A 57671-nucleotide genomic window follows, 5' to 3' on the forward strand; every position below is an offset into this window, starting at 1 on the left:
TGAAAGCCAACCAAACGGCCCTATTTCCAACCTAGTGGGCTTACATTCCAATTTCACCCAAAAATCTCCTCTGATTAAGTTCTTTTCAACCTCTCTGAGAAATTCTTACTTTAGTCGGACACTAGTGATTCGAAATTAAAAAATAACGAACGCCGAATGATGAATCAATAATCTCGAAGTTTCAAGAAAAATAAGGTTTAACAAAATTAGAATATAATGCACATCAAGAGTAAGATCCTACTTGGACTAACATCTGTTTCCTTGTTTTGGGGATGTAGTTCTTCAGAAAAAGAAACAGCCGAAACTGAAGCCACCAAACCTAATATTGTCATCATTTACATGGATGATTTGGGTTATGGTGACTTGAGTTCCTACGGAGCTACTGAACTTTCTACTCCTAACATGGACAAGCTGGCAAATGGTGGAATAAGATTCACCAATGGCTATGCCTCCTCGGCAACCTGTACACCTAGTCGTTATGCTTTACTCACTGGCGTTTATCCTTGGAGAAATGCAGATGCGAAAATTCTTCCAGGCACAGCTCCTTTGCTGATCAGCACCTCTCAGATGACTGTCCCTAAAATGCTAAATGGGCAAGGCTATGAAACTGGAGTGGTAGGAAAATGGCATTTGGGTCTTGGTGATGGAAATGTAGATTGGAATCAGCACATCAGCCCAAGTCCAAATGAAGTTGGCTTTGACTACAGCTACATCATGGCTGCCACTCAAGACCGCGTGCCTACTGTTTATATCGAGAATGGAAATGTGGTCAATCTGGATCCAAATGATCCTATCGAAGTTGATTATGATAAAAACTTCGAAGGTGAACCTACAGGAAAAGATAATCCTGAGTTGACTACTATGAAGTGGCATCACGGTCACAATAATAGCATTGTGAATGGCATTCCTAGAATCGGATTTATGAAAGGTGGAGAAGCTGCAAAGTGGTCAGATGTTGACATGGCGGATCACTTTCTTGAAATAGCACAAAGCTATGTGAAGTCACATAAGGAAGGACCATTCTTCCTGTACTATGCATTCCAGCAACCGCATGTGCCTAGAACGCCAAACCCACGGTTTGTTGGCAAATCAGGCATGGGCCCAAGAGGAGATGTGATTTTGGAAGCTGACTGGATGGTAGGTGAGTTTATGAAAACTTTGGAGGATGAAGGTTTGCTAGAGAATACATTGATCATTTTCACAAGTGATAATGGCCCCGTATTGAATGATGGATATTACGATGATGCGGTAGAAAAATTAGGGAATCATACCCCTGCTGGCGCTTTAAGAGGAGGGAAATACAGTCTTTTCGAAGCTGGAACCCGAGTTCCATTTATGGTTTATTGGAAAGGGAGAATCCAACCGCAAGTATCCGATGCCTTGGTTTGTCAGGTGGATTTTTTGAGTTCATTGGCAGCACTTACAGGAAGTACGGATACCTCCGAGGATAGCGAAAATCTATTGTCAGCCTTTATGGGTGAGGAGAAAACAGGTAGATCCGAATTGATGCTGGAAGCTACTGGTAGAACTGCACTCAGAAAAGGCGAGTGGATTATGATTCCTCCATATAATGGTGGAGCGGTACAACAATCTGTGAATATTGAAGTAGGTAATGATAAAAACTATCAGTTATACAACCTCACAAATGACATAGGTCAAGCTGATAATATGGCAGAATCCAATCCTGAAAAATTGGAAGAAATGATCGCTGCTTATACGGCTATTCGTGGGGATATGAATAGTAACATTGAGGATGTAGTGTTGAAATAATTCATTTTCTGTAATTTACTAAGGAAGATTGTAGCTCTTTAATAGGTGCCAGAGTCTTCCATTTTTAATTTAACCTCATTATGCGTAGACCCTTAATTTACCTTCAGCTAGTAGTTCTTTTTCTCTCTTTCACTCCCCTGGCATTTAGCCAAAGTACGAAAGAATCCAAGCCCAATTTCATTATCATTTTTACAGATGATCAAGGCTATGGTGATTTGGGGGCATTTGGACATCCCACGATCAAGACTCCCAACATAGATCAAATGGCTGTGGAGGGGCAGAAATGGACCAGTTTCTATGTAGCTGCCAATGTCTGTACTCCGAGTAGATCAGCGATCTTGACGGGAAGACTTCCTGTACGTACAGGGATGTACAGCAATAAGCGAAGGGTTCTATTTCCAGATTCTGATGGAGGATTGCCTGCCTATGAGAATACAATTGCAAAGCTTCTAAAAGGTGCTGGTTACTCCACTGCTGCAATTGGGAAATGGCATTTGGGGCACCTGCCGCAATACTTGCCTACCAGTCACGGCTTCGATTCCTACTTCGGAATTCCCTATAGCAACGACATGGATCGCGTGAATGACATCACTGCAAAGGAAGCTTTTGCGGATTCAAAATTCGAGTATTTCAATGTGCCTCTGATGAGAAATACTGAGATTATTGAGCGACCTGCAGATCAAAATACCATCACCAAGAGATATGCTGCCGAGGCTGTAGAATTCATTTCCTCCAATAAGGACAAGCCATTTTTTCTTTACTTAGCTCATTCTCTTCCCCATGTTCCTCTTTTTGCTTCTGGCGATTTCAGGGGGAAAAGTGAACGTGGATTGTATGGGGATGTGATCGAAGAGATTGATTGGTCTGTAGGAGAGATTTTGAGAGCATTGAAGGAAAATGGACTGGATGAAAATACCTATGTGATTTTTACTTCTGATAATGGACCATGGCTGGTTTACAATGAGCAGGGTGGGAGTGCTGGTTCTCTTTACGGTGGAAAAGGAACTAGCTATGAGGGTGGAGTTCGTGTACCTACGGTAATCTGGGGACCGGGAAATGTGAAGCCCGGCGTGATCTCAAAAATGGGAAGCACGCTGGATTTGTTGCCAACTATTACTACACTTGCTGGCGCAAAAATGCCTCAAGATCGTATTTACGATGGCTTCGATTTGAGTCCGGTACTTAGAGGGGAAAATGCTACTCCTAGGGATGAAATGTTTTACTACCACGGTAATCGACTTTTCGCGGTGAGAAAGGGTGATTTCAAACTCTATTTCTACAGTAATAACCCAGCTGGATATCCTGAGAAACTAGAAAAGTTGGAAAAGGTGACCCTCTTTAATTTGGGACATGATCCTTCTGAGCGTTTTGATCTGGCAGATCAGTATCCAGAGATCGTTAAAGAAATCCAAGAAATCGCCAAAAAACATTCGGCAGAAATGGTGTTTGGTGAAACGCAGTTAGAGAAGAGAATAGAAGACTAACAGTGGTCCATACTAACTTGTAGATAGAAAACTTTTTTCTGATTATTAGTAGATATCATTCTAATTGTAGCTTCAATATTTTCTTATCCTTTAATCACTTTATATCATTATTATTCTAGTTACCCACCTAATGAAACGTCTTTTTATAGTCTGTCTATCGCTTGGGTTTTAGGTTTGGATATGCCAAAAAGCTGGAGAGGAAAACCGGTAGGAGATAGCTTTAAGTCTTATTGAATCCAGTTTGAAACTTATTAATTGTAACTAAAGAAATCAACAAAAACCCATAGTAGAGTTTTTTATAACTATAGTTGTCAGTCCTCTATTTTTCAGTTTAAGTCGATTTGCGCAGCAACCTAATATCCTCTGGATTACTATAGAAGACACTTCCCCACAATTCATAGGGAGCTATGGAAATAGCAATGCCAGAACTCCAGGGTCTATAAGCCTAACTACGATTTTATACGAATTGAGTCAAAACAAAGCGGCCGAGTCATTACTCAAGAAATCGGTTTTGAGTACAGATAAACACTTGGCACTGATGACAATCAATTACCTAGTTTATACTAACAATAAGTCTCCTTTTGTGAAGACAATAACGGAAGTCTTTGAAAGAGAAATAGACGATTACAATACATCCGCTACTTCCAAAGATTTTCTCGGAAGTTTGGAATTAACTCCAAATAACTTTGAGTATAGATAGTTGATAATCAGTGTTGTTGAGAAATAATTAAGATAGGTAGGGGCGAGAAATTTTTCGCCCAATTGGAATTACACATAGGCAGACAGTTTCCTCCCCTATAATTCCACCTCTCCACTTGCGTAAGAGCATCTTTTACGCTGATACTAGTCTTACTACTTTAAGGCGATTGCCTAGATGACTTCGGTTATATTATCCATGTAGAAGTTATCGACCTCATAGGTAGCTTTATGGTATTTCGGTTTCATTTATTATCCTTTTTAAAGTCTACAAAAAGGAAGCATCGTCAAATTTGGAGAGAGTGAAATTTGCTGTGGTTCAACGTTTAAACCCCAATTATTTTGTGCGGTATTTTTGTCGGGAAAAAGCATTACGAAATAACAGAAGGGGACTAATGTCTCATTGAGACTTTTCAAGTTAAAGCCTTCATTTTGGCTTATGTGCTTTATCGTGGATCATACTATTTCCCTTTGTTTTTTTAAATCCGAGTCAGATATATATTTAGTTACTATTATCGATCGAGGTTTTGCTTTCCGCCTGCTTCATATTAGAAATACCTTTTATCAATGCATCCGGATTGAAGGAAATACTGTCAATACCACACTCAACAAGAAACTTAGAGTATTCAGGGTAATCGCTTGGTGCCTGACCACATAAACCAATTTTGACACCTGCAGCTTTTGCTTTGGAGATAGCCATGCTGATCAATTGCATCACGGCCGGATCAAACGGAGAAAAGATGTCGCTGAGTAATTCCGAATCTCTGTCAGCGCCTAGTGTCAATTGAGTAAGGTCATTTGATCCAATGGAAAAGCCATCAAAATGTTTGGCAAATTCGGTGGCCTGCAATGCATTGCTTGGAATTTCAAGCATCATATACAACTGCAAACTTTTTTCACCTCTTACCAATCCATTATCCTTCATGATCGCAATTACATTTGTTGCTTCTTGGATCGTTCGAACAAATGGAAGCATCAGTTTTACATTGGTAAATCCCATTTCCTCCCGTACCATTTTCATCGCTTTGCATTCCATCACAAAAGCATCTTTGTATAAAGGATGATAATACCGTGACGCACCTCTGAACCCGATCATTGGGTTTTGCTCCACAGGTTCAAATGTGCTCCCACCAAGCAGACTGGCATATTCATTTGATTTAAAGTCACTCATTCTTACAATCACATCTTTAGGATAGAAAGCGGCTGCAATCATTGCAGTAGCTTCTGCCAGTTTGTGTATGAAATAATTCTTCTTATCCGGGTAGTGATGGGTCAGACTTTCAATTTCCTTTATAACTGCTTTATCTTTCAGCTGATCAAAATTATGCAGGGCCATTGGGTGAATTCTGATCGAATTGTTAATAATAAATTCCATTCGCATCAATCCTACACCATTATTGGGGAACAACGAATACCGGAATGCCTTATCTGGATCTGCAAGAATGAGCATAATCTGCGTTTCTGGCATTTCAATTTTGGAGGTGTCAATCTCTTGCTCATCCCAGGTGCCCTTGCCATCATAGACAAACCCAGTGTCACCTTCAGCGGTAGAGATAGTTACTAGTTGACCATCCTTTATTACTTTGGTAGCATTACCACTTCCCACAATAGCGACTGCTCCTACTTCTCTCGCCACAATAGCCGCATGAGAAGTTCTTCCTCCTTGATCAGTTACTATACCCGCAGCTTTTTTGAGGATAGGGTCCCAGTCAGGATCGGTTCTTCCTGTTACTAGAATTTCACCCTCCTTAATCTTATCGATATCCTTTGGGGAGTCCAATCGCCTTGCAATACCTGAAGTAATGCGATTTCCTAAGCCAATTCCCTTACAGATTAATGTCCCCTTTTCTTTGATTCGATATTCTTTGAACTGACTCTTGTTCTTATTTTGGCTATGAACCGTTTCAGGGCGAGCCTGAACGATAAATATTTCATTCGTGTCGCCATCTTTTGCCCACTCAATGTCCATGTGACGCTCATAATGATCATGAATAATCACTGCCCACTTCGCCAACTGCACTACTTCTTCATCGCTGAGTATAAACTTTTGTCTGTTTTCAGAGGATGTGTCAAGATTTATGATGGCATCTTCCGGTTTTTGAATCTCAGACATCTTTTTATCAGCATACACCATTGTTTTCTCCTTGCTCCCTAATTTTCTTGAGATGATGGGTTGCTCTACTTTTCCGATAAATGACTTATATACCAGAAACTCATCAGTGTTAACACTTCCCTGCACCACATTTTCACCTAGCCCCCAAGCCCCTGAGATAAGTGCAACCTTATCAAATCCGGTATCTGGATCGAGTGAAAACATCACGCCAGCACAGGCTTTGTCGGACCGAACCATAATCTGAATACCGATTGAAAGTGCCACTTTCATATGATCAAAACCATTGTCAACCCTGTATTTTATGGCTCTGTCTGTAAAAAGAGATGCATAACAACGATGACAGGCAGCAATCAGGTTTTCTTCTCCCTGTACATTAAGGTAAGATTCCTGTTGGCCGGCAAAACTTGCATTGGGTAAATCCTCAGCTGTCGCACTACTACGTACGGCTAGAGAAATGGTACTTCCCGAACGCTTTTCCAATTGTTTGTATGTGGTTACAATCTCATCACTCAATTCTTTTGGAAAAGATGCATCCAACAGCAATTTCCTGGCTTGTGAACCAATTTTGGAAAGGTTATTAAACGTTTTAAGATCCAATTCTGAAAGAATCGCCGTGAGTTTTGGAACAAGTTCGTTTTCATTTAGAAAACTCCAATAACCTTCACTTGTCACAGCAAACCCATCGGGCACTTTAATGCCTTTGGAAGACAGTTCTGAAAACATTTCTCCCAAGGAAGAATTTTTCCCGCCCACGAGTGAAATGTCCTTTAAATGTATTTCCGAAAAGTTCTTTATATGTTTCATATTAGCGTTTTGAAAGACTTACTATTTTGGTTCTACCCTTAAGTTAGTGGAAAAGATGGTTCTTGTTAGGCTTAAATATCAATGGAGAAAAGGCCAGGAGCATTTTAAGACTGAATATCAGGCTCCTTTAAGCGTTATTCAGCTAGGAGGTAGATTTCATTACCGGACTTCTATTAAATTCGTGGTAGAACCCTTTAATAATTCCCAGTTCTATCATCTGTAAATGGAATTTCTTTCAAAAATTCAAGGCTTGCCAATCAGGAAAAAGAATTGAGACTTCTTGAGCCATCCTTACATTCTATTTCCCCTTTGTATAGGGGATCAACGAATGTTGTTAAAGCAACAGGCAAGCCTTTGAGCAATTTGTTACTATTTCCCTGATAAATATGCCAGAAGTAATTGCTATCGATCTCTTTATGTCCTTTTTGCAGTAAATTTCTCAAGCAATTATCTAGAAATAAAATGGTCAGGTAATGACCATTTTCGTCGAAGCCGTCTATTTTTTAGTATGCCAAACGATTTCCGAGCGCAACAACAAGATAATCGTACTTGATTTTACGGATTGAATGTCCTAACGTTCATTTGGTTGATATCATAACATATTGGATTCTGGATCAATCGCGTGTTTCTTCGGAGGTTCCGCAGTAGGGATGGGGTAACTCCTACGATCTCCATTTTCTTCACAAAACTGTTGATCTGTAGTTCTAAAGGAGTTCTTTCTTCCTTAATCGTTTTCAGGCTTTTATTTTTTTTCCCGAGTTTTGTTTTATTTCCATTTGGTGTTTTCGTTAAGAAAGCCATTCCACTTGCTCCCGTAATTTTTTTTTCCATGATTTCACATGAGCAGTCTGCGGCTATGTCTTTTAATCTTTCTTTAGTGCTTCAAAGCCCGAAACCACATCAAATAATTCTTCATCAATGGAGCTCTGTCTGAGGCGATGGTATTTTTTGTTGAGCTCATCCAGCAGGTCACTTATGTTTTTTTCTGCTCTTTGCATAGCCTCCAAGCGACTGGCATTTTCACTTGCCAATGATTCTACACACGCTTTGAATAGGGAAGTGAAAAGATACCCATTAATCAAGGCGACCAACGTAGGTTTTGCGGCTCCTGCAATCTGTGGAAGTAGCTTGCTTGGCCATTGGGTTTTCTGTAAGGTTTCCTTCCATTTTTCATCCAATGGTAAGAACCGTTGCATCACAGGAACGTATCCTGAATCCGGTTTGGGTTTATTGTGAAAAATATAGAAGCTTGTCACTTCATGCTTCAGCTGTTTCTTCTGACTCTCTTTTAAGATTTCAGTAACCAGAGGAGTGACAGCATTAATATCATTTGGAACTGGATAAAGCTTTGAGCTCGTCAATCCATCGTCAGACAGAAGCAATTGAACACGTTCTCCAATTACCCAGATCTCTTTTTTTCCTGGTAAGGCATTCAGTGAATTAGACACAAAATCTGCCATAGAATCATTGAATTGCCCTACAAGACCCTGATCAGACCCGAAAACTATAGCGCAGACTACCTCTTCAGACTTATTGGTAGCAGCTGACTTTTCACTGATACCGGCAATTTTCTCCGCCTTGAAATAGGCCACGATTCCTAAAGCGATGGTATGGTAATAATCAGAAAGCGAGCTAACGGCTGTCTCGTATTGAACAATATTTGAACCTGCCATTGCTTTCATGGCACTTACCACAGATTTCAGGTCTTTTGCCCCTTCCGTTTTGTCTCGTAAATTTTCGAGTGTATCCATTACTTTTTAGGTTGATCTGGACCCTCCTTTTCTTGAAAAGGGACAAGGATGGTTTCTGCGAACTTTAGTATGGCCTTGCTATCGTCTTCACTCAGCTTTTCGTTACCTACGATTCTCTTGATTATTTCCTCTGGAAAATCCTTGCTGTTAGTGAGTAACGCTTCTTCGGCTTCATGAATTTTTTCAATAGGGATCATATCTAAAAGACCTTCCTTTAAGGCCAGTAGTACGACGATTTGTTCAGAAGCGGTTAATTGCTGGAGCTCATGTTGCTTGAGGCATTCACGAATTCGTTTGCCATGGATAATGGTTTGCTTGGTGGTTTCATCAAGCCTGGTACCGAATCGGGCAAATGTTTCCAGTTCTTCAAACTGCGCGTACTCTAATTTCAACTTTGCAATGGAGCGATAAGCAGCCAATTGGGCTTTGTCACCTACTCGGGATACCGACTTTCCGACATCCACAGCGGGTAAAATACCTAACTCAAAAAGTTTGGGAGATAGATAAAGCTGCCCATCAGTAATGGAAATAAGATTTGTGGGAATGTAGGCTGAAATATTCTGGGCCTCTGTTTCAATAATAGGCAATGCTGTTAGTGAACCGCCTTTTAATTCCTCACTTAAGTGAGTGGAGCGTTCCAATAATCTGGAATGGATGTAAAAAATATCTCCAGGAAATGCCTCGCGTCCGGGAGGTCTTCTCAATAATAAGGAGAGTTCGCGGTAAGCGCGGGCATGATGGGTAAGATCATCATAAACAATGAGCACATCCCGACCCTGTTCCATAAAATACTCGGCAACACTGGTAGCTGCATAGGGCGCGATATATGATATACCTGGAGAATCATTTCCTTCGGCCACCATCACAACGGTGTATTCCATGGCACCTCTATCCCGCAGGTTGGCAATCACTTTTGCCACCGCCGAAGCTCGCTGCCCGATAGCGCAATAAACGCATAACACATTTTTATCGTGCTGATTTAGAATGGTATCAATAGCTATAGCTGTTTTGCCCGTTTGGCGATCTCCCACAATTAATTCACGCTGACCTCGACCAATGGGAATCAAAGCATCAATTACTTTTATTCCTGTTTGTAAGGGAACAGCTACCGCACTTCGGTCCATGATGGCATGTGCCGGGCGTTCGATAGGCAAACGTTCGCCATACATAATTGGCCCTTTTTCATCTAGTGCTTGCCCCAAAGGATCAATCACTCGACCAATTAATTCATATCCAACTGGAATATCCATCACCCGTCCAGTGCGCTCTACTTCATCTCCGGCTTTCAGAGAAGTATCTTTACCCAAAAGGATAACGCCTATCTCATCTTCATCCAGATTATATGCAATACCGAAAAGCCCTTCTTTAAATTTCAGTAATTCTTCAAAGCCTACACCGGGTAGCCCTGATACTTTGGCAATTCCAGTTGACACACTTGTTACCAAACCAACTTCTCGGGGTTGCATAGAAAAAGTAAAGTTTTCTAAGCCTTTGGCGATTTGGCCGAAGGTGCTGCCCTCTAGAAGATTATTTTCAATTGCTGACATCTGATTTTTTCTTCGACTTTGGCTTATCTTTTATTTTGCTGAAATTTCCTGTTCCAGGGCATTTAGGTATTCTGAAAAACTCCACGCTACTTTATAACCCTTGGTGGAAAGTTCAATGCCGCTTATTATTTCAGGTGCAGTTTTAAACTGCAATTCTGTCTTGATGTTGAGCAGGTCATTGACAGCATCATTTATTTGTTCCTGCTGTTTGGCAGGAAGGTCAAAGGCACTTTTTACCAAAATAGAATCAGGGTGGGATTTGAATGCATCGATTAAGTTTTGCTTTTCATCGTCTTTTGAAGATTTAAGTTGTTTGATGAATTTGGTTGCGGATTGTTCTTCTAAACTGACGGAAGCAATTGCCTCAAGCGCTTTTCTAGTGATGTCAAACACCTGCTTTTTAGTTTTTTCGGCAAGATCTTTATTCTCATTCTCCTGTTCTTTTTTCGCTGCCTTTTCCATCTTGGATATCATAGCAATTGCTTCTGCCTTTGCAGCATTTATCAATTGGGTTTTTTCTGTAGCCGCCTCAACCACTACAGTATCCATCAATCCTTTTTTCTGCTGCTCAAAATCTTCATTCTTCCTTTTAAACTCATCCTTTTCTTGCTGAGCAACTGCTACTTTATCACTTGCTTCTTTCAATTGGTCCGTGATTTTTTTTTCCCGTTCATTGACAGCATTGAGTATAGGCTTATACAAAAACTTCTTGAGCAACCAGACCAATATCAGGAAGTTAACCAGCTGTGCAATTACTGTGAACCAATTGATATCCATGATCTATTAATTGGCTAGTATGTAATTCCAGAATGGATTGGCGAAAATGAGGATCATTGACACCACAAAACAGTAGATGGCAGTGGATTCAATCATGGCCAATCCTACAAATAAGGTTCTGGTAATAGTTGGCGCAGCGTCAGGCTGCTGGGCAATTGAATTTAAAGCTGATGATACCGCTTTGCCCTCACCTATAGCAGGCATCATGCAGCCAATGGCAGTGGTAAGACCGGCAGTGATTATTGATGCGATTGCAATTGAAGTTATACTATCCATTTTATGATGTTTTTAAGTGGTTATTACTTTCGTTTTAGATTTTTCTTTCGCATTACGAACAGCTGCCGCTATATAGACAGTGGCCAAAATGCTGAAAATATAGGCTTGTACGGTTCCGGTGAGCAAGCCAAGCATATTCATGATAACAGGGAAAATAAAAGGGGAGATGCTCAACAAAATCGCTACGATCATTCCTCCGCTCATAATGTTGCCAAACAATCTCACTGCTAAAGCAAGTGTGCGGGATACTTCCCCGATCAGATTAAAGGGAAGCATGATCCATGTGGGCTGTAGGAATGACTTTAGATAGCCCCATACGCCACTCTTGCTGATACCATAAAATGGGACTGCCAGAAATACAGCTAGTGCTAAGGCCGTGGTGGTGGACAGTGATGCGGTGGGCGGAGTGTATCCAGGGAAAATGATACAGATATTGGAAACCCCTATGAATAAAAACAAGGTACCGATAAAGCCAATATATTCCTCTGGTTTGCTTAGACCAACTTCCTCGATTTGCTCGTTAATGCCTGTCACTATCATTTCCAGAAAGCATTGCCAACGGGAAATATGAATATCAGTTTTTAGCTTTCTGGTAACCAACCAAGCCGAAACTATGAGCAATAGCATTATCCCCCAAGTCGTAACCAGGGTAAGATTGATTGTAATAAAACCATACTCCCAGAAGATGGTTTGGTCAGGGCTAAGCTCCATGTGTTTCCTCTTTTTTCAAGTGCACTTGTTTTGCATCAAGAGCTTTGGTGAAATGAATTACTACAAATCTGGAGGCTATAAACCCCAATAGGCAAAGTAACAGATGCTGCCAGTTCTTGACTCCGATGATATAGAATCCAAGGAGTGTAATACTGATTCTAAGTATGAAACTTAGGAAGATCCAAAGTGCTGGAATTTTAGATACGACCGCTTTCTTTACTGTGAACCAAAGTCCACCGAAGAAAAAAACTCCCAAAACAATTCCAGTCACAAGAGCTACTATCATTGATACCGTTTCATTCATCGTTATTTTCTTTATCCTTATTATGTACTTCTCTATCTTCCTTTAGCACCCAAGACCAGGCAATGATGCTTCCGGCAATTATTCCAACCATCAAAAAAGTTAGTGTCCAAGAAAATGATTGGGGATAACTTTTATCCAACCATATTCCCAATGCTGCACCCAGCAAGGAAGGGACTGCTACTGACCAACCCACCATTCCCATCATTCCTAGTCCAAACCATACTCCGTTTTTGTCATGTAAGGCTTTCAACTTTCGTTGTTCTTTTTTAGCAACTTCATTACTAAAAAAATTCTCGTCTGGCTTATTTGCTGCAGGCTTCATTTTAATGGTTTCGAAATTTGTCCAGGCTATAAATAAACCCTCTTTCAAGCTTGGCAATCACAGTTTTTGATTCCCGTTCATTCTCATGCTGGTTGTTAAACTCATCTTTAACCAGTTGACCAAGTTTGCCCAGATCTGCTCCGCCCACCGCGTTACGTACAGAAACTAATACCTCAGAGCCTGCTTTTATCATGACACCTTCATCCACCGCAACATAATGTACGATGTCGGTTTCATAGCTTAAAATACCCGGCACCAATGCCGCAACACAATCCAGTCTTTGAGGAAGCAAACCATAAGAACCTTCACTGGTTTCCATCACCACCTGCTTGACGTCTTTGATGTCAGCAAACACTTTGTATGGAAGAAGAATCTTGAGGTTCATAACTGGTACCTTTATATTTCTAATCAGTAATTACTTTTTCTTTGGCTGTTACTTTTACCTCAGCTTTCTCCGCTTGAGTACCTTCTTTTGATAGCCCAGACTGTTTGTTTTGATGGTCATACTTCGCTATTTTCTTCACCTCATCTATAGTCCCTATCATATAAAATGCGCTTTCGGGATAGTCCTTAAACTCATCTGCCAAAATGCGTTCGCATCCCTCTAATGTGTCTTTCAGACTGACTTGTGTTCCTTTGATGCCACTGAATTGCTCGGTTGCAAAAAAAGGCTGAGTGAGAAAGCGTTCCAGTTTCCTGGCACGGTTCACAACATTGCGATCCTTCACTGACAACTGCTCCATGCCGAGCATGGAAATAATGTCTTTCAATTCTTCGTACTGCGCCAATGTTTCCCGTATCTGCTGGGCTAGGTTGTAATGTTTTTCACCGATAATTCCCGGAGTGCACATTTTTGAATTGGAATGCAGCAGGTCAATGGATGGGTACAGGCCTTCGCTTGCTTTTTTTCTTGACAGGGCAATTGATGCGGAAAGATGGGAGAATGTATGAACCGCAGCTGGATCCGTCAAATCATCTGCAGGTACATAAACTGCCTGTATGGATGTGATGGCACCTGAATTTGTGTAAGCAATGCGTTCTTCTAATTCCGCCAGTTCTGTCCCCATAGTTGGCTGATATCCCAGTCGTGAAGGCATTTGACCCATCAATCCCGATACTTCCATTCCTGCTTGGATAAAGCGAAAAATATTATCAATCAATAGTAATACGTCTCGGTGCTCATCGTCACGGAAATATTCAGCCATAGTGAGTGCCGCATGTCCCACACGAAAACGGGCTCCAGGTGGTTCATTCATTTGCCCAAATAACATGACCATATCCTTCAGCAGACCGGCATCTTTCATGGTATTATAAAGCTCGTTCCCTTCACGACATCGCTCACCAATACCGCAAAACATACTCACACCATGGGTTTTCCCCACCATGTTATGGATGATCTCGGTCAGTAAAACAGTTTTACCAACACCAGCACCACCAAACAGTCCGGCTTTTCCTCCCTTTTCCAAGGGAATCAAGACATCAATTGCTTTTATACCGGTTTCAAAGATTTCAGATTTTACAGCTCTTTTTGATAAGGGTGGGGGTGATTGGTGAATATTGCGCCGCTCTCCTTCAGGGATCGGTTCCAGATGATCGATTGTATTTCCAAAAACATCGAACATTCGGCCGAGGATATTATTACCTACAGGAACAGTCAGTTCTCTTCCATCGGTTTCAACGGCCATGCCTCTAGCCAATCCCTGAGTAGGGTTCAATGCAATAGCCCGTACATGGTGATCATCCAGCTGGGTAAAGACCTCCAGGTGCATTTGCTTATCCTTTCCAGTAATCAGTAAGGCATTGATAGCAGGTATATGGTCGGCAAACCATATATCCACTACACTTCCGCGTATGCTTGTTACTTTGCCGATGTTTACATCTTGTCCCACTTCAAAAGAATTGATTTACTATTACTAGAATTATAATTTAGAGCTTAATACTAGTTAGTCAAAATTATCTTCAAGGCTTTTTCTTTTTAGATATTTCTAATCACTTTATTAGCTCGTATGGGAGTGGAATTGTGTGCTGAATAGGACAGATATACCAAAGGTCCTGCTACCGCAATCGCAACGGTGTCAACTGCCTTCATGCCGCCATTGACGGTGATACATTAAATAATATGATTATCCGCAATGATGCCAGTCACCAAAATTTCTTTGCTTACTCGGCAGGAAGACCGATGACAGGTGACCGAAGTGGCCTAAATGCTAGTATTTACCAAATGCTGTAATGCTTTACTGGCAGATAAGCGAATAGTCATATTAAATAATCACAAGATCTACCGTTTTTAAGAAGTTCCTACTTTGTAATATATGTATTCGTTTGAATGCACGTAGCAAAATAATATTTTGAATCCTTTCCCTTCGACTGCGCTCAGGGACCGAATTTAAGCGTAAAATCAAGGGAGAGGGAGAGAATGCGGCACCGCCGCATTCTCTCCCTCTCCCTTTAAGCCAAAATTGACCGGAGGCTGAGCGCAGTCGAAGCCTGATTGAACATACGTGCAGATATCCGAATACACATATTTTGTAATGTTTTAAAAATAAATCAACAATAAATTCTTGGTTTACAGTGAACCAGAGTTCATTCTTTAGAAGTCAAGTTTCACTAGGGGGGCACCCAAGTGGAATTGCACATAGGTACACAGTTTCCGCCCCTGCAAATCCTTTAATCCAATTTCTCTACTCGTGAAGGCGTGTCTTTTCCGCTGATAATAGTCTTACTACTTAGTGCGATTGCCTTGATGACTTCGGTCATATTGTCCATGTCCAAGGTACCGATCTCATCGCTTGCTTTATGGTAATTAGGCTCGTCGTTTGGAGCTTCTTCCATTTTGGAAGTGGAGATGGTATGAGCAGGAACTCCCAATTCGGCTAAGGTTCTGTTGTCACTTCGGTAAAATAAGTTTTGCTTAGGGTATGGATCTGGTTCAAAATGGAATTTAGAACCTACTAGATTTTTTTGAAGTATTTCTCCCATGGAGCTCTTTTCAAAACCGGTGATGTAGGCAGAATTTGGTCCCCATTTGCTGTCTGTGCCGATCATCTCAATATTGAACATGGCAACCACCTTGTCTGGATCTAGCTGCTTACTGAAGTAGGTACTTCCAAATCCTCCAGATTCTTCCGCTGTGAATGCGACAAAGATTAGTGTGCGCTCATTGTCTTTAAGTTCGTTGAAATATTTCCCAAGCATCATTACAGCGGTGGTTCCTGCGGCATTGTCATTTGCGCCGTTGTAAATGCTGTCTTGCTTTGCATCAGGTCTACCTATACCGATATGGTCGTAATGTCCTCCGAAAACTACATATTCATCCTTTCTAGACTTACCAGGAATTACTCCGACCACATTCTTTAGCGGTTGCTTTGTTACCGTATTTTTAGCGGTTAGTGCTAGAGACTTAGGGTCCAAATTGTCTGTCATTATGAACACTTGAGAATACTCAGTTGGGAATTTTGCTCTGCCAGCTATCCTTCCCAATCTAGCAAAGTTAGCCGCATGTGCTGGGTCTATCAGCACCACTACATTCTTATCGGCACGTAATACTGGGAATACCAACTGATTGAAATTAGCATCCTTGGCGACTTTGACTAGTTCGTAATCCGTAAGCGATTTTACTTCTACAGATTCTGAAGTAGAATTCACAGTCACGTTACTAGTGCTTAATGCTTCCTGATCCAAACTTCCATTGATTGTGCTAGGCGAAGCTTGCAGCATATCGAAACTCTGCATATACGAGTCATTTCCACCGAAAAACTCTAAGCCACTTTTCTGGAACTCTGCAGCAATAAAGTCAGCAGCTTTGTCCAGTTCTGGAGTGAAAAGTTGCCTGCCTTTCATGTCATCAGCAGAAAGCACGGTTTCAATACGCTCTACTTCTGATACATTAATTATAGAGCCTATTTTCGGGGTACAGGAATACAAAGCCGTACCAAGAATAGTGAGGGATAAGAGTATTTTTTTCATTTGGGCGAAAAGCTTGAATCTTAGTAATTGAGGATAAAGTAAAGATTGTCTTTTTCTACCAGTAATAGAATCTATTTATATAAATGGGGTATCGATCTATTCAGGAAGAAGTATGCCTATCGCGTGGTGCAGAGGTGACTGCTTGGTTTTTATTCCTTAAAATCCAAGCAGCCTTGCCTCCGACTTTTCTCCACACAAAATCTTGTTAGGGTTAAGATTTTCTTCTCACTTATAACGTAGCAATCGGAGCGTTAATTTTCGGAGATTGTATTAAAAAGCTTTAAAAGATGTTAAGTCTAAACCCAATTACCTAGCACACCAATTTATACCCAAATCCTCTCACATTTAAGATCTGGATTTGAGGATCTTCCTGGAGCTTTTTGCGAAGCTTGGTGATAAAGACATCCATACTGCGAGCATTGAAAAAGTCATCTGATCCCCAGATCTGTGTCAGAATCAAGCTTCGATCGGTGATTTGATTGGCATTTTCCAGGAGGATTTTTAATAGCTGGGATTCACGGGCAGTGAGATGATACTCTTCATTCTCTAGCTTTAAAAGCTGTTTTGTAGCGTGAAACTCATACTTTCCCAAATTGAGCCAATCGGACTGATTTTTACGGAGTTGTAGGCGGTTAAGTTGAGCTTTGATTCGGACTATGAGCTCCTCCATACTGAATGGTTTTCGTACGTAGTCATTGGCTCCTAATCCAAAGCCTTTGAGTACATCCTCTGTTTGAGATTTGGAAGTCAGAAAAATGATTGGAGTGTAAGGGTCGGTTTTTCGAATTTGCTCAGCGAGGGTAAATCCATCTTTTTTAGGCATCATCACATCCAAAACCAGTACGTCAGGTTTGGACTTTTGATAACTGTCCCAAGCTTGTAGTCCATCGGCGCAAAGAGTTACTTGAAACTCCCGGCTTTCAAGACTTTCCTGGATGATCATACCCAAGGCCATTTCATCTTCTGCTAGTAAAATCTTGATTTTGCTCATGGCCAAGTCGTGATAAAAGATGTGCTCTTTGCAGATGATTCCAGCTCTATTTTGCCGTTATGTTTTTCGATGATCTTCTTCACATAATATAGCCCTATACCAAAGCCTTTCACATCATGGAGATTTCCTTTCGGGATTCTATAGAACTGTTCAAAAACTCTTTCTTTTTGATCATTACCAATGTTTCCACCATTATCCCAAATCCGGATGCGAGTATTTGTGCCTTGATCCACAGTAATCCGAATCTCCTCACCACCATACTTGAGGGCGTTGTCCAGTAGATTGGATAAGGCATTCTCGAAGTGGAAAGGATCAACATTGATAGCCGATATTTTCGAAGGGACCACTAGTTCTATTTCTTGCTCAGGTGACAAGGTTTGGAACTTCTGCACCAAGGATCTAAGCACAGGGATAGGATCAATTTCCTCTTTCTGTAAAATAAATTGTTCTGAATCCAGCTTGGCAGTTTCCAGAAGTTTCTCCACCATCAAGTCCAATTTGAGCATCTGACTTTTAGATATTCCGAGGTATTTCTTCGTCTTCTCCGGATTATTTTCAGGATTGAATAATTCTATTCCTTCAATAGCGGAAAGAGTCGTGGCTATAGGTGTTTTGAATTCATGGGTGATATTTGCGATCAGATCTTCCTTGATCTCGGCGATTTCCTTTTGGTTTTTGATGGTTTGGTAGAGGTAATAAAATGCTCCTGTGATAATCAGAAGAAAGATAACTGACATAAGAATATCCAGGACGCCTCGCTTTAGAACTGTTAAAGCTGTGTTTTCAAAGTACATTTCAAGCTTTTCACCACGAGGCAAAAAAGTGGATTTTGAAACGGTGGAAAATGGCATTTCGGTCAAAGCCGGATAGTTAAACGATCCTGAAATAGTGTCACGATCGTAGTGCAGCAAGCCGTAATTTATAGTGATGTCTTTTCTATCCAATTCATCCTTTACCAGCGCGCTTATTTTCTCGAAATCAAGTGAATCCCGTGTAATGGATATGATGATTCGATTGGTTAAAAGCTTGAGATTGCTGATGCTATCGGCTGCATTCAGGCCTCGAAATATATTGATGCTTTGAATCTTTTCAGGATGGATGTTTTTCAGTGTGTCTGTATAGGCTTCGAAGCGAAGGTTTTGTGTCTCGTCCAGATTCCCAAACCAATCAGCACTCGAAGTGTCTCCAGCTTCCATTTTTTCGAGAGTCTTCATAAGTATTTTACTCTCTCCAATTTTTTTGAAGAAATCATTCTCGGTACTATCATTTGCCACTTTGCTGGTGGTACTTAGCCTAAAGCTAGAACTATTGTTTTCCGTCAAAGTAATCACATCAGTTTTTGCTAAATCTGCAAAGTAAATTTCCAGGGCATTATCCAAACTCTGCTGTATATCAGCAACAAGCTGACTTTCGTTTTGCTTGAATTGGGTGTAGTTTCTATAAATCTGCACACCTATACTGACCATCAATGTGAGGGCAATCAGAACTCCTATTCGCTTGAATTGTAGCTTTTTCACAGGGCTAAAGTAGATGCTAAGAAATATATAAAACCGAATGTTAACACACGTTAACACTGGTTAACTCAGTTGTAGGGGTAGTTTGTATTGGTTTGTAGTAACTAATTTACTGCTATGAACTTACGATTACTATTTCTCGCCTTCGCCCTGATGGGCTCGATTATCACAGCCACTGCTCAAGGTCTTACGGGTAGAGCATTTTACAAATCTTCTTCCAAGATTTCATTTTCTATGGATAGTACCAAAATGGCTCCTGATGTCATGGCAGACCTACAGAAGCAATTGAAAAAGCAAATGGAGCGTGAATATGTACTTACTTTTTCTCAGACAGAATCTAACTGGAAGCAAGTAGAAAGTCTAGGAGGCGGTCCAGCTACAGCCTCTTCCGGCGGGGCAACTATCATGATCAGTACGGGTAATCAGGATAAACTACTCTATAAGAATGTGGCAGAGCAAAATTATATAGAGGAAGAGGATCTGATGGGAAAAGGTTTTCTGGTGAAAGATAGCCTGAGGAATTACGATTGGGAATTGACTGGAGAAAGCAAAAAAATAGGTGACTACACTTGCCAAAAAGCCATCTATTCGAGGATTGTTGATAGTAAAGTTTTTTCTATGGGTAAGGATGAAATGGAAGCTAGTAAGGATACTGTGAATGTGACTGCCTGGTTTACCATGCAAATTCCTGTGAGCCATGGACCAGATGATTTTTGGGGATTACCGGGATTGATCCTAGAATTACAAAACAATGGAATGACTTACATCGCAGAGAGAATTGTATTGAATCCCAATGATCCAGTAAAAATAGAAATCCCTAAAAAGGGAGAAATGATCAGCAGAGAAGATTATCAAGCGCTTTCCGAAGAGAAGATGAATGAGATGATGAAGAGGTATTCGGGCAAGCCAGGAGATGGTAATCAGATGACTATCAAAATCGGGAATTGATTTTTTCGGAAACTATACTCATGTTTTTTCTAAAGCGCTTTTTAGCAATTGGGTTTTTCTTCCTGATTGCCCTTCCTTCTTTTTCCCAAAACAAAAACCTGATTGGTCAGGTGCTTGATAGCTTAAATCAGCCGATTGCCTATGCCAATGTGGTAGCTGTGAACCAGACTACGCAGAAGATCGGTGGCTTTAGCATCAGTGATGCGGAAGGTCGATTTAAGATAGGATTGGCGCTCGGGTCTGAATATTTGCTTCGTGTTTCTTTTGTTGGGTACAAGCAATTTGAAGTGAAAATCTCCGAGTGGTCTGACGAGGAGCAAATAAAAGTCATCCTGAGTCAGGACGAAACCATACTCGATCAAGTGGAGGTAGTGACGGAACTGCCGATCACCATGAAAGGAGATACACTGACTTATAAGACTGATGCATTCACCACAGGTACGGAACGTAAGCTCAAAGACGTGCTTGAAAAGCTTCCAGGATTCGAAGTTGATGATAATGGGGAAGTGAAGGTCCAGGGAAAAAAAGTGGATAAGGTAATGGTGGATGGCAAGAACTTCTTTGATGGAGATACCAAACTAGCTACCAAAAACCTTCCTGCAAATGCGGTGGATAGGGTACAAGTTTTGAAGAATTTCAATGAAGTAGGACCGGTCCGAGGATTGGATAATGACGAAAGTCTAGCACTAAATATTCAACTCAAGGAAGGGAAGAAGAATCTCGTATTTGGTGATTTGACAGCTGGAGTTGGGCCAGAAGAAAGGTATTTGGGACATGCGAATGCATTTTACTATTCTCCTAAAGTGAATCTCAATCTGATTGCCGATGCCAATAATGTAGGAGAATTGGCTTTTACTCTTCAGGATTATTTTAGGTTCAGTGGCGGATTGGCTGGTTTGGCAGGAAAGTCTGGTTCTTCGCTGAGTGTAAGCTCGGATGATCTAGGTATTCCTATGGCGCAGCGTAACAATGCACGTGATTTGAGAACCGAGCTTGCGGCAGTGAATTTGAATTATAATCCGAGTTCAAGATGGAGGCATTCAGGTTTTGTAATAGGTTCAGCTTCCAAAAATAAACTGGGTTCAACTTCCCAAAGAACGTATTTGAGATCCGATGAAAACAATCAGGAAACGTTGGTTTCAGCAAGTACCGTCGAGAATAAATCCGGCCTGATGAAGTATTCGGTGACTTTTACACCTAAAGAGGAGACTTATGTGAAATACAGTGTTTTTGGGAAGTTGGCCGATATAGCTAATCAGAATTTCCAAGATTCAGATTTTGGGCAAACACGTCAGCAGATTTCTAGCTACCAAAGTAGGCAGCCATATGCGGTACAGCAGAAAGGGGAGTGGTTTCATGCTCCTTCGGATAAAAGAGTCTTTTCCATGGAAGTGAACTGGGAGAAAAAATACCAGAATCCACTTTATGATTTGACTACAAACCAAAAGCCTTTTGGTGGAATTGTACCGATTTTGGATCGAGATACCTATCGTTTTCTACAGAATCAGGATATCAAAACCCGCACGATTGAAGGGGCTTTTAACTATTACCTGATACTTAATCCCACCAATCATATCAATTGGAGTTTGGGATACACGGATACCAGACAAGAACTTGTTGGAGATGTGAAGCAGGTGTCCACTTCCGAGGAAGCTGATTTTGGCCTTTTTGAAAATGACTCCCGTTTTAACTTTCAGGATTTGTATTTCGGTATGACTTACAAAACCAAATGGAAGTCAGTAGTGATCAGTCCTTCGCTTTATCTCCACAGATATGCTTGGAATGATGTGCAAATGGAGGATGAGTTGAGCAATGATAAGCTTGTGCTACTTCCGGGATTGTATGCCAAATGGAGTGTCAAATCCAATCGCTCGCTCACTTATCGCTTCAGTAGTCAGGCGAATTTTATGGATATTCAGAAGCTTGCCCAAGGTCTGGTGGTATCGGATTACAATTCGATTTTCCGGGGAAATAGGCAATTGGACAACGGTTTGTTTTTCACCCAGTCAATTGGGTACAATCATTTTGATTTCTTCTCAGCACTCAATCTTTTTGGAAATCTAACTTGGTCTAGGAAGCACCAAGATCTGGTGAACACTACCACTTTTGCTGGTATCAATCGGATCATGAGCATTCAAAATATTGACCCTATCAATGAAACACTAACTGGAAGCTTGCAGGCAGATAAGCGATTTCAGTCATTCAAATTAAGTGGTGGAGGAAATTGGAATACTTATTCTACCAATAGTCTTGTCGATCAAAACCTGATAAATAACAGTCAGTTTGCGCACTCGTACTTCTTCAAATTCACTAGCACGTTTATGAAAAAAGTAGAGGTTGATTTGGGATATACCTGGGATCAGAACTTCTATAAGTCCACGAATGCTAAAAATACCTTTAGTACTCACAGTCCGAAAATCGAAATTGACTGGGATATCTGGAAGGGGCTGAAGCTAAATGCGGATTATACGTACAATGCATATTTGAACAAGGCTTCACAGACCAAAAGCGAGTTTGACTTCTTCAATGCTTTCATCAGCTATCAAGGTAAGTCTAGCCCTTGGGAATTTAGATTTACGGTTTGGAATATACTGGATACCAGATCCATCCGCAGAGATAGTTTTACAGAGAACTTGATTAGCACCTATTCCTATTTGGTTCAGCCGAGATATGGTCTGCTTACTGTGAAGTGGGATATTTGATAGTGGATGACCGAAGACCGGTGACCGAAGTGGCCTTAATAGGTGAGTTTAGCTAACCTTAAGATGCTTTGGGCTTCAGTTTAGAGAAAAGTGGGAATAGTTGCTGATTACTTATTAGCGAGAATCTTAAACAAGAAAGGCCGGGATATCCCGGCCTTTTCTCTGTTGTAGATCAGTGATTACTCACTTGCTATTAGTTTCACGTCAAGCTCTACGTCGTCATAGATTAGCTTATCAGCTAGGTTTTCGAAGTAAGATCCTGAGCGGAACTTGATATCATAGTGTGTACGATCAAATGTCAACTTTCCAGTTGCGGTGATTTTACCTGCATTTACCGCTACCGTTGCTGGAAAACTAACTGGCTTAGTGATTCCTTTGATAGTAAGATTTCCAGTGAGTACGTAGTCTTTTCCATTACTGGTTTTTGCATCTGTGATTTTGAAGTTAGATGTGTTATGCTTTTCTACGGAAAAGAAATCATCTGACTTAAGGTGATCTGTTAGCTTTTTGTTCATACCTGCATCTGTAAGATCTTCCACAGTTAAGCTGGTCATGTCCATCTCGAAAGTTCCGCCGAGGATTCTTCCATTTTGGTAATCCAACGAAGCAGAAGTGATAGGTACCTTGCCATGATGCTGACCGGTTACTTTTTTAGCAGTCCAGGTGATCGTGCTTTCAGCTGTATTCACCGTAGCCATTTCTGGAGCAAATGAGAAGGCTGTAAAAGCTAAGGTAAACAGTAAAGTAAAGATTTTCATACGTGTTGAAATTGGTTGATAAAGTGAAATTTGGTTTGAATAAAGTAAGACGGAGTTAAATGGCGTAAGGTTCTGTAGCCTAGTTACTTTTAGGTTGATTTTTTAAGGTGATATATTTAGTGAAGGCATACTTGTGCCATCTATCCTATTGGGAAAGTGTTTGTTGTTAGGATAAGTGAGGGTTGTCAATAAGCAAGCAAGGCAGCGGCAGCCACTATACCATCCTGCGCTGAACTAGCACCAGAGATACCGATAGAACCTACAATGATTCCGTCTTTAAAAATAGGTAAACCGCCTTCTATGGCTACAGCATTTGGTAATGTGGCTATTCTTGCCCCTCCTTCCGCTTTCATAGCGTCTTCAAAAACTTTTGTCGGACGTTTGAAATAGGCTGCCGTCTTTGCTTTGCCTATGGCTACATCTATACTCCCGATCTGTACTCCATCCATTTTACGAAGCGATATCATATGTCCTCCAGCATCCATTACCACAATCACCATGTTCCATCCCTCTGCTTTGGACTTAGCTTCTGCAGCATCGGATATGCGGGTTGCGTCTTCCAGACTTAGGTAAGGTTGCATCTGGGTTTGTGCATGGGTGAAAAATGGAACCAAGAATAGAAGGATAATCAATAACTTTTTCATGTTGATATAAGGTTGAGGTGAATTTTAAAAACGTCTTTCAATTTAAGAATTATTTGGAGGTATTAATGAAAGCATTATCTTGATAAGTGTATTAGTTTTCAAATCCTTAACCTAAAATCTATGAATTTTATCTCGAGAAGAACCACCTTGAAATCACTTGCCCTAGGCGCTGGAGTGAGTATGGTTTCTCCTTTTAGCGTTTTGTCTTCGACCAAGCCTGAAAAGGAGAAATTAGGAATAGCCCTAGTTGGACTGGGATATTATAGTACAGATCTCCTCGCTCCGGCATTAGAAAAAACAGAAAAGTGTTACCTCGCTGGTATCGTCACGGGCACACCATCCAAAGCAGCAGTGTGGAAGACGAAGTATAAAATTCCTGAGAAAAATATTTATGATTACGAATCCTTCGACTCCATCGCTGATAATCCAGATATCGATGTGATTTATATCGTATTGCCACCTTCCATGCATAAAGAGTATGTAATCCGCGCGGCTAAAGCCGGTAAGCACGTCTGGTGTGAAAAGCCTATGGCTGTGACAGTAGATGAGTGTCAGGCTATGATAGATGCTTGTAAGCAAGCCAATGTTTCTTTGTCTATCGGATACCGATGCCAGCACGAACCAAATACAAAGGCATTTCAGAAAATTGTAAGAGAACAGAGTTTAGGGAAAGTGTTAGGCTTGGATTGCGCAGCAGGATATAGAGAAAACAGAACAGATCACTGGAAGCAGAAGCGAGAAATGGGTGGAGGGGTGATTTACGATATGGGTGTTTATTCAATTCAGGGGGCGAGACTTGGGGCAGGAATGGAGCCTATTGCCGTGAACTCTGCTAAAGTATGGACAGAGAGACCTGATATTTATAAGGACGGCTTGGGTGAGATTGTAGAAGCAGAATTGGAATTCCCAGGAGGTGTTATAGGTACAATCAAGACTTCTTTTGGAGATAATATGAATTTCCTCAATATCAACTGTGAAAAAGGAATGATAGAGATGGCGCCGTTTTCAGCCTATGCAGGTAACAAAGGGAAAAGTCCGTTAGGTGAGATTGATTTCCCATTTCAACAGCCCATGGAGCAAGTGTGGCAGATGGATGACGATGCCCAAACTATCATGGACGGAAAGCCACAAGCTGTGCCTGGAGAAGAAGGACTTCGGGATATACGCATAGTTCAGGCTATACTTAAATCAGCGGAAACTGGTAAAAAAGTGTTGGTTTAAGTCCATTCCAATCCTTTTTGGGTATTGAATAAGCCAATTTGGGGAGTACAAGAGTATTTTTGGTGTGTTCTTAAATTCAATTTTTAGTAGGAAATATTGCTGAAAGTTGAAAAAAATGAAGGTTTTAATGAAAACATCATTTTTATGCACTAAAAATTAAAAATAAACGCCAAAAGACTTCTAATGGCATTATAAATGATGTTTATTGTATCTAAGTATAATTTATAACCAACCAATAAAATAATTATGAGCAGACACCAAGAAGTTAAAGATTTGGTCGATTCTTTAGAAGGAGACTTTGCGAAATTTTACGAAAACGGTAACAAAGCAGCCGGAACTAGAGTAAGAACTGGTATGCAAGCGATCAAAAATCTTGCACAAGAAATCAGAGCTGAAGTTACAGCGAAGAAAAACGAGGCTAAGTAATCTACTTAGTCACTTATTATAAAAGCCCCGAAAAATTAGTTTTTCGGGGCTTTTGCGTTAATAGGAATTACTTTAGTATGAAGATCCAACTTCTGTTTTTCGAGGTTAAAAGGATTCGTTGATATTGAGGTAAAAACCTGAATTGCCTTTTTGTCCAAAGCCGTAGTCAGCCGAAATGGTAGTTCGGTTTTCTTTATTGATCATCACCCTAAGCCCAAGACCATAGCCAGGATTGATTTTTGTAAAAATGTTTTCCTGAGTAAGTTTACTCCCGAAGCTAGCAGCATTCACAAATACAGTTCCGCCAAAAGTCTCTTTGTTTTTTTGTAATGGGAATCTATATTCCGCCTCAGAATAGACCATGCTTTCCCCTCTGAATCGACCTTGGGAATACCCTCTGCCCGAGCGTCCAAACATATCATATCCAATGGATGGTAAAGCCATGTAGGGTAGATTTCCTGATACCAGGAAATTGGCATAACTCCATAGCGCTACTAAATGACGCTTTCGCTTTTCACTCAACGGAAAATAGTGACGGTAATCGAGTAGGAGAGTGGAAGATGACTGATTTGATCCTAAAAATTCCGGGTTAATTTTATAAGAGATCATAGCAAAGTTGGTCTCGTAAGGAGATACTGCCATGTCACGATTTTCCATTACAGCATTCAAAGTAATCCCGGAAAGCGTGTTTTTATCTAGGTTAAATCCTTTCGTCTGATTGTAGAAATCATTGGAAAAAGTCAGTTGCGGTGGCATTTCCTGATCTATAAAGTTTTCTATTTTGGAATAGATGTCAAGATGATAGCCTACACCTAAATAAAACTTTGATGTTGAAATTCGCTTTAGTACAGTCTCGTAAAACCGGACCCAATTGTAATCCATTTGTTGTTCACCCTGCCAGACACCTAATTGGTGTGGATTTTCTTCCGGTAAATTTGGAGTAGAACTTCCTAATCCGAAAGTAGGCTGAGAGGTAATGAAGAAGCGCCAGTCTCCAACTAAAATCCAGCTGTCCTCTGCTAGGAAAATATTGCTTCGAGAGCTAATCAGCCACTGTTTTTTGGTGGTGTAGAGTAAGTTGCCAACCAAGTTGGATAGGTGAGTGCTTTCTGGATTTCCCATCCTCCAGGTAGCTGATGGAGCGATACCAAATAACCAGCCGTTTGCAGGGTTGGAAGCAATGGCTGGTAAAGGAATCAATTTAAAATCTCGAATCTGATTGGGTTTATATACTACTGAATCCTGTGCTAGAATGGGGAAGTTGATACAAAGGAATAGTAGTAAGATTGAAATACGAGTCATTAAAAGAAGAGGTCAAGTGGTAGGCGAAAACGCAATGCATTGTGGTAGTTCTTTAATTTCAAAGGTAAACGTGGTCAATTCTGTTGTTAGTTTACTTTTATGCTCTTCAAAAAACCAATTGAAAGTAAGGCTAATTCTCGTTGTTTGTTACTTTCTATATTTAAATCTGGACTAATGACCGCATATCTGCTTGCTGCCTCCAAGGGTTTCGTCCAAAAGTTTAATATTTTCGAGGGAAAATACCCCGCCATAGAATCTATCGCTACAGTGAGTGGAAACTTATTTTTTAAGAACTCTGATCTCAACTTTTCGATCTGTTTCTACAGACTCTTTTGATCTTCCTCTTACGATTAATCCTCCATTACTTACTGATATTCGATCTGGGGCAATGCTATAATAATCCACTAGCGTTTTGGTCACTGCCGCAACACGCTTCTCAGTAAGTGTAAGATTATAAGCCACGGAGCCTGTATTGTCTGCAAATCCTACCAATTCCACAATCACGTTTGGATTCTTCTTTAAATATTCAGCAATAGGGGCTACTTTATAACGCTCTCCATCAGACAAGGTCGATTCATTGATAGCGAAGTAAAGCTCCACTTTACTATCACTCAGTAAGCTATCTAATACTGTCTTTCTGACTAAAACTATGCGGGTAAAGTCAGATTTGTAAAGAAGAACTTATGCCAAGCAATGTTCTTAACTGACGCACACAAAGTTGGAGTAACCAACGGCTGTACTAAGCGCTGATTTGGGGTAAGTAAATTAATTAGTAGGGCTGTTCCGATTGTATAATAAGGCACCTTCTTTTCTGCCTCTAATCATCTAGTCCTTAAGGACCATTTTTAGAATTTCTCTCCTAACAAATACTATCACAAACCAGCTTATTAATCCGGCTGCTACTCCAACTAATGCACCTACTAGTATGTCCAAAGGATAATGAACTCCAAGATAAATTCTGGTGTAGGAAATGACGGCTGCCCATAAAAAGAGCCAAGGAAGAAAGCGGAGTTTTCCTTTCATTTTTAAATTCAAAAAAGCAGCCAAACCGAAGGTGTTTGCAGCATGGGAGGAAGCGAATCCATACAAACCACCGCACCTGAGATAATTATGGATAATACCGTCCCAGCGCTCATCATGACAGGGTCGAAGTCTTTCAAAGAAGGGCTTCATAAATCCAGATGTAAACTGATCCGAAATAAGTATGGTCAATGCTACACCCCCAATTACCCACCAGCTATTTTTTGGCTCTACCTTGTAGATAAAAAAGATCAGTATAGCATAAAAAGGTAGCCATGTATAAGTCTGAGAAAGTTGGAAATTAACAACATCCAGCCAATCAGTATGAAAGGAGTTTAACCATAGGAATAATTCCTCATCCCAAATCTTAAGTTGTTCGATCATTTTATAAAAGATAACCAGTCGATCCCTTTGTTAAGGTTGTTTTGGGTGTATTCTTCCTTTGAACCGATTTCAGGTTCATGCATGTATTCCCATTCTGCCATCGGGGGCATACTCATCAGTATACTCTCAGTACGTCCATTGGTATCCAGACCGAATTTGGTTCCTGCATCCCAGACCAGATTGAATTCCACGTACCGTCCTCTTCTTAAACTCTGCCATGATTTCTCAGGTTCTCCAAAAGGGATTTGAGAATTCTTTTTCATAAAATACCCGTAGACTTCAGGAAATAAGCGTCCTAGAGAAAGACTGAATTGAAGCAGGTGCTCAAACTCATTATCGTCTTTTGCCTCTAATCTATCATAGAAAATACCTCCAATTCCACGAGTTTCATTTCTATGCTTGATGTAGAAGTAATCGTCTGCCCAATTTTTAAACTTAGAATAGAAGTTAGAATCGTATTGATCACAGACATTTTTCACTTCCTGATGAAAGTGCTTTGCGTCAGCTCCATCTATATAATGTGGAGTCAGATCTATACCGCCACCGAACCAATGCACTCCATTATCCATCTCAAAGTAGCGGATGTTCATGTGAATGATGGGGACCATAGGGCTTTTAGGATGCAACACGATAGAAACTCCTGTGGCAAAAAACTCGGACTTGTCTAGATTTAGCTTCTTAAGAATTTTGTCCGGGGTAGGACCGTGTACTGCAGAAAATGCAACTCCACCTTTTTCGATGATGCTACCATTTTTGAATATCCTGGTTCTTCCGCCACCTCCAGCAGGTCTTTCCCATTCATCTTCTTCAAATTTCCCACTGCCATCAGCCAACTCTAATTCTCTGCAGATATGATCCTGCATTTTCATATAGATTTTAGCTATTTCTTCTTTACTCCTTCTAGACATTATTGAGTTATTTATCGCTTTAGAATGGATATCCTATGCCAAAGTTAAGAACAGTTTGCCCTTTCACACCAAATAGGTTTCTGAATGAAATGTTATCCAGTACCCATCGTTGCCCTTCGGGCATAGAAGGATCTACAGCTTTCGTAGCCAAATCAAGTCGGACTACCAGGAAATTAAAATCCATTCGTAATCCTAATCCTGTTCCTATAGCTATTTCTTTATAAAATCGATCAAATCTGAAATCTGCACCTGGCCGAGAGTTGTCTATGCCAATCACCCAAGCGTTTCCAGCGTCAATGAATGCTGCCATATCGAAATACCCAAATAAGGCACGGCGATATTCCAGCATCGTTTCAAAAATCATCTCTGCGGGCTGCTCAAAACTATAATCATATCTACCCTTGTCACCGATTGGAGGAGTATAACTTCCCGGTCCTAATCTTCGGGCTTGCCAAGCTCTTATGCTTGTACCACCTCCGGCGAAGAAATATTTCTCGTATGGTAAAATTCCTGCACTAATGCCATAAGGTTGGGCTATTCCAAAGTTTACTCGGTAAGCAATGGTTTGCTTGGGAGTAATTGGCTTATATCTTCTGAAATCAGCCTGAAATTTTAGCCATTGAAAATTGGCATAAGTTGTTGTCTCAGTGATGTCTTTTACATTGAAAAGATTAAGAGTTGTGCCTCCGCTTTCTACGAATAACCTTAATAAGGAAGATTTACTGGAGTTAAAGTCTCCATATTCATTAAAGTTAATGATGGACTGCGCAGACACAGAGCTTACCAATGATGGTAGAAATGACCATATCAAATTGTTCCCCTGATCTTGGAGATCAGTTAATACTGCTAAAAACTCAGGAGTAATATTTGGAGTCCTGATGTAGTTAATATCTGCGAGATTCAGCGTGTATTGCTGTCTCTTGTTGCGGGTAGCCCATGTATATGCCAATAGCCCGTTCAGTCCTGATCGTGTATATTCAGGTCTGTTGGTGAAATTATAGCCAAGTTGAGTTCTAGTATTTGGGTTGTAGCGTCCATATTTCTGTAGGCTTTTTCCGTAAAATGGTATCAGAAATCTTGGGAATATCACCGATGCTGAAGCTCCAAATTCCTTGCTTTGGTAGACTCCCTGATCTGTAGCCGATGCCACGCCCTCATAACCAACCCTTGCATTGAATTCCAGTATTTCCCCAGCTCGGAAGAAATTTCGGTTTCTTAAAACAGTACTAAAGAATGGTCCCGGCAATTGCTCTGTGATGCTAAGCCCCAGCTGATTAGTAAGCTGATATTTTTGATTAGGCTGCGTTAAAATCTTTGCAGTCAGACTAGTGCCCACAGTGTCGAATGAAATATTTATGTACCGGAATAAATCCAGGTTGCTGAGCTGTTTTTGAGTTTCTACAATGTTTAATCTATTGTATGGTTGGCCTTCATCAAATAGAATCCTGGAGCTAAGTAGTTTGGATGAGAATCGATCTCTGTAAAATGTAAAATCTATGTCACGGTAGTTTCTAAGGACTTTTTCATCTACAAATTCATCGCTTGGCGGACTGATTTTGAAGGTGATAGAATCTATCCTATAGATCTCGTGTTTTTCTGAGAATGAAGGTTTAAGTATTCTCTGTTCTGCATTGATACTCTTGGAAGTGGTGTCATAGTAAAGATTGTAATCAATAAAGCTTTTAGTGAACATGAAATACCCATTGTTTTTGAACAGGTTTTCCAGTCTATCCCTTTCTCTAGTGAAATTACTCTGATCATAATTCTCTCCTTTCTTTATGAAAGATTCATCCTTAGTGCTATTAATCAAGGATAGAATCCCCGCATTAGTAGAGTTGGTATATATTGAATCTAATAGATAGGGTTCTTTCTCTTCTATGATATAAATTACGTTCGCCTTTTTTTTCTTTGTTTCTACTTCGTAGGACACTTCTGAATCTAGGAATCCTTTATTGTACAGGTAATTATCTATTTCGATTACGGTCTTCTTTGTTTGGGAACTATCCAAAATTGCAACCGGATTTCCTGTTCTCATCAGGAAATTCCCATATTCCTGCATCTTTTCTAAGTCTTGTATTTTGGATTGGAGTTTATCCCGTCTTTTCAGAAGCTTTCGATCATCTGATGCTTCGTCGAGTCGTTCTTTTACGAGCTGAAGCTCTGAATTCTTTGACTTCAATTTGCTATTTACTTGTGCGCTGTCATAGAAATACCTGCCTATCCGGTAAATGCTGACACCAAGTGAGGAGTTCGTTAGTGGGATTTTCGTGTTTGGCTCTTGAAAATACAAACCTTCAATTTGAGCGTGATTTGCCTTTTCAACTCCCTCAAGGGTATTGCTATTCAGTACATACTTGCCTTCCGGTAAGTTTTTGCTCAAAGAGCAAGCCTGCATAGCCCACAGGACACAGATAAAAAGTATATATTTGGTGAATTTCAAAATGGCAGAGTCGATCCGAATGCTTAGCAAAAATACAGTTAAGTTTATTAAATCCTTACATCAAAAGAAATTCCGAAATCAGGAGCAAAGATTTTTTGTTGAAGGTGAAAAGAGCGTTTTAGAAGTGCTCAATTCAAATTTCAAAGTGGAAGTTCTCATTTGTACAGATGAGTTTTTGTCCAAGTATGACAAGCAATTAAATCACTCAGAAATCCAAATTATCACTGCTACCCAGCATCAACTGGAAAGCCTTGGCCAATATCAAAGCAATGATAGTGCCTTAGCAGTGGTGCATATGAAAGCAAATAGTGCTTTTGATTTTCCTGAGGGGGATTTTGTGATTGGATTGGATGACGTACGAGATCCTGGTAATCTAGGGACTATAATTAGAATAGCTGATTGGTATGGCATCAAAAATTTGGTGTTTTCGCATCAAACGGCAGATTTTTACAATCCGAAGGTGATTCAATCCAGTATGGGATCTTTCACTCGGGTCAATTTTTTCTATGCAGATCTTGATAAAGTTTTTCAGCAATGGAATGTTCCTATCTATGGAGCATTTCTAAATGGGGAAAATGTGCATAAAATGAAGAGAATTTCTCAAGGGGTAATCCTGATGGGAAATGAGTCAAATGGTATTTCGGAGGACCTAGGTCAACTTGTGACCGATAAGGTGACTATTCCAGGATTTGGTCAGGCCGAGTCATTGAATGTGGCTATAGCGACTGCCATTCTTTGTGACAATTTTAAACGATTAATGATCGTATGATTAAAAAATTAGCCAGTACCCTGAATAGGGTTGGGATTAATGGATTTTTATTAGGCTTGTTTGCAGCGATTTTATTGGCTTGGTTGTTTCCTTTTGCGGGTTCCAATCAATCTCCAGTCCCTTGGAAACCTATTATTAATGTGGGAATTGGATTAGTTTTCTTTCTATATGGAGTAAAGCTCGATCCCGTTCAGCTGATGTCAGGTTTGAAAAACTGGAAATTGCACGTACTTATTCAGCTCACTACATTTGTTCTTTTCCCGATGATCGTGCTGGCGATTTTGCCCTTTATGACTTGGGTAGATAAGGATTTTCAAATGGGGATTACTTATTTATCAGTCCTTCCTTCTACTGTAAGCGCTTCGGTGGTGATGGTTTCCATTGCTCAGGGAAATATTCCCGGAGCCATATTTAATGCGAGTATTTCCAGTCTTTTAGGCGTGATAATTACCCCTGCTTGGATGGGGATTTTAGCAGATTCAGCAGATATTGAGATGGACTTCTTACCTACTTTGGGAGAGCTTTCCGTCAAGGTACTCCTGCCTGTAATTCTAGGTATTATAGCTCATAGGTGGCTTTATCCTAAAATTGAGAAGCATCTCTCAGCGTTGAAATACATAGATCAAACTGTGATCATGATCATCGTATTCACTTCTTTTGCCCAATCCTTTTCACAGGATATTTTTTCACCCTATAAGATGAGTGTGTTGTTTGAAGTAGGAGCAACCATGCTGGGTCTATTTTTCTTGGTTTGGACGGTTATTGAAGTTTTGTGTCGCTTGCTGGGTTTTAGCTGGGAGGATCGTGTGACGGCCTTGTTTTGTGGTTCAAAAAAATCTCTGGTACAAGGAGTTGTGATAGGGAAGGTGATTTTTCCAGACCCTGCTATCCTCGGGTTGGTGTTGCTTCCATTGATGTTGTATCACATTCAGCAGCTCATCGCGGGAAGTATTATTGCTTCCAGATTTTCAAAAAAGATTTGAGTGAGCTTTAGATATTAATGTGAATCTCAATATGAATTAACAGCAAAAAGCCTGAAATACTCAGGCTTTTTGCTGTTAGATGTGAGTCTTTGATAGCTGGTCTACTAGCTGAATGTATTGTTCCGTGGCTTCTTCCTTGGATTTGCCTTTCATATTCAGCCAGGCATTATATTTTGCGGCAGCTTTGAAATCAAAACCTCCTGGTCTTTCATTCTCATTATCACCTTCTGTAGCTTGTTTGTAGAGACCATATAGCTTGAGTAAATCCTCATTGCTAGGTTTTTCAGTGAATTTTTTGGTTAATGCTATAGCATCTTCTAAAGTTTGGGCTGACATTTTATTTGGTGTTTGATTAGGGGTGAAGGTTCAAAATTAGTACCATTTACGAATTCGCCTTCATTTGCCTTATAAATAAAATAGCCAGCTGATTTCAGCTGGCTATTTAAACAAAGCGGGGAATTAGCGCTGCAACCTATCGTTTATTCATCGATACGTAGTCACGCTCATTTGCGCCTGTATATACTTGTCTTGGACGCCCAATAGGCTCTCCATTTTCTCTCATTTCTTTCCACTGAGCGATCCAGCCTGGAAGTCTTCCTAGGGCAAACATCACAGTGAACATGTCAGTAGGGATTCCAAGAGCTCTGTAGATAATACCAGAGTAGAAATCTACGTTTGGATACAATTGACGATCGATAAAGTATTGATCATTAAGTGCAGCGTGTTCAAGTTCTTTGGCGATCTCCAAAACAGGGTCATTTACGCCTAATTTCTCAAGTACATCATCAGCTGCTTTTTTGATGATTTTCGCTCTTGGATCAAAGTTCTTATAAACTCTATGTCCAAAGCCCATCAATCTGAATGGATCATTTTTGTCCTTTGCCTTATCCAAATACTTCTTAGCATCTCCACCATCGGCTTTGATTGCTTCTAGCATCTCAATTACCGATTGGTTAGCTCCACCATGAAGAGGTCCCCAAAGTGCGTTGATACCAGCAGAGATAGAGGCGTAAATACTTGCTTGAGAAGAACCTACAATTCTCACAGTAGACGTAGAGCAGTTTTGCTCGTGATCCGCGTGAAGGATAAGTAACTTATCCAATGCCGCAGAAACCACAGGATCAACATCATACTTCTCTGCAGGAAGCGCAAACATCATTTTTAGGAAGTTTGAGCAATAATCCAATGAGTTGTCAGGATAGTTTACCGGATGACCCATTTCGTTTTTGTAAGCCCAAGCAGCGAAAGTTGGCATCTTCGCGATAAGACGAATGATGCTCAAATTAACTTCCTCTTCACTTCTATTTGGATTCAAAGAAGCTGGGTAGAAGGCTGTAAGCGCACAAATCATAGAAGAAAGAACGCCCATTGGGTGAGCATTGGAAGGGAAACCTTCCAAAATCTTCTTAATGTCTTCATGAACCAATGTATGGTGAGTGATTTCTTTGGAGAAATCCTCGTATTGAGCTTGGGTAGGAAGCTCACCATAGATCAATAAATAAGAAACTTCAAGAAAAGTGGACTTCTCGGCCAAATCTTCGATTCTATAACCTCTATAGCGAAGAATTCCTTCTTCACCATCTAAAAAAGTAATGGCGCTTTTCGTAGCTCCAGTGTTTTTGTATCCCGGGTCAAGGGTGATAAGGCCCGAGGATGCTCTAAGTTTTGCGATATCAATCGCTGATTCATTTTCTGTTCCGGTGATTACCGGGAATTCATAGTCTTGTCCTTTGAAAGAAAGCTTAGCTGATTCAGACATATATTTTTTGTTTGGATTGCTTATGTTAAAAAACCTCGAAATAGGCTCGTAAGATAATAAAATCAGGTAGCTTTTTGATGGCTGAATATGACCTATGGGTTATTATTCTTGTGAAAAGTGTAATAATTCACAGAAACTAACCTGATCCCTAAGTAAATCCTCAGAAATAGAGAACTCTGATTTTATTATTCCTTAGTGAAAATTGGTTGTGGAATAAAAAAAGCCCCGGAGGGCTAATTTTTTATGCGCAGAAATGCTCAAATACTTCAACCAAGTGGTCGCCGATCATTTTTGCATTTCTTCCTTCGATGTGGTGACGCTCGATGAAATGTACCAATTCGCCATCTTTAAATAGAGCCATTGCTGGAGAAGATGGAGGGTAGGGAAGTGTCAATTCTCTGAATTTATCAACAGCTTCTTTATCATTTCCTGCAAATACAGTAGCAAGAGTCGTTGGCTTAACTTTCGCATTTTCTACCGCGTAAGTTATTCCTGGTCTTGCAGCTCCTGCTGCGCAACCGCAAACTGAATTCACTACAACAAGGGTAGTACCTTTATGGTCTGGACCAAGATGCGTTGCAACTTGCTCAGCAGTTCTGAACTCTTCAAATCCTACGCTGGAAAGTTCTGCTCTCATTGGAGCAATCAATTCTTCTGGATACATATTATTACTAGTTTTAAAGTACTTTTTATAAAAAACCCAACTCAAGCTTTGCCGCTTCGGACATCATATCCTGAGAATAGGGGGGGTCAAAGGTTAACTCAACCTCAACATTGTTAATACCTTGAATCTGCTGGATCTTATCCTTTACTTCGGAAGGGATAAACTCTGCGGAAGGGCAATTTGGAGAAGTCAAAGTCATTAAGATATACACGTTGTTTACAGGATAAACCGTGATTTCGTAAATCAATCCCAAATCATGAACATCCACAGGGATTTCAGGATCATAGACCAGTTTGATGGCCTGAACCACCTTTTCTTTAAGGCCTTCGATTTGTGTTGAAGTGGTTTCTGTGTTGTTCTCTGTTGACATACTATCAGGCGTTTTGTTTGCTTTGAATAGCCAAAGCGTATAATTTGATTTGCTTGATCATAGACGCAAATCCGTTGGAGCGTTGGCTACCAATAATAGAACCCATTCCGATTCTCTCTACGAAATTAAGTTCCGCTTTGATAATCTCTTCTGGGATACGATAGTTCAAAACTCTCAATAAAAGTGTGATCAATCCTTTGGTGATATCCGTATTGGAATCAGCCTTAAAGTGCACTTTTCCATCCTTTTCATCAGCTATCAGCCATACTTTGGATTGACATCCTTTAATCGTATTAGTTTCGATTCTTTCATTATCAGGGAATTCTTCCAAGCTTCCGCCCAGCTCCATGATGTAATAAATTGTCGATTCCTTGTCGTCTCCTAGAATTTCAAATTCAGAAACTATTTCATCTTGAACTTCTTGAATGCTGCTCATTTATTTTTGATTCGTGCGATCCGGCTTACACCTTCCGCTAATTTTTCTATTTCGGATTTCGAATTGTAAACCGCGAATGAAGCTCTTACAGTTCCTTCCAGCCCTAATCTTTTCATCAGTGGCTGCGTGCAGTGATGACCAGTTCGAACTGCGATACCGTTGGCATCCAGCATCATTCCCACATCGTAAGGATGCATAGCATTGATGTTGAATGACAAGACACTTACTTTTTCGGCTGCTGTTCCCACTGGAATAAATCCCTTTACCTGAGACAAAAGCTCATTTGCATAGCGAAGTAACTCATCTTCATGTTGGCGAATTTCTTCCTTTCCTATAGCATTGACAAAATCAAGCGCCGCTTTGAAAGCGATTACATCACCAATATTTGGAGTGCCTGCTTCAAATTTGAAAGGGATCTCATTATAAGTGGTTTTTTCAAAAGTCACTTCTTTGATCATCTCTCCGCCACCTTGATAAGGAGGCATAGACTCTAGTACTTCTCTTTTTCCATAAAGTACTCCAAGACCAGTAGGGCCATAAAGCTTATGTGCAGAGAAAGCTAAGAAATCACAATCCAAGTCCTGAACATCTATAGACAAGTGACTTGTACTTTGTGCTCCATCCAAAAGTACCTTCGCTCCCACAGCATGTGCAGCAGCAATTACTTTTTTGACTGGATTGATTGTGCCAAGTGCATTGGAAGCATGAACAATGCTGACCATTTTGGTCTTTGGAGAAAGTAACTTATCGAATTCATCGAAGAGAATCTCACCAGCATCATTAATAGGTATCACCTTGAGAATAGCTCCTTTTTCTTCACATAGCATTTGCCATGGGACGATATTGGAATGATGCTCCAGTGTGGAAATGATAATTTCATCTCCTTTTCCAATGAATTTTCTTCCAAAAGTGGAAGCTACTAAGTTGATGCTTTCGGTAGTTCCCTTTGTGAAAAGAACCTCAGCAGATTCTCTCGCATTGATGAAAAGCTGGATAGCTTCCCGAGATTCCTCAAAATACCTCGTAGCTCGATCCGCCAAAGCATGCGCACCACGGTGAATATTTGAGTTGTCGGTGGAGTAGTAATTATTCAACGCATCAAGAACTGCTTGTGGCTTTTGCGTCGTAGCGGCATTGTCAAAATAAACCAAAGGCTTGCCATGCACTTCCTGATGGAGTACAGGAAACAAGCCTCTGATTTTTTCGATTTCAATTCCCATGTTGTGTTTTAGAATTTGCTTCCTAAGCGATCCTGCACTAGGTCTGTGCAATACTTACGGAAGCTTTCGTCTCTGATATGCTCTAGCACTTCACCTGCAAAAGCGTAAAGTAGCAAGCCTTTGGCCTGATCCTTAGCAATTCCTCTTGCCTGAAGGTAGAATAATGCTTCTTCGTCCAGCTGACCAGTGGTACAGCCGTGAGAGCATTTGACATCATCAGCCCAGATTTCCAATTGAGGCTTAGTGTTTACCACAGCGTCTTCGGAAAGCAGGATATTATTATTTTGCTGGAAAGCATTAGTCTTCTGAGCGTCTTGTCTTACGAAGATTTTGCCGTTGAAAACTCCCCGCGAATGATCTGCAAGAATTCCTTTATATAGCTCATTAGACTCAGCATGAGGCACCGTATGATCCACGTTGGTATGATTATCCACGTGGGATTTGCCATTTAGCAAATACAGACCGTACATGTTTCCTTCAGAATTACTTCCCAGGATATTTATGCTCAGGTTATTTCTAACCATTTCTCCAGAAAGAGAAATAGTCACAGAAGAGAATCTTCCGTCCTTGTGAATGTCAGTTTCAGTATTACTTACTTCGATTACGTTTTTCCCTTCATTCTGAAGTTTGTAAAAACGAATCTGCGAGTTTACTCCACCTTTTATTTCTGTTACTTTATTAGAGAAATAGGTAACATCGCTCAAATTAACTGTATGATTGATGAAAGTCACTTCTGCAAAATCACCCGCTTCGATCCAGACACGAGGTTGAATCACTTGGCCGTTAATTGCCTTGTTGAAGTTCAGCAACAGAATTGGCTTTTCCACCACAGCTTTCTTAGGAACTGAAATGAATATACCATCTGTGAAAGCAGCTTGATTTAGTGCGCAGAAAGGATCTTTTGCTGGTTTTGCGATGCTTCCAACTGGTGTATCAGATTTCTCTGATAGGAGAGAAACTTCAATTCCTGCGATGGCTGAAGAAAGATTAGGCTGAAAATGCCCATTGGTGAATACCAACACATCTCCAGTATATCCTTCAAACAGATTGCTTTTCACGTCTTCTGCTGTAACCTCAAATGACTCAGCTAGAGCATAATTCTGAATGCTTTGCTCGAGTTTTTTGCTGATTGCAGTGAACTTGTATTCTTCTGATTTATTGGTAGGAAAGCCTTGGTTTTCGAATGCTTCTTTTCCTTCAGCTCGGGCTTTTTCAAAACCTTTACTGCTGGAATTCAACATCTCTCCAAGTGTTTCATGCTTAATAAGCGTACTCATGAGTAGTTTTTTAGAATGAAAATCAGACTGTAGCTTTAGAATCGACTTCTTCTTTGATCCAGTCGTATCCTTTTTCTTCAAGCTCCATTGCTAGTTCTTTGGTGCCTGATTTTACGATTCTTCCGTTGTACAATACGTGCACAAAATCCGGAACAATATAATCCAACAATCTCTGGTAGTGAGTCACTACGATTGTAGCGTTTTTATCTGATTTCAATTGATTTACTCCATTGGAAACGATACGAAGTGCATCGATATCAAGTCCTGAATCCGTCTCATCCAAAATGGATAGGGTAGGGTCAAGCATTGCCATCTGGAATATTTCATTTCTTTTCTTTTCTCCTCCGGAAAAGCCTTCGTTCAAAGATCTGCTCAGAAGCTTCTGATCAATCTCGACAAGCTTCATCTTTTCCTTCATCAAAGTCAAGAACTTCACAGCATCCAATGGCTCTAGACCACGGTATTCTCTTACTTGGTTAACTGCCGTTCTTAGGAAGTTAGTAGAGCTTACACCTGGGATTTCTACCGGATATTGGAAAGCAAGGAATACACCTTCTCTTGCTCTAACTTCTGGAGAAAGTTCAAGCAGGTCTATTCCCTTGAAAATAACTTCACCTTCAGTCACTTCATATTCTTCTCTTCCTGCTAATACTGAAGCAAGAGTAGATTTACCTGAACCGTTTGGCCCCATGATCGCATGAACTTCTCCTGCTTTCACTTCAAGGTTGATGCCTCTTAGGATTGGAGTCCCTTCGATAGAGGCGTGCAAATTCTTTATACTAAGCATAATGCTAAATTTGAAATTTGAAATTTGAAATTGAGGAAACCTGGTTTTTAGCTTTTAAACTTATTTCCCCTAATCTCACTTTCTTTTAAATACTTTATAAATCCAGAAATAGACTTGCTGATTTCTAGGCTTTTTTCAGAAGCTACACTGAGTGTTTCTTCTGAAATATAGTGTCGATCAAAAGCTCTGTATAACTGAGATCTTGACTCACCGGCTGATGCTTTGGCTATACTTAAGAATTGGATGAATTCTCTATTCCCTTCTCGCTCAAAGCCTTCAGCTATATTGTCCATAATAGAGCCTGAAGATGAGTTAATTTGATTTTTAAGACTGAAATCATTTTGGAAACCATTTATTTGAGTCAATGCAAAAACCATTTTGCAATATTCTCTCGCCTTTTGCCAGATGTCTAAATCTTCGAATCGGGTGATGGTTGCCATAATCTCAAATCAGAAATCTCTAATTTCAAATTAACCTACAGATCCCTCAAGTGTCAAAGCCAACAACTTCTGTGCTTCCACAGCAAATTCCATTGGCAATTGATTCAATACCTCTTTCGCATATCCATTTACAATCAAAGCCACCGCATCTTCTGTAGCGATACCTCTTTGGTTGCAATAGAAAAGCTGATCCTCACCGATTTTCGAAGTAGTAGCTTCATGCTCCACTTTTGCGGTTGAATTGTGGATATCGATATAAGGGAAGGTATGAGCTCCGCAGCGATCACCCATCAATAGGGAGTCACACTGAGAGAAGTTACGTGCATTAGTAGCGCGCTTCATCACTTGTACTTGACCTCTGTAAGAGTTCTGAGATTTTCCTGCAGAAATACCCTTGGATACGATTCTTGACTTGGTGTTTTTACCAATGTGAATCATTTTCGTTCCAGTATCTGCTTGCTGATAGTTATTAGTTACCGCTACTGAGTAGAATTCTCCGATGGAATTGTCTCCTTTTAGGATACAAGACGGATACTTCCAAGTAACTGCAGAACCTGTTTCTACCTGAGTCCAAGAGATCTTGGAGAAATCACCAGCACAAATACCACGCTTAGTTACGAAGTTGTAAATACCACCTACTCCTTCTTTGGATCCTGGGAACCAGTTCTGAACAGTTGAGTATTTTACCTCAGCATGCGCTCCAGCGTAGATTTCCACTACTGCTGCGTGCAATTGATTTTCATCACGTTGCGGTGCAGTACAGCCTTCCAAGTAAGACACGTATGACTCGTCCTCAGCTACAATCAGGGTTCTTTCGAACTGACCAGTGTTTGCTGCATTGATTCGGAAATAAGTAGAAAGCTCCATTGGGCAACGAACGCCTTTGGGGATATAGCAGAAAGATCCGTCGGAAAATACAGCAGCATTAAGTGCCGCATAGTAGTTATCCGTCATTGGAACCACAGAACCCAAATACTTCTTCACCAATTCAGGATGCTCTTTAACAGCTTCGCTAAATGAACAGAACACAATTCCAAGTTTGGAAAGTGTGCCTTTGAAGGTAGTGGCTACTGAAACTGAGTCCAATACCGCATCTACTGCGATTCCTTGAAGTCTCTTTTGCTCATTAAGATTAATACCCAAGCGCTTGTATATATCAAGCAATTCGGGATCGACCTCATCTAGGTTTTTAGGCTTGCTGGCAAGCTTTGGTGCTGAATAATATTTTAGAGACTGCAAGTCAATTTTCGGATAATGGACATTAGCCCATTTTGGCTCTGACATGGCTTGCCATGTTTTGAAAGCTTTAAGCCTCCAATCGAGAAGCCACTGAGGCTCTTCCTTCTTGGCAGATATCCAACGTATAGTTTCTTCAGTTAATCCTACTGGAGCTTCATCGGCTTCGTAGTTCACTGACCATCCGTGTTCGTATTCTTTTGACGTTAGTTCTTCTAAAATCTGATTGTCTTTGCTCATTTGTGTGAGTTATTTAGACTAATTACATTTTAACGGCGAAGGTACAACATATAATGAAAATATCATGTTTGAACCTATTGGATAATTCTATCGATCATATAAAACTTCAATACAAATCGCCCTTTTCATATACTCTATAAGGTCTTTACAAAAAAAAAGTATTGAAGGTTCAATACTTTTGATTTTTAATTTAACGATTAAATTTTTTATTTAGATTTAATCTTAATTGGATTATTTCTCCTTGTCGAAAAACTGAATTGGTCTGTTAATCGATTCTTCCAATACTATTAAGGTTTCTGTTCTGTCAATTCCTTCTACTTTTTGAATATTATCAAGCACAAATCTTAGGTGGTTTGTATCTCTACAGATGATTTTTGCGAAAATCGAATAATTACCTGTTGTGTAATAAGCACTGACTACTTCTGAAATTGTTTTAAGTTTTTCGATGACAGTATCGTAAAGTGAACTCTTCTCAAGATAAATCCCCAGGAATGCTGATATGTCATAGCCAAGTTTTGAGAAATCAATATTCAATGTAGCACTTTTGACTATGCCCATATCCTCCAATTTCTTCATTCGTACGTGCACTGTCCCTGATGAAACGAAGACTTTTTTCGCTATTTCTGTATAGGGAGTCTTAGCATCTTCATTGAGAAGGGAAATGATCTTCAAGTCTATGTTGTCGATATCTAAAATTTTATCCATTTTTCTTGGCTGATTTTGGATGATTGTTAATGAATCTGCGTGTAAATTAGAGATTCTTCAAAATATTGCAAAATTATTTTTTCAATTTGTAATTAAAAGCAAAATCAACTTACTTTGGACTCGATATAAATGTTCAGATGAATATTTTGTTCGTAGAGTAAAAAGTCAAATTAAAATCTGAGATCATTTGTATTTTCAGATTTTAGTTAATTTCAATTGAAACTTTTAATCTCTAAAGTTATATTTGGGTTTATATTCTGAAAAGGGTCTTGCTTCTGGCGAGACTTTTTTGTTTTCTTTCCAATATTTATAATACAGAATATTGTATTTGAAAATTTAAATATTGTATTTTTGTTTTTATTCAGCCCATATCATCAAATGCCTGCACCACGGATATTTACCTACATTAGTTTTATTCTTTTTCTCTTCACACCTCTTGTGGGTAAATCTTTGGTAGCCCAAGTTTCACATGGATATTCTTTTTCCGAAGAAAGTTTTGTTGAATACCATAATCTGAGAATTAGAAGTGTGGATAATACTTCAGCTTCATCAAAAAGCACAGTAGCATCTGAATTGAATTTTGCGCCTCTAACAACTATTGAAAATAATTTGGCCAAAAATCTTAATTCACATTGGGTTTGGTCTGAAAATACGCTCGATATACTTGATAGTTATTCACCATTTTTATTCAGAACAAAAAAATCTGCTAATGTGGAAGAAGTAAAAGTTCTGCTTCAAGTGAATTCGATGGGTAGATTAAGTGGTTTCGAAGTAATGAGCGATGTAGATAAGGGCCTGAAAGAGCGAATTGATTATGTGCTAAGGAAATTACCTGATTGTAAGCCTGTACCTGGTTATGAAAACTACGGTATAGAAACTTTCGAATTAATTATCAAAAAATAACAAGCCGGTTTAGCCGGCTTTTTTTTTAAGCGGTTAGGGCAGGGAACTATGGTGTTTTTATTTTTGAAGTGTTCCTTGCTACCAATTTCTACTATAAACTATTAGAAATGTTTTATTTTGGTTTGTAGGACAGGGTCTAACCTTTAATTCGCCACAAGATGAAAATTAAAAGATTTGGAGTTTTGCTGATTGTTCTGCTCCTCGGATCACAAACACTTTTTGCACAGCAAAAAAGGCCTCTTACTCACTCAGATTATGATGGCTGGGAAAGGTTGGCATCTGAAAAGATTACTAAAAATGGGAAGTGGGTTGGTTATCAGGTGGCGCCTCAAGATGGCGATGGGCGAATAGAGATTTTCTCATTCAAGGATCCCAACAAGCGCCAGATTATCTCTAGAGGATCCGCATTTGACTTTTCGGCTGATGATGCATTTGCAATTGGAAAGATTGTGCCTGAGAAAGATTCTGTCTATGTATTGAAATTGAAAAAAACCAAGAAGGATGATATGCCTGCAGATAGTCTTTTCATCTATAATATGGCAGAAGGAAAATTAGAGAAACTCCCAAGAGTAAAATCTTTTGCCACACCAGAGAAAGCAGGGAGTTGGATCGCTATTCATTTTGAAAAAGAGAAAGAGAAGAAAGCAAAGGGTGAGGGAAATGTAGAGGCAGATTCTACAGCGAAGGTGGCTAAGCCGAAGAAAACAGACGGGACTAATCTTTCTGTCAGAAAATTAGATGGCTCAGTAAGCTATGACTTTGAAAGAGTTAAGTCTTATGGCTTTTCTAAAAATGGTGAATTCCTTCATTATGTTCTGGCAGAGGAAGATACATTGGACAACGCAGCCATTTATCTGTTGAACCTAGGAAATGGAGAAAGCAAAATGATATCTGAAGGAATGACTTCTTATTCGGATGTCACATTTTCGCCAAAAGCTAAATACCTCGCTTATCTCTCTACTGATGATTCTACCAAATCCAAAAAACCTTATCATTCACTCTTTCTTGTTCAGACACTGAATGGAAATCTTAAGGAAATAGCTAACAAAGATTCTGACGGAATTCTCACAAATGGGAGAATCAGTGAGAATGGTAACCTTACTTTCTCTGAGAACGAAGAACGCTTGTTTTTTGGAGTAGCCCCGGAATATGTGGACTATACCTATGAAAATGATACTACGATATTGGATGATGAGAGAGTTAGTTTAGATATTTGGGGATGGCAGGATTCTGAGATTCAGCCTATGCAATTGAAAAATAAAGGCCGAGAAGAGAATTTTTCTTATTTGGCTACGATTGATCTGAAAACCGATAAAATCACTCAGCTCGCAGATCTTGACGTGAAAAATGTAAGTCTGGAGTCAAAAATAGAACGCGATTTTGGTATAGCTTGGACTGATGCGCCTTACCGAATAAACTACAGCTGGGATATACAGACTGGCCGAGATTTATATTTGGTAGACTTTAAGGATGGTGCCAGAACTCTGATTGAAAAAGATGCTTCAGGTGTCCCCTCTATCTCTCCAGAAGGGAAATATGTTTACTGGTACGATGGACGTGATAGTAGCTGGGTAACCTACGATGTAGCTCAAAAGGCTAAAATCAATCTTACCAATGGCCTTTCCGAAGTGTTTTATGAAGAATTACACGATTCTCCATCTCTTCCTGGGAGCTATGGAAGTGCAGGTTGGTTAGCAGGAGACGAAGCATTTTTAGTATATGACAGATTTGATATTTGGAAAATAGACCCAAAAAATCCTGCTGCAGCAGTTAATTTGACTCAAGGAGCAGGTAGAAAATCCTATATGATCTTTAGAAGACAGGATCTGGATAGAGAAGAAAGAAGCATTGATCCTAAAGGGCAATTGTTACTAACTGCTTTCAATGAAAAGACTAAAGAGGCCGGTTTTTTCACTGGCTCATTCGACGGAAAGTCTGCTCCGAAGCAGTTAATCATGTCAGCAAATCGTTATAACGGTCTCACCAAAGCAAAAGAAAGCTCCGAGGTATTTCTAACTAAGTCCACTTATACGGAGAATCCAGATATGTATTTGGGAGATCTTTCTTTCAAAAACCTCAAAAAAGTATCCAATCTAAATCCTCAGCAAGCCAATGTGAATTGGGGTTCAGTGGAATTGGTGGATTATTTAACAAATGATGGAGAGCCATTACAAGGCTTATTATTTAAACCAGAGAACTTTGATGCTTCCAAGAAATATCCGCTGATGGTGTATTTCTATGAGCGTAATAGTGATGGCTTACACAATTATAGACCACCAGCACCAAGCGCATCCACGATCAATATTCCATACTTTGTGAGTAATGATTATTTGGTTTTCGTCCCAGACATCAAGTATGAATTGGGACTTCCAGGACCTAGCGCTTACAACTGTATAATCCCAGGAGTGCAGGCTATTGTTGCCAAAGGATTTGTGGATTCAGATAATATGGCGATCCAAGGTCAAAGTTGGGGCGGCTACCAAGTCGCTTACTTGATCACTCAGACGAATATGTTCAAAGCTGCAGGAGCAGGTGCACCGGTAGTGAATATGACTTCAGCTTACGGAGGAATCCGATGGGGTACAGGCATGAGTCGTATGTTCCAATACGAACAAACTCAATCTAGAATAGGAGGTACGCTATGGGAAAAACCTCTTTATTATTTAGAAAACTCGCCCTTGTTCTTTATGGATCGTGTGAAAACTCCAGTATTGATTATGCACAACGACGAGGATGGTTCTGTGCCATGGTACCAGGGAATAGAAATGTTTATGGCTTTGAAGCGTTTGAATCAACCGGCATGGCTACTCCAATACAATGGCGAAGACCACAATCTGGTACAGCGAAAAAACCGAAAAGATCTTTCTGTCCGCCTCAGTCAGTTTTTTGATCATTATCTCAAAGGCGCGCCAGCTCCACTATGGATGTCAGAAGGACTTCCGGCAGTGCAGAAAGGGAAGACCCTTAAATATGAGCTAGAGAAATAGACTCAAAAAGCCCTGAATCAAAATCGATTCAGGGCTTTTTTGTGATATAAGTGAATGAAAAAAGATACTTATTTAAACGGCCACTGCTGCCTTAATATGTGGGTGCGGATCGTAATTAAGCAATTCGAAGTCCTCGTATTTGAATTCAAAAATATCCTTGATCTCAGGATTGATTTTCATTGTTGGCAATTCCTTAAGTTCTCTGCTCAGTTGCAACTCAGCTTGCTCCAAGTGATTGGAATACAAATGTGCATCGCCAAAGGTGTGAACGAAGTCACCTGCCTCTAATCCGCAAACTTGAGCCACCATCATGGTGAACAAAGCATAAGAAGCAATATTGAAAGGCACTCCAAGAAAAACATCTGCGCTACGCTGGTAGAGTTGGCAACTCAATTTGCCATCAGCTACATAGAATTGGAAGATTGTATGGCAGGGAGGCAAGGCCATATTGTCCACATCAGCCACATTCCAAGCGCTTACAATATGTCTGCGACTGTCTGGTTTGGTCTTTATTTGATGGATAAGATTTTTGATTTGATCGATTTCTCCCCCTTTGCCATCTGGCCAATGTCTCCATTGATAGCCATAAACTGGGCCCAAATCACCATTCTCGTCTGCCCATTCGTTCCAAATGGACACCTTATTATCGTTGAGGTATTTGATATTAGAATCTCCTTTGAGGAACCAAAGTAGCTCAATGATGATAGATCGAAGGTGAACCTTCTTGGTTGTTACTACAGGGAAACCTTTAGATAAATCAAACCGCATCTGATGACCGAATATACTCCGCGTTCCAGTTCCTGTTCTATCTCCTTTTACTGCTCCTTCATCTAGGATTTTGCGCATCAAATCGTGGTATTGCTTCATCTCGTCTGTTTGATTTTCAAGTTTCGGCAAGTTAAGCAGTTCAGAGAATAAATGGAATTGATTTAGAACAAAGCAGCTTCAATCTTATTATACTTGAAACGTGGAATAGGTATGAAGGCCATTTATAACTAACAGATGTTCCAAAAATCAGCAGCGTACGCTTTTCTAATATTTGCCGCTTTACTCAGTGTTTTGCTGATAATTTTTCGCCCAATTCCTCAGTTTAATTATGATTTTGAGACATTTTTCCCACAGAATGATCAGGACTTAGATTTCTATCAAAATTTCAAAAGTCAGTTTGAAAATGATAACGACTACTTGCTAGTGGCCCTAAGTAATGAGCCAAAAGAACTCTTGTCAACTGATTTCCTAACAAAAGCCAACAGCATACACACTGAAATCCAACGATTGGATAAAGTAGACACGGTCATTTCAATCCTGAATTTTGAGCAACCAATCATTGGGGTTTTCGGATTGAGGAATAGAAAAGTATTGGATTGGTCAGACGACAATTCTCTTCGTAAAACTTCATCTAATTTGGATCAATATAGCTCTCAGCTAATTTCCAAGGATGGGAATTCACTTTTGCTCTGGATCAAAAACGAGCAGAATATATCTAAGGTAGATGGAGACAGCTTGTATAGTGCTATAAAAAGTGTTTTCAGGCAGCATGATATTCAACCAATTGCAGTAGCAGGAAAAATCCAAACACAGGGTGATTTTATCAAGTTGATGCAGGATGAATTTGGGTTGTTTCTCGGATGCTCGATCGTGCTGATGTTGCTTTTGCTTATCCTGATTTTTCGAGCTTGGTGGGGTGTTATTATTCCGCTTTTAGTCCTGATTATTGGTGTCGCATGGGCTTTTGGCTTACTTGTCTTTTTGGGGAAACCACTAGACGTGATGTCAATCATGCAGCCTACTATTTTCATGATTGTAGGCTTAAGTGCTTTGATTCATTTTTTCACTCATTTAATAAAAAAACTTAAAGAAGGCGATGAGAAGGCTGTAGCAATTCGGGCTGTTTTCAAGGAGTTAGTTGTGCCTGTTTGGTTAACCGTGTTGACGACAGCACTAGGTTTCATTTCACTCTATTTTACTACCATCCCAGCACTGCAGGATTTCGGATGGACCACTGGGCTAGGAGTGTTGGTGATGTTTTTTGCTGTGATTTCACTTGCTCCAGGTTTATTATATCTAATTCCTATTAATATTTCCCAATCTCCTCACAAGGCTGAAAATCCCGGTGTATTATTAAAGATTTTTTCCTGGCAATTGAAGCATAGAAAATCTATCAGCCTGTCATTTCTTGGGATTACTTTGCTTTGCATCGCCTTAGGCTCAACGCTTAAGATCAATGGGTACCTTTTAGATAACCTGCCTCTTGATCATCCTATTCGACAGGATTTTGAGTATTTCGATGAGCAATTTGGAGGTTCAAATCCTTTGGAGATTTATATTTCAGTAGGTGAAAAAGCAAATTCTTTACTGGACTATCATGTGCTCGGAGAATTGGGTAAGGTGGAAACGAAGATCAATGAGTTGTTTGGCGAAGGACAGGCTATTTCTCCTTTGACTTTGGTGAAATCTATCAATCAAGCTCAAAACCAAGGTGATGTTAAAGCTTTCCAACTACCATCTCAGGGGCAGAGGCAGAGAATGAATAAATGGCTCGAAAAAGCAGTAGAGGAAAGTGATTCAAAGGTATTATCTGTTGATCAAAAATCAGGAAGGATCAGTGCGAGAACGCCAGATCTGGGCTCATTGAAAATGACAGAACTACGGGATGAATTGCTTGTATTCGTTCAAGAGAAGATAGACCCGGAATTGCTCCAAGTGCGATGGACTGGCACATCTTATTTAATAGATAAAGGACACAAATCTGTGACCTTACAGATGGCAAAAGGACTCGGTGTAGCTTTTCTTTTGGTAGGTGTCATCGTAGGTTTTTTATTTAGGTCTTGGCGGATTTCATTTCTTGTGCTCATACCGAATTTCATCCCACTCATATGGATGCTAGGGCTCATGTATGTTTTGGGTATTGAGTTTAAGTTGACTACGGCGATCTTATTTACAGTGGCATTTGGGATAGCAGTGGATGATAGTATCCACTTCATGAGTAGACTGAAGCACGAGCTTGTCTTAGGTAAAAACCTGATTTATGCATTGAAACGTACCTTTTTAGAAACAGGAAAGGCTATAGTTCTGACTTCAATAGTCTTGACAGCTGGATTTGGCTTGTTGATCTTTAGCCAGTTTGGTGTAACCCATTTTACGGGTTTGTTGATTTCCGCTTCTATGATTTTTGCGCTTATAGCAGATTTGATGCTCCTGCCACTAGTACTTTTACCCTTAAAAAAGATGTGGGAGAAAAAATTCAAGAAATGAAAAACGTATAGCTATTCCCCAAACCCTTCCCAGGTGAATGTCGCTGATACAGGGTAATGATCCGAATAATCAACCTCTCTGTGAGTTTTAAATTGAACAGCCTTGAGCTTTTGGCTGGAGAAAATATGATCGATTCTTAAGAAGAAAAGAATACGGTTGTATGTGAAACCAAAACCTCTTCCTGCATTCTCAAAAGCGTTTTGATAATTTTCACCCAATTTGAAATAGGTGTATGAGTAGGGGATTTCATTTAAGTCTCCCATTAGGATCAAGGGATGGGGACTATTATTCATGTGCTCCAATAGTACTTTAAGTTGCTTACTTCTAGCCAAGCTACCTCTTTGAAGCTTGCTTAATGTTTGCCTGTAATTTTCCTTGACCCCTTCTAAGTTTTCCAGCCCATCTGAGTTTATCCTCATTGATTCCAAGTGAGTGTTATAAATACGAATGGTGTCATTTTTCACTAGAATATCAGCGAAAATAGCACCGTTAGTCCCTTGGGCATCGAATACCTTTCCGTCATTGATGATGGGATATTTGGAGAAAATAGCCAAGCCATTTGATTTTTTGCTCGGATTACCATCGGTGATATGATAGGAGACTTTGTAGTTAGAATTCTTACCAAGAATCTTTACAGCATCCCGTGATGGGGTAGTATTATCCTGATAAAATTCTTGAAATACCTTCACATCTGCTGGTTGATTCTGAAGCCAAGAGAGGACATTTGAATCTGGGGTGACCTTACTTTTTGGGTTGTCGAAAAACATGTGAGCGTTGTAGGTAAGAACTTTTAAACCTTCAGCTTCTTCATTTTTAGGATGGATCTGAAATGTGGCAAGAAAAAATTTATAGCCGATAAGTAAAGCTAAAAGAGGTAGAAAGGATAGTTTTCTCCATGACAAAATCAATATCACCAGTAAGAATAGATTCAAAAGCAAAATTAGCGGAATGAAAAATGGCAATAATCCTACGTATTGAAAATACTCCGGTGAGATATATACGCTTGCAAACAATATAAGTGAAGCGGCAAAAATGAGCCATGTAATAATCTTCATGAATTGAAATTGATCAGGCAATATATTATGCAATAAATCATGATCCTATTGAGGAATGTGTGCGTATTACCTTCAAAGCAATCTTCGATCCAAGTGAAAATTGATAGGTATAAATCATTTAGCTATTTCGTAAAGGTAAAATTTTTGATGTTGAAGCAAATGATTGCTGTGTAAATGATGAAAGAGAGGCTTGAATTTTGCTCATTTACTAAATATTAGTTATTTCGATAGAAATTTACCCACTATGAAAACGTACCGAACTATTTTAGGGACAGCAATGATTGCTTTGGCTTTTGCTTCATGCAGTGAATCAAAGACCTCTGAATCCTCAGAGTCTGAAGTTGCAGCTGAAACCAAGGAAGCAGCTGAGGCAGTGGAATCCAGACCGAGCCCACTGATGGTGAAAGAAGGTCAAATTGCCGGTAAGGCATTTAAAGTACAGTATGGTTCTCCTGCTGTGAAGGGCAGGGAATTATGGGGTGATTTGGTACCATACAACGTAGTATGGAGAACAGGTGCTAATGAAGCATCCTATGTGGACCTATCCGAGGACATGACAGTGGAAGGCAAAAAACTTCCTGCTGGGAAATACTCTCTTTTCACTATCCCAAAGGAAACAGGTCCTTGGACTGTGATTTTCAATTCTGAATGGGATCTAGAACATGGCCATTTTCAATATGACGAGAAAAATGATGTATTGAGAGTTGAAGTAAACCCTGTTTGGGAAGAAAGTAATCAAGAAGGGCTAGTAATGGACATTAGTAATCCAGGATTAATTATACGTTGGGAAAAACTCAAGTTACCCATCTCGATTAATTAGTGCTTTATATTCATATGTAAGCCCTCAAAATCATTTTTTGAGGGCTTTTTTGTTGATAGCTATCAAAAGGATGGCCCAGTTTGATTAATAGTTCCCAGATTGGGCTAAATTCGTCACATTACCTGAAATCGAATCCATGAAGTATATAGGTTTTTTAGTCGTTTTGACTTTGACAGTTGCCTTGGCACTATCAGTTTCTAGACAGTTTGGAACAATCCCTCCTTTGGCCCCTTTACTCGATCCTTACCATGGATTTTGGCAAAATTCAATCTCTGAAGATGAATTGGCGGAGGATAAACTCGAGCTCAACAAGTTGAGTAGCGAAGTGAAAGTGGTTTATGATGAAAATCTAATTCCACACATTTTTGCAAATACTCAGGCTGACTTATACCGGGCACAGGGATACATCACGGCAAAGCATAGACTTTGGCAAATGGAATTTCAAACCATGGCAGCAGCAGGAAGAATATCTGAAATAGTAGGCCCGCTGGCTTTGGATCTGGATAGAATTACCCGTAGAAAAGGTTTGGCTTATGGTGCTGAGAAGGGAGTGACATTTATTCAAGAAAATGATCCTGAATCTTTCCTCTTATTAGAGGCTTATGCAGATGGAGTGAATCAGTACATAGATCAACTCAAGGATGCTCAGTTACCCGTTGAATATAAAATTCTTAATTATAGACCTGAGCACTGGACGGCTTTCAAATCCATTCTTTTACTGAAATACATGACCGACATGTTGGTAGGAGATCGTGATTTGGAGTATTCCAATCTGCGTAAAATCCTGGGAGATGTGATGCTGGATAAACTTTATCCAGAATATCCAACGGGAGTAGAACCTATCATTGAAGCAGGCCATAAATGGAATTTCAATCCACTAGCAGTAACACGCCCAGACAGCATTAATTATCCAGATGATCAATTAGTAATTGACCCTTTGCCACAGCCAGAGGAAGGAACAGGCTCAAATAACTGGGCAGTTTCGGGATCGAAAACTAAAAGTGGTAATCCGATTTTGGCAAATGATCCACATTTGAGTTTGAATCTGCCGTCACTCTGGTATTCCATGCAATTGACTACTCCTGAGTACTCTGTGAAAGGAGCAACGCTCCCGGGCGCTTTGGGAGTCATTTCCGGTTTCAATGAGAATATTGCTTGGGGAGTCACTAATGCTACCCGGGATACACGGGATTGGTACAAAATCACTTTTCAGGATGAATCGAGACAAGCTTACCGCTACGGTGAAAAGTGGCAACAGACTTCTTTTAGAATAGAGGAAATAAAAGTGAAAGGCGAAGAGGCATACCTTGATACTGTTGTCTATACGCATTATGGGCCAGTGGTCTATGATAAGACCTTCAATTCTAACCGTCAGGATGTGAATTTCGCTTTGAAATGGAATGTGCATGAAGGTTCAAATGAGCAGAAAACCTTTTTAATGCTTAATGCTGGCAAAAGCCACGATGACTACAATGCCGCTTTGGATAATTACACAGCACCGGCTCAGAATTTTGTTTTTGCTTCCAAAAGTGGAGATATCGCTATGAGAATTCAGGGTAAGTTTCCCTTGAAATGGAAAGGGCAAGGCAAATTCTTTATGGATGGAGCCGATCCAAGAATGGAATGGCAAGGATATATTCCGAATGAACAAAATGCCAGTACCTTAAATCCTTCTCGTGGATTTGTAAGTTCCGCCAATCAGCATCCTACAGACTCGACTTACCCTTATTACGTGTTTGACAACAGTTTTGAATTTTATAGAAATCGTAGGATTAATAGTCGGCTTAGCGAGATGAAAGACATCACAGTTGAAGATATACAGGCTTTACAGTTCGATGATTACTACTTACATGCGGCGGAAGCATTACCGATTATGCTCGAGCTGTTAGGAAGTGAGTTTGAAAATGATGACCAGGCAAAAAAGTATATCACTTTATTGAAAGAATGGGACTTTTATGCGGATCCTAATCAAAAGGGACCATCCTTATTTTATATCTGGTGGCGAAAAACCTATAGTCAAGTATGGAAGGAATTGTCTGACAATGTTGCTCCCATTGTTTTACCTAGCTATTATCAGACAGTCTTGTTTATGAAAAATGAGCCCAGTGGGCCTGTGTTTGATTTAAAAAATACAGCAGAAACGGAAACAGCCGCAGCCCATGTGAAACAGGGGTTTCTAGAAATGCTTACCGACATGAAAAAATGGGAGTTAGAGGAGGGCGATTTCTCATGGGCCAACTATAAGAAAACAACAATTAAGCACCTTGTTCCACAGTTTAAATCCTTTTCTGTGGAGAATGTCTACACAGGTGGAGGTTCAGGAATAATAAACGCTACAAGTGAAAGACATGGGGCAAGTTGGAGAATGGTCGTAGAATTAGGAGCAGATGTAAAGGCTTTTGGCATTTACCCTGGAGGGCAATCGGGCAATCCTGGAAGTAAGTATTACAGTAATTTCATTGCTAAATGGGCAAATGGAGAGTACCTGGATTTTAACCTGAGGACTGCCGATCAAACGGAAGGTGTATTGTTCCAAACTATTTTAAACTAAGAGTCATGAAATCGAGCATGTCGCAAACGACACACACTGGGATGATTATAAACCAAGCGAGATTCCATGTGACAATTAAAAGACAAATTATAGACACATGAAATTTATACTATTCACCTTTCTCACCGCTTTGCTCGTCATCGTGTTTAATCCATTTTTGCATTACTGGTCTGTGATGCTTTTGATCGCAATTTTTGCAGCACTGGTAGGGAATAAAGGGGCCGGAGCTTTTTTTGCTGGAGGGCTTGGTATGGGAATAGCTTGGCTAGGGCAAAGCCTCTACATCAGCACAGTTTCAGGCAGTAATTTACCTCAAAAAATGGGTGATTTAATGGGGTTTGGCTCCGATATTGTCCTGTTAGCCGTTACAGCTGGATTAGGTTTTTTTCTCGGGGCATTTAGTGCTTTAACGGGGAGTTTGTTTAGAAGATTATTGAAAAAAAAGCCTAATAATATCTACAAAGGGTATTGATAATAAAGAGAAAGTAGTTTACAGCTGTCATTCTTTATCAAAAACACGAGTTTTATTTTTCCTATCCAAAGCAATGAGTACCTTTGTTACTCACTATTTGGGTGAATTTTTATGCTTGAATCCTTGATTACCTCAAAGACAAGGTTGAGGTTACTTGTTAAGTTTTTCGTTAACTCAAAAACGCAGAGCCATTTGAGAGGATTGGCAGATGAGTTTGGGGAATCTACCAATGCAATTCGCAAAGAGTTAAACAATTTGACCAGTGCTGGAATCCTTGTTAAAGAATCTGATAAAAATAAAATTGCCTACATGGCAAATGTAAAGCACCCCTTTTTTACCAATATTCAAGATATCATTCGAAAGTATTTGGGTCTGGACAAACTCCTGGAGCAAATTCTCGAGCGAATGGGAGAGGTAGATCAAGTGGTTCTTGTCGGTGATATTTCTAAGGGTATTGATTCAGGCAAAATAGATGTAGTCGTGACGGGAGATAACCTTAATGAGGACTATATTTTGAGCCTTTCAAATAAGATAGAACAAATGATAGATCGCAAAGTGGTATTGACATTGCTTGATGAAAGGATGGTTTCTACCGGTCTGATTTTGTTTGATAAGGAAATTGGGGCATAGGTAGAGCCTTTTTACTAGTGAATTTTGTGATAGGCACTTTTGTGACTGAAAGGGCGAAGCTGTGTAAAATTGTTTGAGAATTGATTAAAAATCAGAAATTAGCAATTGATACGCGTATAAAAATTGAGTTGAACACGAAAATTATAGAATTGAAAAAATACACTTGGTTGATTAATTCAAGGAATTACCTATTAATGGTGATTTTTTTATTGCTAGCCTTTGCAGCGCAAAGTCAAAGCCTGTCAGATATCCAGAATCTCAAAGTGGATGATTTGTCCGATGCTCAAATCGAACAACTGATTAAAAGAGCTGAATCGAATGGTCTTACTACAAATCAGCTAACTGCTTTGGCACGTGAGAGAGGTATGCCTGCTTTGGAGGCTGCCAAATTGAGTAGAAGAATCTCTGAACTTCAGATGACAGCTATGCCTCAGAGTGGGGCTCAAGATGGCTCTGGCGGTAGAACGATCAATGGCTTCCAGGAAACGGATATGTTTGATTCTATTCGCCGGTCAGATCCCTACTATGATTTGACAGTAAAGCAGAAGAAGATTTTTGGGTTTAAACTCTTTCACAACCGTGATCTGAACTTCAACCCAAGCTTAAATATTGCAACTCCCATGTCTTATGTGATAGGGTCCGGAGATCAGTTATTACTCGATGTTTACGGTGCTTCTCAGCAATCCTACGATTTGAATGTCACTCCAGAAGGCAGGGTTTTTATTCCAAATGTTGGTCCAATACAAGTAGGAGGATCCAGTATAGAAGCTGCTACTTCAAGGATAAAAACGGCTCTTGGTAGAATTTATTCAGGGATGAATGGGGCCAACCCAAATACCTTTATTCAATTACGTTTGGGTAATATTCGCTCGATTAAGGTTTCTATGGTGGGGGAATTGACCAAACCTGGAACCTATACCTTGCCATCCTTTGCTACAGTTTTTAATGGGCTATTTGCAGCTGGAGGACCAAATGAAAATGGTGCATTTAGAAATGTCCAAGTCTATCGAGACAGTAGATTAGTTGCTACCGTTGATATTTATGAATTTCTCTCCAAAGGCATTCAAAGTTCAAACATCACACTTCAGGACAATGATGTAGTGATAGTACCCCCAGTTTCTACCCGAATTGAAATCGTAGGTCCAGTACGTAGAGAAGGTCTTTTTGAAGTAAAACCTAGCGAGACTCTAGAAGACCTGCTAATATTTACTGGCGGTTTTACCAGTATGGCTTATAGAGACAGAGTCACCGTCCGAAGAATTGAAAACAACCAGCGAAAGGTGGTAGATGTGCCTTCTGGTGAGTATGGATCATTTTCTCCAAAAGATGGCGATGAGATACTAATAGGAGAGGCATTGGATAGATTCTCTAATAGGGTTCAAGTGACAGGTTCGGTCACACGGCCAGGCGAATATTCATTAGATGAAAGTGGATTGACGGTGAAAGGACTTGTGGAAAAAGCACAAGGCTTAAAACCAGAGGCATTTGCTACCCGAGCTACTCTTTACAGAACTAGTTCTGATTTGACTTTGGCAGCTGAATCGCTTAACCTGAAAGGTATATTAAATGGAACTTCTCCGGATGTGCCCTTGAAAAATGAGGATCTTTTATTTGTCCCGAGCAGATATGATATTCAAGAGGAGTATTATGTAAAGATTTCTGGTGAAATCAATTATCCAGGTACTTATCCTTTTGCTTCAGACATGACAGTTGGAGATCTTATTTTGAGATCAGGAGGCTTGTTGCAATCAGCGACCAACTCATCTATTGAGATAGCTAGAAGAGTACGAGATGCTACTTCTGGGAAAATCGCAGAGATAGAGACTCTATCCATTGATCCCAACTTGGAATTGACGGATGAAGAAAGAAATCAACCTCTTCAACCTTTTGATCATGTATTCATTAGAAGAAGTCCAGGCTTTGAAAGAGAACAATTAATAACGATTCAAGGTGAAGTAATATACCCTGGTGATTTTGCGATTGCAGCGTCTAACGAGAGAATTTCAGATGTAATCAAACGTGCTGGAGGAGTCACTCAATATGCTTATCCTAAGGGAGCAAGTTTGATCAGGAGAACGGTTTATTACAAAGGCCCAACCGAGGAAGAGTTGAGAAATCAAGCGCTTAAAGATATCCGGTCAAATTTGGATACTGAGACAAATCGAAATTCTAATGAAGCTGAAGAGCTCTTATTTGAAAGAATAGACAAAAAGCTAGCTCAATATGAACTAGAGAAATTTGAAAGAGAGCAAGCTGAGCAAAAACGTAAGTTATTTGCAATTTCACCTGCTTTTGATACCCTAAGACAAGACTCTACAATCACTTCTATGCGG

The 57671-nt window shown here is 40.0% G+C and carries 51 protein-coding genes (1 of these 51 running past the window's edge); 17 read left to right on the forward strand and 34 right to left on the reverse strand.

Annotated features, from left to right (window positions below):
• Positions 1 to 216: 216 nt before the first annotated feature.
• The 3 genes from ESV85_RS14175 to ESV85_RS14185 all read left to right on the forward strand — a co-directional run bounded on the left by ESV85_RS14175 (position 217) and on the right by ESV85_RS14185 (position 3954).
• On the forward strand, positions 217 to 1770 hold the full coding sequence (locus ESV85_RS14175) for a sulfatase family protein (protein ID WP_146918652.1): 1554 nt from the start codon (positions 217 to 219) through the stop codon (positions 1768 to 1770).
• Positions 1771 to 1850: 80 nt separating this feature from the next.
• Positions 1851 to 3254: a sulfatase gene (locus ESV85_RS14180; protein ID WP_146918654.1), complete on the forward strand. Its 1404-nt coding sequence runs from the start codon at positions 1851 to 1853 to the stop codon at positions 3252 to 3254.
• Between the two features lie 538 nt (positions 3255 to 3792).
• A complete protein-coding gene (locus ESV85_RS14185) occupies positions 3793 to 3954 on the forward strand; it encodes a hypothetical protein (RefSeq protein ID WP_191322014.1) in 162 nt (53 codons plus the stop codon).
• A gap of 498 nt (positions 3955 to 4452) precedes the next feature.
• Here the strand turns inward: ESV85_RS14185 and ppsA are convergent, their stop codons facing one another.
• The 14 genes from ppsA to ESV85_RS14255 form a co-directional block, all read right to left on the reverse strand.
• Positions 4453 to 6867, reverse strand: a complete 2415-nt coding sequence (gene ppsA, locus ESV85_RS14190; RefSeq protein WP_146918658.1) for a phosphoenolpyruvate synthase — start codon at positions 6865 to 6867, stop codon at positions 4453 to 4455.
• A gap of 555 nt (positions 6868 to 7422) precedes the next feature.
• On the reverse strand, positions 7423 to 7698 hold the full coding sequence (locus tag ESV85_RS14195; RefSeq protein ID WP_146918660.1) for a hypothetical protein: 276 nt from the start codon (positions 7696 to 7698) through the stop codon (positions 7423 to 7425).
• 32 nt (positions 7699 to 7730) lie between these two features.
• The gene (locus tag ESV85_RS14200) at positions 7731 to 8618 is read right to left on the reverse strand and encodes a F0F1 ATP synthase subunit gamma (protein ID WP_146918662.1); all 888 of its coding nucleotides are present in this window, start codon (positions 8616 to 8618) and stop codon (positions 7731 to 7733) included.
• Positions 8618 to 10165: an alternate F1F0 ATPase, F1 subunit alpha gene (locus ESV85_RS14205; protein ID WP_146918663.1), complete on the reverse strand. Its 1548-nt coding sequence runs from the start codon at positions 10163 to 10165 to the stop codon at positions 8618 to 8620. The genes ESV85_RS14200 and ESV85_RS14205 overlap by 1 nt, the downstream gene beginning before the upstream one ends.
• 30 nt (positions 10166 to 10195) lie before the next feature.
• Positions 10196 to 10942 (reverse strand): F0F1 ATP synthase subunit B, encoded by a 747-nt coding sequence (locus ESV85_RS14210; protein WP_146918665.1) that lies wholly within the window; start codon positions 10940 to 10942, stop codon positions 10196 to 10198.
• 6 nt (positions 10943 to 10948) lie between these two features.
• A complete protein-coding gene (locus ESV85_RS14215; protein ID WP_146918667.1) occupies positions 10949 to 11218 on the reverse strand; it encodes a F0F1 ATP synthase subunit C in 270 nt (89 codons plus the stop codon).
• Between the two features lie 12 nt (positions 11219 to 11230).
• On the reverse strand, positions 11231 to 11929 hold the full coding sequence (locus ESV85_RS14220; RefSeq protein ID WP_146918669.1) for a F0F1 ATP synthase subunit A: 699 nt from the start codon (positions 11927 to 11929) through the stop codon (positions 11231 to 11233).
• On the reverse strand, positions 11919 to 12233 hold the full coding sequence (locus ESV85_RS14225) for an ATP synthase subunit I (protein ID WP_146918671.1): 315 nt from the start codon (positions 12231 to 12233) through the stop codon (positions 11919 to 11921). The genes ESV85_RS14220 and ESV85_RS14225 overlap by 11 nt, the downstream gene beginning before the upstream one ends.
• On the reverse strand, positions 12226 to 12555 hold the full coding sequence (locus ESV85_RS14230) for an AtpZ/AtpI family protein (protein ID WP_146918673.1): 330 nt from the start codon (positions 12553 to 12555) through the stop codon (positions 12226 to 12228). Before ESV85_RS14230 ends, ESV85_RS14225 begins: the two co-directional genes overlap by 8 nt.
• Position 12556: 1 nt before the next feature.
• Positions 12557 to 12940, reverse strand: coding sequence for a F0F1 ATP synthase subunit epsilon (locus tag ESV85_RS14235; RefSeq protein WP_146918675.1), 384 nt, complete (start codon positions 12938 to 12940; stop codon positions 12557 to 12559).
• 19 nt (positions 12941 to 12959) lie between these two features.
• Positions 12960 to 14459: a F0F1 ATP synthase subunit beta gene (gene atpD / locus ESV85_RS14240; RefSeq protein ID WP_146918677.1), complete on the reverse strand. Its 1500-nt coding sequence runs from the start codon at positions 14457 to 14459 to the stop codon at positions 12960 to 12962.
• A gap of 763 nt (positions 14460 to 15222) precedes the next feature.
• Positions 15223 to 16521, reverse strand: coding sequence for a M28 family peptidase (locus ESV85_RS14245; protein WP_146918679.1), 1299 nt, complete (start codon positions 16519 to 16521; stop codon positions 15223 to 15225).
• Between the two features lie 310 nt (positions 16522 to 16831).
• Positions 16832 to 17512 (reverse strand): response regulator transcription factor, encoded by a 681-nt coding sequence (locus ESV85_RS14250; RefSeq protein ID WP_146918681.1) that lies wholly within the window; start codon positions 17510 to 17512, stop codon positions 16832 to 16834.
• The gene (locus tag ESV85_RS14255) at positions 17509 to 19029 is read right to left on the reverse strand and encodes a sensor histidine kinase (protein ID WP_146918683.1); all 1521 of its coding nucleotides are present in this window, start codon (positions 19027 to 19029) and stop codon (positions 17509 to 17511) included. Before ESV85_RS14255 ends, ESV85_RS14250 begins: the two co-directional genes overlap by 4 nt.
• A 114-nt stretch (positions 19030 to 19143) precedes the next feature.
• Here ESV85_RS14255 and ESV85_RS14260 point away from each other — a divergent pair, with 114 nt between their 5' ends.
• Together ESV85_RS14260 and ESV85_RS14265 are read left to right on the forward strand one after the other, a co-directional pair.
• Complete coding sequence (locus ESV85_RS14260; protein WP_146918685.1) at positions 19144 to 19974, forward strand: GLPGLI family protein; 831 nt, start codon at positions 19144 to 19146, stop codon at positions 19972 to 19974.
• A gap of 20 nt (positions 19975 to 19994) precedes the next feature.
• On the forward strand, positions 19995 to 22676 hold the full coding sequence (locus ESV85_RS14265; protein ID WP_146918687.1) for a carboxypeptidase-like regulatory domain-containing protein: 2682 nt from the start codon (positions 19995 to 19997) through the stop codon (positions 22674 to 22676).
• A 179-nt stretch (positions 22677 to 22855) separates the two neighbouring features.
• On the opposite strand, the gene ESV85_RS14270 is transcribed toward ESV85_RS14265, so the two are convergent.
• Positions 22856 to 23434 (reverse strand): YceI family protein, encoded by a 579-nt coding sequence (locus ESV85_RS14270; RefSeq protein ID WP_146918688.1) that lies wholly within the window; start codon positions 23432 to 23434, stop codon positions 22856 to 22858.
• A 185-nt stretch (positions 23435 to 23619) separates the two neighbouring features.
• The gene (locus ESV85_RS14275; RefSeq protein WP_146918690.1) at positions 23620 to 24078 is read right to left on the reverse strand and encodes a GlcG/HbpS family heme-binding protein; all 459 of its coding nucleotides are present in this window, start codon (positions 24076 to 24078) and stop codon (positions 23620 to 23622) included.
• A 120-nt stretch (positions 24079 to 24198) separates the two neighbouring features.
• Here ESV85_RS14275 and ESV85_RS14280 point away from each other — a divergent pair, with 120 nt between their 5' ends.
• The gene (locus tag ESV85_RS14280; RefSeq protein ID WP_146918692.1) at positions 24199 to 25299 is read left to right on the forward strand and encodes a Gfo/Idh/MocA family protein; all 1101 of its coding nucleotides are present in this window, start codon (positions 24199 to 24201) and stop codon (positions 25297 to 25299) included.
• A 246-nt stretch (positions 25300 to 25545) separates the two neighbouring features.
• Positions 25546 to 25725, forward strand: a complete 180-nt coding sequence (locus ESV85_RS14285; protein WP_092897263.1) for a histone H1 — start codon at positions 25546 to 25548, stop codon at positions 25723 to 25725.
• 105 nt (positions 25726 to 25830) lie between these two features.
• Here ESV85_RS14285 and ESV85_RS14290 read toward each other — a convergent pair whose 3' ends face one another.
• The 5 genes from ESV85_RS14290 to ESV85_RS14310 all read right to left on the reverse strand — a co-directional run bounded on the left by ESV85_RS14290 (position 25831) and on the right by ESV85_RS14310 (position 31719).
• Positions 25831 to 27027, reverse strand: a complete 1197-nt coding sequence (locus ESV85_RS14290; protein ID WP_146918694.1) for a BamA/TamA family outer membrane protein — start codon at positions 27025 to 27027, stop codon at positions 25831 to 25833.
• A 279-nt stretch (positions 27028 to 27306) separates the two neighbouring features.
• The gene (locus ESV85_RS14295) at positions 27307 to 27627 is read right to left on the reverse strand and encodes an OmpA family protein (protein WP_191322015.1); all 321 of its coding nucleotides are present in this window, start codon (positions 27625 to 27627) and stop codon (positions 27307 to 27309) included.
• Positions 27628 to 27852: 225 nt separating this feature from the next.
• Entirely contained in the window at positions 27853 to 28431 is a 579-nt protein-coding gene (locus ESV85_RS14300) for a phosphatase PAP2 family protein (protein ID WP_146918697.1), read from the reverse strand.
• Positions 28428 to 29339, reverse strand: coding sequence for an oxygen-dependent coproporphyrinogen oxidase (hemF, locus tag ESV85_RS14305; RefSeq protein ID WP_146918699.1), 912 nt, complete (start codon positions 29337 to 29339; stop codon positions 28428 to 28430). Before hemF ends, ESV85_RS14300 begins: the two co-directional genes overlap by 4 nt.
• Before the next feature lie 19 nt (positions 29340 to 29358).
• On the reverse strand, positions 29359 to 31719 hold the full coding sequence (locus tag ESV85_RS14310; protein WP_317130791.1) for a BamA/TamA family outer membrane protein: 2361 nt from the start codon (positions 31717 to 31719) through the stop codon (positions 29359 to 29361).
• Between the two features lie 79 nt (positions 31720 to 31798).
• On the opposite strand from ESV85_RS14310, the gene ESV85_RS14315 reads away from it, so the two are divergent.
• Both ESV85_RS14315 and ESV85_RS14320 read left to right on the forward strand, forming a co-directional pair.
• Positions 31799 to 32548 (forward strand): TrmH family RNA methyltransferase, encoded by a 750-nt coding sequence (locus ESV85_RS14315; RefSeq protein ID WP_146918844.1) that lies wholly within the window; start codon positions 31799 to 31801, stop codon positions 32546 to 32548.
• Entirely contained in the window at positions 32545 to 33531 is a 987-nt protein-coding gene (locus ESV85_RS14320; protein WP_146918703.1) for a bile acid:sodium symporter family protein, read from the forward strand. Before ESV85_RS14315 ends, ESV85_RS14320 begins: the two co-directional genes overlap by 4 nt.
• Before the next feature lie 75 nt (positions 33532 to 33606).
• On the opposite strand, the gene ESV85_RS14325 is transcribed toward ESV85_RS14320, so the two are convergent.
• The 11 genes from ESV85_RS14325 to ESV85_RS14375 all read right to left on the reverse strand — a co-directional run bounded on the left by ESV85_RS14325 (position 33607) and on the right by ESV85_RS14375 (position 42665).
• Positions 33607 to 33867 carry an acyl-CoA-binding protein gene (locus tag ESV85_RS14325; RefSeq protein ID WP_146918705.1) on the reverse strand — a complete coding sequence of 87 codons (261 nt, stop codon included), beginning with the start codon at positions 33865 to 33867 and terminating at the stop codon, positions 33607 to 33609.
• Positions 33868 to 34003: 136 nt separating this feature from the next.
• Positions 34004 to 35290: a citrate synthase gene (locus tag ESV85_RS14330; RefSeq protein ID WP_146918707.1), complete on the reverse strand. Its 1287-nt coding sequence runs from the start codon at positions 35288 to 35290 to the stop codon at positions 34004 to 34006.
• A 241-nt stretch (positions 35291 to 35531) separates the two neighbouring features.
• A complete protein-coding gene (locus ESV85_RS14335; RefSeq protein ID WP_092897241.1) occupies positions 35532 to 35954 on the reverse strand; it encodes a BrxA/BrxB family bacilliredoxin in 423 nt (140 codons plus the stop codon).
• Positions 35955 to 35979: 25 nt separating this feature from the next.
• Positions 35980 to 36324, reverse strand: coding sequence for an iron-sulfur cluster assembly protein (locus ESV85_RS14340; protein ID WP_146918708.1), 345 nt, complete (start codon positions 36322 to 36324; stop codon positions 35980 to 35982).
• Positions 36325 to 36328: 4 nt separating this feature from the next.
• Entirely contained in the window at positions 36329 to 36760 is a 432-nt protein-coding gene (locus tag ESV85_RS14345) for a SufE family protein (protein ID WP_146918710.1), read from the reverse strand.
• Positions 36757 to 37980, reverse strand: a complete 1224-nt coding sequence (locus ESV85_RS14350) for a cysteine desulfurase (protein ID WP_146918712.1) — start codon at positions 37978 to 37980, stop codon at positions 36757 to 36759. Before ESV85_RS14350 ends, ESV85_RS14345 begins: the two co-directional genes overlap by 4 nt.
• A gap of 8 nt (positions 37981 to 37988) precedes the next feature.
• On the reverse strand, positions 37989 to 39257 hold the full coding sequence (gene sufD, locus ESV85_RS14355) for a Fe-S cluster assembly protein SufD (protein ID WP_146918714.1): 1269 nt from the start codon (positions 39255 to 39257) through the stop codon (positions 37989 to 37991).
• A 22-nt stretch (positions 39258 to 39279) separates the two neighbouring features.
• Positions 39280 to 40044, reverse strand: a complete 765-nt coding sequence (sufC, locus tag ESV85_RS14360) for a Fe-S cluster assembly ATPase SufC (RefSeq protein WP_146918716.1) — start codon at positions 40042 to 40044, stop codon at positions 39280 to 39282.
• Positions 40045 to 40091: 47 nt separating this feature from the next.
• Positions 40092 to 40484 (reverse strand): four helix bundle protein, encoded by a 393-nt coding sequence (locus ESV85_RS14365; protein ID WP_146918718.1) that lies wholly within the window; start codon positions 40482 to 40484, stop codon positions 40092 to 40094.
• 30 nt (positions 40485 to 40514) lie between these two features.
• Positions 40515 to 41960, reverse strand: a complete 1446-nt coding sequence (gene sufB / locus ESV85_RS14370) for a Fe-S cluster assembly protein SufB (RefSeq protein WP_146918720.1) — start codon at positions 41958 to 41960, stop codon at positions 40515 to 40517.
• A 231-nt stretch (positions 41961 to 42191) separates the two neighbouring features.
• Positions 42192 to 42665, reverse strand: a complete 474-nt coding sequence (locus ESV85_RS14375; RefSeq protein ID WP_057935770.1) for an Lrp/AsnC ligand binding domain-containing protein — start codon at positions 42663 to 42665, stop codon at positions 42192 to 42194.
• Positions 42666 to 43016: 351 nt separating this feature from the next.
• Between ESV85_RS14375 and ESV85_RS14380 the strand changes: the two genes are divergently transcribed.
• Complete coding sequence (locus tag ESV85_RS14380; RefSeq protein ID WP_146918722.1) at positions 43017 to 43568, forward strand: hypothetical protein; 552 nt, start codon at positions 43017 to 43019, stop codon at positions 43566 to 43568.
• Between the two features lie 158 nt (positions 43569 to 43726).
• A complete protein-coding gene (locus ESV85_RS14385; protein ID WP_146918724.1) occupies positions 43727 to 46555 on the forward strand; it encodes a prolyl oligopeptidase family serine peptidase in 2829 nt (942 codons plus the stop codon).
• A 72-nt stretch (positions 46556 to 46627) separates the two neighbouring features.
• Here the strand turns inward: ESV85_RS14385 and ESV85_RS14390 are convergent, their stop codons facing one another.
• On the reverse strand, positions 46628 to 47422 hold the full coding sequence (locus ESV85_RS14390) for a thymidylate synthase (RefSeq protein WP_146918726.1): 795 nt from the start codon (positions 47420 to 47422) through the stop codon (positions 46628 to 46630).
• A 135-nt stretch (positions 47423 to 47557) separates the two neighbouring features.
• Between ESV85_RS14390 and ESV85_RS14395 the strand changes: the two genes are divergently transcribed.
• Positions 47558 to 49810 (forward strand): efflux RND transporter permease subunit, encoded by a 2253-nt coding sequence (locus ESV85_RS14395; protein ID WP_146918728.1) that lies wholly within the window; start codon positions 47558 to 47560, stop codon positions 49808 to 49810.
• An 11-nt stretch (positions 49811 to 49821) separates the two neighbouring features.
• Here ESV85_RS14395 and ESV85_RS14400 read toward each other — a convergent pair whose 3' ends face one another.
• A complete protein-coding gene (locus ESV85_RS14400) occupies positions 49822 to 50865 on the reverse strand; it encodes an endonuclease/exonuclease/phosphatase family protein (RefSeq protein ID WP_146918730.1) in 1044 nt (347 codons plus the stop codon).
• Positions 50866 to 51109: 244 nt separating this feature from the next.
• Between ESV85_RS14400 and ESV85_RS14405 the strand changes: the two genes are divergently transcribed.
• The 5 genes from ESV85_RS14405 to ESV85_RS14425 form a co-directional block, all read left to right on the forward strand.
• Positions 51110 to 51685: a DUF2911 domain-containing protein gene (locus ESV85_RS14405; protein ID WP_146918732.1), complete on the forward strand. Its 576-nt coding sequence runs from the start codon at positions 51110 to 51112 to the stop codon at positions 51683 to 51685.
• A 136-nt stretch (positions 51686 to 51821) separates the two neighbouring features.
• A complete protein-coding gene (locus tag ESV85_RS14410; protein ID WP_146918734.1) occupies positions 51822 to 54236 on the forward strand; it encodes a penicillin acylase family protein in 2415 nt (804 codons plus the stop codon).
• A 97-nt stretch (positions 54237 to 54333) separates the two neighbouring features.
• Positions 54334 to 54708 (forward strand): hypothetical protein, encoded by a 375-nt coding sequence (locus tag ESV85_RS14415; RefSeq protein ID WP_146918735.1) that lies wholly within the window; start codon positions 54334 to 54336, stop codon positions 54706 to 54708.
• A 192-nt stretch (positions 54709 to 54900) separates the two neighbouring features.
• A complete protein-coding gene (locus ESV85_RS14420) occupies positions 54901 to 55338 on the forward strand; it encodes an ArsR family transcriptional regulator (RefSeq protein ID WP_317130792.1) in 438 nt (145 codons plus the stop codon).
• Between the two features lie 194 nt (positions 55339 to 55532).
• Positions 55533 to 57671: the 5' portion of an SLBB domain-containing protein gene (locus tag ESV85_RS14425; protein WP_146918846.1), read on the forward strand. The gene runs 447 nt beyond the window's last position; only the first 2139 of its 2586 coding nucleotides appear in the window; it begins with the start codon at positions 55533 to 55535; its stop codon lies off the right edge, out of view.

It is taken from the genome of Algoriphagus aquimarinus (assembly GCF_007997215.1).
Classification (GTDB): domain Bacteria; phylum Bacteroidota; class Bacteroidia; order Cytophagales; family Cyclobacteriaceae; genus Algoriphagus; species Algoriphagus aquimarinus_A.

Excerpts from the sequence above, each read along its gene's own strand:
- ESV85_RS14180 (WP_146918654.1), top strand. The coding sequence starts at position 1,851 with ATGCGTAGACCCTTAATTTACCTTCAGCTAGTAGTTCTTTTTCTCTCT.
- ESV85_RS14205 (WP_146918663.1), bottom strand. The coding sequence starts at position 10,165 with ATGTCAGCAATTGAAAATAATCTTCTAGAGGGCAGCACCTTCGGCCAA.
- ESV85_RS14300 (WP_146918697.1), bottom strand. The coding sequence starts at position 28,431 with ATGATCGAACAACTTAAGATTTGGGATGAGGAATTATTCCTATGGTTA.
- ESV85_RS14375 (WP_057935770.1), bottom strand. The coding sequence starts at position 42,665 with ATGGATAAAATTTTAGATATCGACAACATAGACTTGAAGATCATTTCC.
- ESV85_RS14225 (WP_146918671.1), bottom strand. The coding sequence starts at position 12,233 with ATGAATGAAACGGTATCAATGATAGTAGCTCTTGTGACTGGAATTGTT.
- ESV85_RS14325 (WP_146918705.1), bottom strand. The coding sequence starts at position 33,867 with ATGTCAGCCCAAACTTTAGAAGATGCTATAGCATTAACCAAAAAATTC.
- ESV85_RS14410 (WP_146918734.1), top strand. The coding sequence starts at position 51,822 with ATGAAGTATATAGGTTTTTTAGTCGTTTTGACTTTGACAGTTGCCTTG.
- ESV85_RS14390 (WP_146918726.1), bottom strand. The coding sequence starts at position 47,422 with ATGAAGCAATACCACGATTTGATGCGCAAAATCCTAGATGAAGGAGCA.
- ESV85_RS14220 (WP_146918669.1), bottom strand. The coding sequence starts at position 11,929 with ATGGAGCTTAGCCCTGACCAAACCATCTTCTGGGAGTATGGTTTTATT.
- ESV85_RS14260 (WP_146918685.1), top strand. The coding sequence starts at position 19,144 with ATGAACTTACGATTACTATTTCTCGCCTTCGCCCTGATGGGCTCGATT.
- ESV85_RS14315 (WP_146918844.1), top strand. The coding sequence starts at position 31,799 with ATGCTTAGCAAAAATACAGTTAAGTTTATTAAATCCTTACATCAAAAG.
- ESV85_RS14250 (WP_146918681.1), bottom strand. The coding sequence starts at position 17,512 with ATGAGCAAAATCAAGATTTTACTAGCAGAAGATGAAATGGCCTTGGGT.
- ESV85_RS14265 (WP_146918687.1), top strand. The coding sequence starts at position 19,995 with ATGTTTTTTCTAAAGCGCTTTTTAGCAATTGGGTTTTTCTTCCTGATT.
- ESV85_RS14340 (WP_146918708.1), bottom strand. The coding sequence starts at position 36,324 with ATGTCAACAGAGAACAACACAGAAACCACTTCAACACAAATCGAAGGC.
- ESV85_RS14290 (WP_146918694.1), bottom strand. The coding sequence starts at position 27,027 with ATGACTCGTATTTCAATCTTACTACTATTCCTTTGTATCAACTTCCCC.
- ESV85_RS14245 (WP_146918679.1), bottom strand. The coding sequence starts at position 16,521 with ATGAAAAAAATACTCTTATCCCTCACTATTCTTGGTACGGCTTTGTAT.
- ESV85_RS14345 (WP_146918710.1), bottom strand. The coding sequence starts at position 36,760 with ATGAGCAGCATTCAAGAAGTTCAAGATGAAATAGTTTCTGAATTTGAA.
- ESV85_RS14275 (WP_146918690.1), bottom strand. The coding sequence starts at position 24,078 with ATGAAAAAGTTATTGATTATCCTTCTATTCTTGGTTCCATTTTTCACC.
- ESV85_RS14230 (WP_146918673.1), bottom strand. The coding sequence starts at position 12,555 with ATGAAGCCTGCAGCAAATAAGCCAGACGAGAATTTTTTTAGTAATGAA.
- ESV85_RS14200 (WP_146918662.1), bottom strand. The coding sequence starts at position 8,618 with ATGGATACACTCGAAAATTTACGAGACAAAACGGAAGGGGCAAAAGAC.
- ESV85_RS14280 (WP_146918692.1), top strand. The coding sequence starts at position 24,199 with ATGAATTTTATCTCGAGAAGAACCACCTTGAAATCACTTGCCCTAGGC.
- ESV85_RS14385 (WP_146918724.1), top strand. The coding sequence starts at position 43,727 with ATGAAAATTAAAAGATTTGGAGTTTTGCTGATTGTTCTGCTCCTCGGA.
- ESV85_RS14215 (WP_146918667.1), bottom strand. The coding sequence starts at position 11,218 with ATGGATAGTATAACTTCAATTGCAATCGCATCAATAATCACTGCCGGT.
- ESV85_RS14285 (WP_092897263.1), top strand. The coding sequence starts at position 25,546 with ATGAGCAGACACCAAGAAGTTAAAGATTTGGTCGATTCTTTAGAAGGA.
- sufB (WP_146918720.1), bottom strand. The coding sequence starts at position 41,960 with ATGAGCAAAGACAATCAGATTTTAGAAGAACTAACGTCAAAAGAATAC.
- ESV85_RS14195 (WP_146918660.1), bottom strand. The coding sequence starts at position 7,698 with ATGGAAAAAAAAATTACGGGAGCAAGTGGAATGGCTTTCTTAACGAAA.
- ESV85_RS14320 (WP_146918703.1), top strand. The coding sequence starts at position 32,545 with ATGATTAAAAAATTAGCCAGTACCCTGAATAGGGTTGGGATTAATGGA.
- ESV85_RS14400 (WP_146918730.1), bottom strand. The coding sequence starts at position 50,865 with ATGAAGATTATTACATGGCTCATTTTTGCCGCTTCACTTATATTGTTT.
- ESV85_RS14335 (WP_092897241.1), bottom strand. The coding sequence starts at position 35,954 with ATGTATCCAGAAGAATTGATTGCTCCAATGAGAGCAGAACTTTCCAGC.
- ESV85_RS14405 (WP_146918732.1), top strand. The coding sequence starts at position 51,110 with ATGAAAACGTACCGAACTATTTTAGGGACAGCAATGATTGCTTTGGCT.
- ESV85_RS14415 (WP_146918735.1), top strand. The coding sequence starts at position 54,334 with ATGAAATTTATACTATTCACCTTTCTCACCGCTTTGCTCGTCATCGTG.
- ESV85_RS14365 (WP_146918718.1), bottom strand. The coding sequence starts at position 40,484 with ATGGCAACCATCACCCGATTCGAAGATTTAGACATCTGGCAAAAGGCG.
- ppsA (WP_146918658.1), bottom strand. The coding sequence starts at position 6,867 with ATGAAACATATAAAGAACTTTTCGGAAATACATTTAAAGGACATTTCA.
- sufC (WP_146918716.1), bottom strand. The coding sequence starts at position 40,044 with ATGCTTAGTATAAAGAATTTGCACGCCTCTATCGAAGGGACTCCAATC.
- ESV85_RS14235 (WP_146918675.1), bottom strand. The coding sequence starts at position 12,940 with ATGAACCTCAAGATTCTTCTTCCATACAAAGTGTTTGCTGACATCAAA.
- ESV85_RS14270 (WP_146918688.1), bottom strand. The coding sequence starts at position 23,434 with ATGAAAATCTTTACTTTACTGTTTACCTTAGCTTTTACAGCCTTCTCA.
- ESV85_RS14330 (WP_146918707.1), bottom strand. The coding sequence starts at position 35,290 with ATGTCTGAATCAGCTAAGCTTTCTTTCAAAGGACAAGACTATGAATTC.
- ESV85_RS14350 (WP_146918712.1), bottom strand. The coding sequence starts at position 37,980 with ATGGGAATTGAAATCGAAAAAATCAGAGGCTTGTTTCCTGTACTCCAT.
- ESV85_RS14175 (WP_146918652.1), top strand. The coding sequence starts at position 217 with ATGCACATCAAGAGTAAGATCCTACTTGGACTAACATCTGTTTCCTTG.
- sufD (WP_146918714.1), bottom strand. The coding sequence starts at position 39,257 with ATGAGTACGCTTATTAAGCATGAAACACTTGGAGAGATGTTGAATTCC.
- ESV85_RS14185 (WP_191322014.1), top strand. The coding sequence starts at position 3,793 with ATGACAATCAATTACCTAGTTTATACTAACAATAAGTCTCCTTTTGTG.
- hemF (WP_146918699.1), bottom strand. The coding sequence starts at position 29,339 with ATGTCTAGAAGGAGTAAAGAAGAAATAGCTAAAATCTATATGAAAATG.
- ESV85_RS14395 (WP_146918728.1), top strand. The coding sequence starts at position 47,558 with ATGTTCCAAAAATCAGCAGCGTACGCTTTTCTAATATTTGCCGCTTTA.
- ESV85_RS14210 (WP_146918665.1), bottom strand. The coding sequence starts at position 10,942 with ATGGATATCAATTGGTTCACAGTAATTGCACAGCTGGTTAACTTCCTG.